Source organism: Halorubrum sp. B53, from assembly GCF_059752395.1.
Window position 1 is genome coordinate 317,084 of the sequence record NZ_MWTH01000012.1, and the last position, 56,494, is coordinate 373,577.

50 protein-coding genes (1 of these 50 only partly in view) are annotated in these 56,494 nt (G+C 70.3%); 18 read left to right on the plus strand and 32 right to left on the minus strand.

Going from position 1 to position 56,494, the window contains the following annotated elements:
- Positions 1-5: 5 nt before the first annotated feature.
- Positions 6-455: an acyl-CoA thioesterase gene (locus tag B4V06_RS10785; protein WP_123113899.1), complete on the minus strand. Its 450-nt coding sequence runs from the start codon at positions 453-455 to the stop codon at positions 6-8.
- Between the two features lie 252 nt (positions 456-707).
- Here B4V06_RS10785 and B4V06_RS10790 point away from each other — a divergent pair, with 252 nt between their 5' ends.
- From B4V06_RS10790 to hisH, 4 genes are all read left to right on the plus strand, one after another.
- Positions 708-2,279, plus strand: coding sequence for a methyl-accepting chemotaxis protein (locus B4V06_RS10790; protein ID WP_498169785.1), 1,572 nt, complete (start codon positions 708-710; stop codon positions 2,277-2,279).
- Positions 2,272-3,030 carry a G protein-coupled receptor family protein gene (locus B4V06_RS10795; RefSeq protein WP_123113901.1) on the plus strand — a complete coding sequence of 253 codons (759 nt, stop codon included), beginning with the start codon at positions 2,272-2,274 and terminating at the stop codon, positions 3,028-3,030. Before B4V06_RS10790 ends, B4V06_RS10795 begins: the two co-directional genes overlap by 8 nt.
- A 91-nt stretch (positions 3,031-3,121) precedes the next feature.
- Complete coding sequence (locus B4V06_RS10800; RefSeq protein WP_123113902.1) at positions 3,122-3,745, plus strand: uracil-DNA glycosylase; 624 nt, start codon at positions 3,122-3,124, stop codon at positions 3,743-3,745.
- Positions 3,746-3,841: 96 nt separating this feature from the next.
- Entirely contained in the window at positions 3,842-4,501 is a 660-nt protein-coding gene (hisH, locus tag B4V06_RS10805; RefSeq protein WP_498169790.1) for an imidazole glycerol phosphate synthase subunit HisH, read from the plus strand.
- 25 nt (positions 4,502-4,526) lie between these two features.
- Here hisH and B4V06_RS10810 read toward each other — a convergent pair whose 3' ends face one another.
- The 4 genes from B4V06_RS10810 to B4V06_RS10825 form a co-directional block, all read right to left on the minus strand.
- Positions 4,527-5,540 carry an aldo/keto reductase gene (locus B4V06_RS10810; protein WP_123113904.1) on the minus strand — a complete coding sequence of 338 codons (1,014 nt, stop codon included), beginning with the start codon at positions 5,538-5,540 and terminating at the stop codon, positions 4,527-4,529.
- Between the two features lie 117 nt (positions 5,541-5,657).
- Positions 5,658-7,160: a glycerate kinase type-2 family protein gene (locus B4V06_RS10815; protein ID WP_498169793.1), complete on the minus strand. Its 1,503-nt coding sequence runs from the start codon at positions 7,158-7,160 to the stop codon at positions 5,658-5,660.
- Between the two features lie 86 nt (positions 7,161-7,246).
- Positions 7,247-7,831: an endonuclease dU gene (locus B4V06_RS10820; RefSeq protein ID WP_123113906.1), complete on the minus strand. Its 585-nt coding sequence runs from the start codon at positions 7,829-7,831 to the stop codon at positions 7,247-7,249.
- Between the two features lie 4 nt (positions 7,832-7,835).
- Complete coding sequence (locus B4V06_RS10825; protein WP_094522147.1) at positions 7,836-8,018, minus strand: DUF5786 family protein; 183 nt, start codon at positions 8,016-8,018, stop codon at positions 7,836-7,838.
- 179 nt (positions 8,019-8,197) lie between these two features.
- On the opposite strand from B4V06_RS10825, the gene B4V06_RS10830 reads away from it, so the two are divergent.
- Positions 8,198-8,839 carry an MBL fold metallo-hydrolase gene (locus B4V06_RS10830; protein ID WP_498169797.1) on the plus strand — a complete coding sequence of 214 codons (642 nt, stop codon included), beginning with the start codon at positions 8,198-8,200 and terminating at the stop codon, positions 8,837-8,839.
- A 403-nt stretch (positions 8,840-9,242) separates the two neighbouring features.
- On the opposite strand, the gene B4V06_RS10835 is transcribed toward B4V06_RS10830, so the two are convergent.
- The 6 genes from B4V06_RS10835 to B4V06_RS10860 form a co-directional block, all read right to left on the minus strand.
- Positions 9,243-12,161 carry a DEAD/DEAH box helicase gene (locus B4V06_RS10835; RefSeq protein WP_498169800.1) on the minus strand — a complete coding sequence of 973 codons (2,919 nt, stop codon included), beginning with the start codon at positions 12,159-12,161 and terminating at the stop codon, positions 9,243-9,245.
- A 166-nt stretch (positions 12,162-12,327) separates the two neighbouring features.
- Positions 12,328-14,595 carry a PAS domain-containing protein gene (locus B4V06_RS10840; protein WP_498169803.1) on the minus strand — a complete coding sequence of 756 codons (2,268 nt, stop codon included), beginning with the start codon at positions 14,593-14,595 and terminating at the stop codon, positions 12,328-12,330.
- A 57-nt stretch (positions 14,596-14,652) separates the two neighbouring features.
- Entirely contained in the window at positions 14,653-16,074 is a 1,422-nt protein-coding gene (gene kynU / locus B4V06_RS10845; protein WP_498169805.1) for a kynureninase, read from the minus strand.
- Between the two features lie 72 nt (positions 16,075-16,146).
- The gene (leuS, locus tag B4V06_RS10850) at positions 16,147-18,891 is read right to left on the minus strand and encodes a leucine--tRNA ligase (RefSeq protein ID WP_498169808.1); all 2,745 of its coding nucleotides are present in this window, start codon (positions 18,889-18,891) and stop codon (positions 16,147-16,149) included.
- A 111-nt stretch (positions 18,892-19,002) separates the two neighbouring features.
- Positions 19,003-21,246 (minus strand): hypothetical protein, encoded by a 2,244-nt coding sequence (locus B4V06_RS10855; RefSeq protein WP_123113911.1) that lies wholly within the window; start codon positions 21,244-21,246, stop codon positions 19,003-19,005.
- Positions 21,247-21,376: 130 nt separating this feature from the next.
- Positions 21,377-22,231 (minus strand): HpcH/HpaI aldolase/citrate lyase family protein, encoded by an 855-nt coding sequence (locus B4V06_RS10860; RefSeq protein WP_123113912.1) that lies wholly within the window; start codon positions 22,229-22,231, stop codon positions 21,377-21,379.
- Between the two features lie 126 nt (positions 22,232-22,357).
- On the opposite strand from B4V06_RS10860, the gene B4V06_RS10865 reads away from it, so the two are divergent.
- Positions 22,358-23,119 carry a class I SAM-dependent methyltransferase gene (locus B4V06_RS10865; protein WP_123113913.1) on the plus strand — a complete coding sequence of 254 codons (762 nt, stop codon included), beginning with the start codon at positions 22,358-22,360 and terminating at the stop codon, positions 23,117-23,119.
- A gap of 70 nt (positions 23,120-23,189) precedes the next feature.
- Here the strand turns inward: B4V06_RS10865 and B4V06_RS10870 are convergent, their stop codons facing one another.
- Positions 23,190-25,346: a dipeptide ABC transporter ATP-binding protein gene (locus tag B4V06_RS10870; protein WP_123113914.1), complete on the minus strand. Its 2,157-nt coding sequence runs from the start codon at positions 25,344-25,346 to the stop codon at positions 23,190-23,192.
- Between the two features lie 283 nt (positions 25,347-25,629).
- Between B4V06_RS10870 and B4V06_RS10875 the strand changes: the two genes are divergently transcribed.
- Complete coding sequence (locus B4V06_RS10875) at positions 25,630-26,844, plus strand: MFS transporter (RefSeq protein ID WP_498169812.1); 1,215 nt, start codon at positions 25,630-25,632, stop codon at positions 26,842-26,844.
- Positions 26,845-26,873: 29 nt separating this feature from the next.
- Here the strand turns inward: B4V06_RS10875 and B4V06_RS10880 are convergent, their stop codons facing one another.
- The gene (locus tag B4V06_RS10880; protein ID WP_498169814.1) at positions 26,874-28,010 is read right to left on the minus strand and encodes a mandelate racemase/muconate lactonizing enzyme family protein; all 1,137 of its coding nucleotides are present in this window, start codon (positions 28,008-28,010) and stop codon (positions 26,874-26,876) included.
- 99 nt (positions 28,011-28,109) lie between these two features.
- Here B4V06_RS10880 and B4V06_RS10885 point away from each other — a divergent pair, with 99 nt between their 5' ends.
- Complete coding sequence (locus B4V06_RS10885) at positions 28,110-30,287, plus strand: acetate--CoA ligase family protein (protein WP_498169816.1); 2,178 nt, start codon at positions 28,110-28,112, stop codon at positions 30,285-30,287.
- Positions 30,288-30,359: 72 nt separating this feature from the next.
- Here B4V06_RS10885 and B4V06_RS10890 read toward each other — a convergent pair whose 3' ends face one another.
- From B4V06_RS10890 to B4V06_RS10925, 8 genes are all read right to left on the minus strand, one after another.
- Positions 30,360-32,465, minus strand: coding sequence for a dipeptide ABC transporter ATP-binding protein (locus B4V06_RS10890; RefSeq protein WP_123113918.1), 2,106 nt, complete (start codon positions 32,463-32,465; stop codon positions 30,360-30,362).
- Positions 32,462-33,382, minus strand: coding sequence for an ABC transporter permease (locus tag B4V06_RS10895; protein ID WP_123113919.1), 921 nt, complete (start codon positions 33,380-33,382; stop codon positions 32,462-32,464). Before B4V06_RS10895 ends, B4V06_RS10890 begins: the two co-directional genes overlap by 4 nt.
- Positions 33,382-34,365 carry an ABC transporter permease gene (locus tag B4V06_RS10900; protein WP_123113920.1) on the minus strand — a complete coding sequence of 328 codons (984 nt, stop codon included), beginning with the start codon at positions 34,363-34,365 and terminating at the stop codon, positions 33,382-33,384. The genes B4V06_RS10895 and B4V06_RS10900 overlap by 1 nt, the downstream gene beginning before the upstream one ends.
- 17 nt (positions 34,366-34,382) lie before the next feature.
- The gene (locus B4V06_RS10905) at positions 34,383-36,344 is read right to left on the minus strand and encodes an ABC transporter substrate-binding protein (RefSeq protein WP_123113921.1); all 1,962 of its coding nucleotides are present in this window, start codon (positions 36,342-36,344) and stop codon (positions 34,383-34,385) included.
- A 167-nt stretch (positions 36,345-36,511) separates the two neighbouring features.
- Positions 36,512-37,156, minus strand: a complete 645-nt coding sequence (locus tag B4V06_RS10910) for a helix-turn-helix domain-containing protein (RefSeq protein WP_255212562.1) — start codon at positions 37,154-37,156, stop codon at positions 36,512-36,514.
- A gap of 127 nt (positions 37,157-37,283) precedes the next feature.
- Complete coding sequence (gene hisE / locus B4V06_RS10915) at positions 37,284-37,595, minus strand: phosphoribosyl-ATP diphosphatase (RefSeq protein WP_498169821.1); 312 nt, start codon at positions 37,593-37,595, stop codon at positions 37,284-37,286.
- The gene (pdxT, locus tag B4V06_RS10920; RefSeq protein ID WP_123113923.1) at positions 37,592-38,185 is read right to left on the minus strand and encodes a pyridoxal 5'-phosphate synthase glutaminase subunit PdxT; all 594 of its coding nucleotides are present in this window, start codon (positions 38,183-38,185) and stop codon (positions 37,592-37,594) included. The genes hisE and pdxT overlap by 4 nt, the downstream gene beginning before the upstream one ends.
- Before the next feature lie 81 nt (positions 38,186-38,266).
- Positions 38,267-38,431 (minus strand): preprotein translocase subunit Sec61beta, encoded by a 165-nt coding sequence (locus B4V06_RS10925; RefSeq protein WP_123113924.1) that lies wholly within the window; start codon positions 38,429-38,431, stop codon positions 38,267-38,269.
- Positions 38,432-38,578: 147 nt separating this feature from the next.
- Between B4V06_RS10925 and B4V06_RS10930 the strand changes: the two genes are divergently transcribed.
- Positions 38,579-38,848: a thioredoxin family protein gene (locus B4V06_RS10930; protein ID WP_008002506.1), complete on the plus strand. Its 270-nt coding sequence runs from the start codon at positions 38,579-38,581 to the stop codon at positions 38,846-38,848.
- A 93-nt stretch (positions 38,849-38,941) separates the two neighbouring features.
- On the plus strand, positions 38,942-39,091 hold the full coding sequence (locus tag B4V06_RS10935; protein ID WP_123113925.1) for a 50S ribosomal protein L40e: 150 nt from the start codon (positions 38,942-38,944) through the stop codon (positions 39,089-39,091).
- A 526-nt stretch (positions 39,092-39,617) separates the two neighbouring features.
- Here B4V06_RS10935 and B4V06_RS10940 read toward each other — a convergent pair.
- Genes B4V06_RS10940 through B4V06_RS10950 form a run of 3 tightly spaced genes read right to left on the minus strand, consistent with a single transcriptional unit; the run spans position 39,618 to position 42,873 of the window.
- Entirely contained in the window at positions 39,618-40,235 is a 618-nt protein-coding gene (locus B4V06_RS10940) for a dolichol kinase (RefSeq protein ID WP_498169826.1), read from the minus strand.
- A gap of 4 nt (positions 40,236-40,239) precedes the next feature.
- Positions 40,240-42,024 (minus strand): glycine--tRNA ligase, encoded by a 1,785-nt coding sequence (gene glyS / locus B4V06_RS10945; protein ID WP_498169829.1) that lies wholly within the window; start codon positions 42,022-42,024, stop codon positions 40,240-40,242.
- Positions 42,025-42,873, minus strand: coding sequence for a CBS domain-containing protein (locus B4V06_RS10950; RefSeq protein ID WP_123113928.1), 849 nt, complete (start codon positions 42,871-42,873; stop codon positions 42,025-42,027).
- 282 nt (positions 42,874-43,155) lie between these two features.
- Here B4V06_RS10950 and B4V06_RS10955 point away from each other — a divergent pair, with 282 nt between their 5' ends.
- Positions 43,156-43,377: a DUF7556 family protein gene (locus B4V06_RS10955; RefSeq protein ID WP_123113929.1), complete on the plus strand. Its 222-nt coding sequence runs from the start codon at positions 43,156-43,158 to the stop codon at positions 43,375-43,377.
- A 55-nt stretch (positions 43,378-43,432) separates the two neighbouring features.
- Here the strand turns inward: B4V06_RS10955 and B4V06_RS10960 are convergent, their stop codons facing one another.
- The 3 genes from B4V06_RS10960 to B4V06_RS10970 all read right to left on the minus strand — a co-directional run bounded on the left by B4V06_RS10960 (position 43,433) and on the right by B4V06_RS10970 (position 46,557).
- Positions 43,433-44,338 carry a ketopantoate reductase family protein gene (locus B4V06_RS10960; protein WP_123113930.1) on the minus strand — a complete coding sequence of 302 codons (906 nt, stop codon included), beginning with the start codon at positions 44,336-44,338 and terminating at the stop codon, positions 43,433-43,435.
- 105 nt (positions 44,339-44,443) lie between these two features.
- A complete protein-coding gene (locus B4V06_RS10965; RefSeq protein ID WP_498169833.1) occupies positions 44,444-45,601 on the minus strand; it encodes a threonine synthase in 1,158 nt (385 codons plus the stop codon).
- Complete coding sequence (locus B4V06_RS10970) at positions 45,601-46,557, minus strand: succinylglutamate desuccinylase/aspartoacylase family protein (RefSeq protein ID WP_498169836.1); 957 nt, start codon at positions 46,555-46,557, stop codon at positions 45,601-45,603. Before B4V06_RS10970 ends, B4V06_RS10965 begins: the two co-directional genes overlap by 1 nt.
- Positions 46,558-46,759: 202 nt before the next feature.
- Here B4V06_RS10970 and B4V06_RS10975 point away from each other — a divergent pair, with 202 nt between their 5' ends.
- A complete protein-coding gene (locus B4V06_RS10975; RefSeq protein WP_123113933.1) occupies positions 46,760-48,895 on the plus strand; it encodes a caspase family protein in 2,136 nt (711 codons plus the stop codon).
- Here B4V06_RS10975 and B4V06_RS10980 read toward each other — a convergent pair whose 3' ends face one another.
- A complete protein-coding gene (locus B4V06_RS10980) occupies positions 48,896-49,027 on the minus strand; it encodes a DUF7503 family protein (RefSeq protein ID WP_255212561.1) in 132 nt (43 codons plus the stop codon).
- Between the two features lie 168 nt (positions 49,028-49,195).
- On the opposite strand from B4V06_RS10980, the gene B4V06_RS10985 reads away from it, so the two are divergent.
- The 3 genes from B4V06_RS10985 (at position 49,196) to B4V06_RS10995 (ending at position 51,723) form a co-directional block, all read left to right on the plus strand.
- A complete protein-coding gene (locus B4V06_RS10985; protein WP_498169840.1) occupies positions 49,196-50,542 on the plus strand; it encodes an MFS transporter in 1,347 nt (448 codons plus the stop codon).
- Between the two features lie 89 nt (positions 50,543-50,631).
- Entirely contained in the window at positions 50,632-50,880 is a 249-nt protein-coding gene (locus B4V06_RS10990; protein ID WP_123113935.1) for a hypothetical protein, read from the plus strand.
- A 45-nt stretch (positions 50,881-50,925) separates the two neighbouring features.
- Entirely contained in the window at positions 50,926-51,723 is a 798-nt protein-coding gene (locus B4V06_RS10995; RefSeq protein ID WP_498169843.1) for a helix-turn-helix transcriptional regulator, read from the plus strand.
- Positions 51,724-51,818: 95 nt separating this feature from the next.
- On the opposite strand, the gene B4V06_RS11000 is transcribed toward B4V06_RS10995, so the two are convergent.
- Together B4V06_RS11000 and B4V06_RS11005 are read right to left on the minus strand one after the other, a co-directional pair.
- The gene (locus tag B4V06_RS11000) at positions 51,819-51,968 is read right to left on the minus strand and encodes a hypothetical protein (RefSeq protein ID WP_176329363.1); all 150 of its coding nucleotides are present in this window, start codon (positions 51,966-51,968) and stop codon (positions 51,819-51,821) included.
- Positions 51,969-52,054: 86 nt separating this feature from the next.
- The gene (locus B4V06_RS11005) at positions 52,055-52,591 is read right to left on the minus strand and encodes an inorganic diphosphatase (RefSeq protein ID WP_123113937.1); all 537 of its coding nucleotides are present in this window, start codon (positions 52,589-52,591) and stop codon (positions 52,055-52,057) included.
- Between the two features lie 345 nt (positions 52,592-52,936).
- On the opposite strand from B4V06_RS11005, the gene B4V06_RS11010 reads away from it, so the two are divergent.
- Positions 52,937-53,296: a PadR family transcriptional regulator gene (locus B4V06_RS11010; protein ID WP_123113938.1), complete on the plus strand. Its 360-nt coding sequence runs from the start codon at positions 52,937-52,939 to the stop codon at positions 53,294-53,296.
- A 130-nt stretch (positions 53,297-53,426) separates the two neighbouring features.
- Here the strand turns inward: B4V06_RS11010 and B4V06_RS11015 are convergent, their stop codons facing one another.
- Positions 53,427-54,140, minus strand: a complete 714-nt coding sequence (locus B4V06_RS11015; protein ID WP_123113939.1) for a DUF7108 domain-containing protein — start codon at positions 54,138-54,140, stop codon at positions 53,427-53,429.
- Entirely contained in the window at positions 54,127-54,723 is a 597-nt protein-coding gene (rnhA, locus tag B4V06_RS11020; protein ID WP_498169847.1) for a ribonuclease HI, read from the minus strand. Before rnhA ends, B4V06_RS11015 begins: the two co-directional genes overlap by 14 nt.
- A gap of 153 nt (positions 54,724-54,876) precedes the next feature.
- On the opposite strand from rnhA, the gene B4V06_RS11025 reads away from it, so the two are divergent.
- A complete protein-coding gene (locus tag B4V06_RS11025; protein ID WP_123113941.1) occupies positions 54,877-55,869 on the plus strand; it encodes a transcription initiation factor IIB in 993 nt (330 codons plus the stop codon).
- A 97-nt stretch (positions 55,870-55,966) separates the two neighbouring features.
- A protein-coding gene (gene nreA, locus B4V06_RS11030) for a DNA repair protein NreA (RefSeq protein WP_123113942.1) crosses the window boundary here: on the plus strand, positions 55,967-56,494 show its 5' end (the start). It continues 801 nt past the right edge of the window; 528 of the gene's 1,329 nt are visible here — the first part of the coding sequence; its start codon is at positions 55,967-55,969; its stop codon lies beyond the right edge, outside the window.

Sequence of the window (56,494 nt, forward strand, 5' to 3'; positions counted from 1 at the left end):
TTCGCCTACCGCTCCTCCTCCGGCTCGGCCGCGAGCGCCTCGTCGCGAAGCTCGCGGCAGCGCTCGCCCGCGACCTCCAGTTCGGGGACCGGCGTCGGGCTCCCGTCGGCGTCGACGGCGACGAACACGAAGTACGACTCCGTCGTCAGCTCCCGCTCGCCCGTGCGCGGCGACTCGCGGAACGCGCGGATCCGCGTGCGGAGGCTCGTCCGGCCGACCGCGTACACGTACGACTCGACGATGCAGGTGTCGCCCTGCGGCACCGGTCGCTTGAAGTCGAGCCCGTTGATCTTGGCCGTGACGCACGTCTCGCCGGCGGCGCGCATCGCCGACATCGCGCCGATCTCGTCCATCCACTTGACGACGTTGCCCCCGTGGGCCGACTCGTAGTTGTTCGTGTGAGTCGGCTGGACCCGCTGGCGGTTCTCGATGTAGGTGTCGCTGACGCTGGGCATGGTCGTGGGTGGCGCGGTCGCGGGAAAAACACCGGCCCTCGGTCCGACCGGCTCCCCCGACGGGGGGCCCGGAATTCCATCCCGTCCGCCTCGCTCGCTTCGCCTCGTTCGTCTCGCCCGCCTCTCTCGCCTGCCCCACCTGCCTCGCCCCGCCTCGCCTACCTCGCCCGCCTACCCGACCGGCCGAATTATCAGAACGTGTAATTTGGCCTTTACTCCTAAATAGGGCAGTTTTCTCCGGCCGAACAACAGATGCTGAACTCGATCACCACGCGGTACGGCCGACGCGTCGGGGCGGCCGTGCTCTTGACCCTGGCGGCGACGCTGGGCTTCGTCGCGCTCTTCGTGGCCCACGTCGCGACGACCGGCACGGCGGCGGCCGCGACCGCGGCGCTGATCTCGGTCGGGGTCGTCGTCACGCTGAATCTCGGACTGCTCGGAATCGTCCTGATCGGTAACGTCGCCGTCGAGCTCCGGCGGCTGACGGAGACGGCCGAGGCGGTCGGCCGCGGCGACTTCGACGCCCGCGCCACCTCCGACCGGGGCGACGAGATCGGTCGGCTGTTCGCCGCCTTCGACGACACCCGGCGGTCGCTCCGGGACGCCGTCGCCGAGTCCGAACGCGCCGAGGCGGAGGCGGAGGCGGCCCGCCGGGAGGCGGAGGCGATGTCGGACGCGCTCTTGGACCGCGCCGAGACGATCGGCGGCGCCATGGAACGGGCGGCCGACGGCGACCTCTCGCGGCGACTCCCCGAGGAGAGCGAGGTCGACGCGATCGAGCGCATCACCGCCGCCTACAACGAGATGACGGGCGGGCTCTCGGAGACGGTCGACGACATCCAGTCGTTCGCGAGCGACGTGGAGTCCACCAGCGAGGAGATGGCGACGCGCGCCGACGAGGTCGCCGGCATGAACGAGGAGGTGGCCGCCGAGATGCGGGCGCTGGCCGACGAGCTGGACGAGCAGACCGACCGGCTGCGCGAGACGGCCAGGGACACCGACGACTTCTCGGCGACCGTCGAGGAGATCGCGTCGACGACCGACGAGGTGGCGGGCGACGCGACCGCCGCCGCCGAGCTCGGGACGCGGGGCGAGGAGCGCGCGACCGAGGCGGTCGAGGCGATCGTCGCGATCGGCGACCTGCTGGCGGAGCTGGACGACCTCGTGGCCGGGCTCGACGACCGGATGGACGGGGTCGCGGAGACGACCGACGTGATCTCTGACATCGCCGAGCAGACGAACATCCTCGCGCTGAACGCGTCGATCGAGGCGTCGCGGGCGGGCGAGGACGGCGACGGGTTCGCGGTCGTCGCCGACGAGGTGAAGGGCCTCGCCGAGGAGACCCGCGAGTCGACGACCGAGATCGAAGCGACCATCGCCGAGGTGACCGAGGACGTCTCCGCGGTCGCCGGCGAGATGGACCGGACGATGGGGGAGCTCGACGAGACGACCGCGGCGGTCCGCGCGGCCGGCGACGCGATCGAGGAGCTCACCGGGACCGTCGAGGACGTGGACGTGGCGATGGGCGACATCGCGCGGGCGACCGACGAGGGCGCGGAGGGGATCGAGTCCGTCGCGGCGCGCGTCGAGTCGGTCCACGCCTCGGCCACCGACGCCGCGGACCGCGCGCGGTCGCTCGCGGAGACCGCGGACGACACCGCCGAGACCGTCGGCGACCTCGCCGAGACGGCGACGGCGCTCTCGGAGCGGACCGCGTCGCTCTCCCAGCGGCTCGACCAGTTCGAGACGCGGCGGGACGAGGGCGCCGGACCGGCGGCCGAGCCGGGCGCCGCCGCCGACGCGGAGGTGACGGCCGATGATTGAGCCGTCCGCGGTTCGGTTCGCGTCCGCGGGGATCTACGCCGTCTCCGCCGTCGTCCTGCTCGCGCTCGCGCGCCGCAAGCCGCCGGCCCTGCGCCGGTACTGTTACCCGTTCGTCGCCGTCGTCGCGGCCGCGGCCGTCGGCATCGGGCTGTGGGGCGCCGGTATCGGAACGTTCTCGGTCGCGAACGGCACGCTGGAGGGCGGACAGGTGCTCACCGACTACGTGGCGTACCCGTTCCTGTTCGGGTTCGCGGCGTTCGTGGCGGGGACGAGCCGGCGGTACGTCGGCGCCGTGGTCGCCCTCATCGTCGCGATGCGGGTCGGCTACGACGTCGCCGAGGTGTTCGCGGGGCCCCTCGCGCTGGCGGGCACCGGGACCATCCTCGTCGGCTACGTCGCGCTGGTCTGGCTCTACTTCGGGCCGATCGCGGGCGCGGCGTCGCGCCAGCCGCCGGCCCGCGAGCTGTTCTACAAGAAGACCCGGAACCTCGTACTGTTCGCCTTCGGGGTCCTCATCGCGTGGGCGATGTTCCAGATCGCCGGGCTGCTCGACGCGTTCACCGGCACGGTGACGCTGGAGTACCTCGACCTGCTCCTGCGCGTCGGCTTCGCGGGCTTCGCGTTCGCGAACGTGGAGACGCTGGCGGCGGGCGAGAGCTCGGAGACGAGCGGCGGCTCGGTGCCGGACGGCGACGTCGGGGCGGCACCGACCGAATCTGGGCCGAACGCGGCGACGTCGGGCGCGGACTGACGTCCCGTCCGGCGCGGATCGGGCGGTCGGACGCCCGTCCCGTGCGGGCCGGGCGGACGGACTTATGTCGCCGCCGCCCGGATCGGATCGCATGACCGAGAACGCGGACGCGCTCGACGCCGAGCTCCGGGTGCCGTCCTGCGAGCGCTGCCCGGCGCTCGTCGAGTCGCGGAGTCAGATCGTCGACGGCGTCGGGCCGACCGACGCCGACCTCCTGTTCGTCGGTGAGGGGCCGGGCGCGAACGAGGACGAGCAGGGCGAGCCGTTCGTCGGGCGGTCGGGGGACGTGCTCGACGAGGCGCTACGGGACGCCGGCCTCGCGCGGGCGGACGTGCGCATCACCAACTGCGTGCGGTGCCGCCCCCCGGACAACCGCGACCCGACGACCGAGGAGCTGGCGAACTGCCGCGGCCACCTCGAAAGCGAGATCGACCGCCTGGACCCCGAACTGATCGTGACGCTGGGGAAAGTGCCGAGCGAGCACCTGCTCGACCGGTCGGTGGCGATCACGTCGGAGTCGGGCGCAGTCGTCGACGCCCGGATCGCGGGCGCGTCGCGGCGCGTCCTCCTCTCGGTCCACCCGGCGGCGACGCTGTACGACCGGAGCCAGCGCGACGGCTTCTTCGAGACGATCGCCCGAGCGAGCGAGCTGAGCGGGGTCGGGAGCCGAGGGGAAGACGGCGGCGACGGTCAGTCCCGGCTCGGCGAGTACTGACCCGGTCGCGGGCACGCCCTCCGTGGCCCGCTCGCGCCGTCGCCCGCCGACTGTCGCAAGGGAAACCGACTTTTCCGTCCCCCTCGGAGGGGACGTATGAGCACCTTCGAGCCGCCCGCGGAGACGCTGGCGGACGTCGTTCTGGTCGACTACGGGCTCGGGAACCTCCGGTCGGCGACCCGCGGGCTGGAGCGCGCGGGCGCGTCGGTCGAGATCACCGACGACCCCGAGGCGTTCGCGGCCGCCGACGGCGTCGTCCTCCCCGGCGTGGGCGCGTTCCGCGAGGGGATGGAGAACGCCGGCCCGCTGCGCGAGGCGCTGACGGACCACGCCGAGGCGGGCCGCCCCCTCTTCGGGATCTGCCTCGGGATGCAGATGCTGCTCACGTCCAGCGAGGAGGCCGACCACGAGGGGGAAGGCGAGGTGACCGGGCTCGATCTGGTCCCCGGCACCAACGTCCGGTTCGACGTCGACCGGAAAGTCCCGCACATGGGGTGGAACGAGCTCGAGGTCGAGCGCGACCACCCGATCGTCGAGGGAGTAGCGGGGGAGTACGCCTACTTCGTCCACTCGTACTACGCCGCGCCCGACGATCCGGGCGCGGTCGTCGCCACCGCCGACTACGGGGTCGACTTTCCCGCGGTCGTCGCCAACGACGCCGGCAACGTGTTCGGCACGCAGTTCCACCCCGAGAAGAGCGGGGAGACGGGGCTCAAAATTCTGCGGAACTTCGTCGAGTACTGCGCGGACCGGTAGAGTCGGAGTGGACCGACGCCGCGCCTTATAACTCGTCGTACGGCCCGGGCTTCGCGGCGGTGAGACGCTCGACCTGCTCGTCGGAGAGGTCGATCGACGCGGCCGCGAGGTTCTCCGCGAGCTGGTCGACGGTGCGCGCGCCGACGATGGGCGCCGTGACGCCGTCGCGGTGCGCGAGCCACGCGAGCGCGGTCTGGGCGGGCGAGGCGTCGACCTCGTCGGCGACGGCGTCGAGCTCGTCGTGGACGGCGAAGTTCTCCTCGGTGAGGTACGCCGCTTGGAAGCGACTCGACTCCGCGGCCCTCGACTCCTCCGGGAGGTCCTCGTCGCGGTCGTACTTCCCGGTCAGGAACCCCTGCCCGAGCGGGCTCCACGGGGAGACGGCGAGGTTCCGCTGGCGGGCGAACTCCAGGTAGTCCCCCTCGACCTCGCGGTCGACGAGGTTGTAGCGCGGCTGCAGCACCGTGAACGGCTCCCAGCCCTCGCTCCGGGCGATGGCGTTGGCGCGGGCGACCTTCCACGCGTTCGGGCGGAGCGTCGAGGCGCCGATGTAGTGGACCTTCCCGGACTCGACGAGCCCGTTGAGGGTCTTCATCAGCTCGCGGGCCGGCGTCTCGTCGTCCCAGCGGTGGATGTAGAGGACGTCGAGGTAGTCGGTGTCGAGCCGGTCTAAGAGGGCGTCGACGCGGTGGCGGACGTTCTTGCGGTTCGTCCCGCGGCTGTTCGGGTCGCCGTCGCGGATCTGCCAGTACACCTTCGAGGCGATCGTGTAGCGCTCGCGGTCGCGGTCGGCGAGCCAGTCGCCGATCCACCGCTCGCAGTCGCCGCCCCCGTACACGTCGGCGGTGTCGACGTACCGGCCGCCGGCGGCCTCGTAGGCGTCGAGCAGCTCGCGGGCGCGCGCCTCGTCGATCTCCACGTTCCCCGCCTCGGTCACGCGGCCGAACCGCCACGTGCCGAGCTGGAGCTCGCTCGTCCGGAGCCCGGTCCGGCCGAGCGGGACGGTGCCGAGGTCGATATCGTCGAGTTCGGGCGTCATCTCTCGGATCGTTGTCCCGGGCGCCGCAAAAACGTACAGCAACCGAATGCGACGCGTGAACGCCCCGCACGTCGATGTCGCGATATTCACGTCGAACGCGTCGCTCCGCGGTCCCGGTCACTCCCCGTCGGCCGCCTCGATCACGATCGCGCGCAGGTCGTTGACGTTCGTCCCGGTCGGGCCGGTGCGGAGCAGCGCGTCCGCCTCGTCGAGTAGGGGGTAGACGTCGTGTCGGTCGAGCGCGTCGCGGGCGGCGTCCGGGTCCAGCGTGGTCGCGTCCGCGATCCCGCCCGCGGCGTCGGTGGGGCCGTCGATCCCGTCGGTGTCGGCGCTCGCGACGACGATCCGGGGCGCGGTCTCCCCTTCGTCGTCCTCTCTCCCGTCGCCCCCGCCGAGCGGCCCCCCCGCCAGCGCGAGGCCGGCGCTCGCCGCGAACTCGGCGTTCGGCCCGCCAGTCCCCTCCGCGTCGCCGAGCGTCACCGTCGTCTCCCCGCCCGAGAGCAGCACGGCGGGCGGCTCGGCCGGCGACCCGCGGGCCGCGCACTCCTCGGCGATCGCGGCGTGGGTGGTCCCGGCGCCCCGGGCCTCGCCTCGGACCCCAGCGGCGAGCGCTAGGGGTTCGTATCCGCGCTCGGCGGCGGCCTCCGCGGCGGCGTCCAGCGCCGTCCGCCCGTTGCCGACGACGAACGACCGCGCGCGGTCGAACGCCGGGTCGCCCGCGGTCGGCGTCTCCGCGAGCTCGCCCGCTGCCCCCGCCTGCAGACGATCGCGCACGGAGTCCGGGACGGCGAGGTCGTAGCGGTCCAGCACCGCCAGCGCGTCCGCGTAGGTCGAGGGGTCGGGGACGGTCGGGCCGCTCGCGATAATATCGAGGGGATCGCCGATCACGTCGCTGATCGCGAGCGTAACGACGGTCGCGGGGGCCGCCGTCCGCGCGAGCCGGCCGCCCTTCACCGCCGAGCAGTGTTTGCGGACCGCGTTGATCTCGTCGATCGACGCGCCGCAGGCGAGCAGCGCGTCGGTCAGCTCGCGGAGGTCGTCCGGGGAGATCGGGTCGGCGGGCGCCGCCAGCAGCGCGCTCCCTCCCCCCGTGATCGCGGCGAGCACGAGGTCGTCCGGGCCGGCGCGCTCGGCCAGATCGAGCACGCGCCGCGCGCTCTCGACGCCGGCGTCGCTCGGGACCGGGTGGTCGCCGGGGAGGACCTCGACTCCCGCCGTCGACGGTCGGGTCTCGGGGTCCTCGGTCACGACGACGCCCTCGGCGATCTCGCGGTCGCTGTCGGCGAGCACCCCGGCGAGCGCGGCGGCGACCTCGGCTGACGCCTTGCCCGCTCCGAGCAGGACCACGCGGTCGTAGTCGGCGAGGTCGTACTCGCCGACGCCACCGCCGTTCCCGCCGTCCGAACCGGTCTCGGCCCCCTCGATCCGGAGGGTGCCGTCGCGCACGGAGACGGCGCTCTCGATTAGTCGGTCCGGGCGCGCGGCCGCGATCCCGGCCGCGAGACAGTCGAGGGCGACGCCATGGGCCGGCGTCCGGACGAGTCGATCGCGGTCGCGGAACGTCACGCCGGGCGCGGGGTCGTCCGAGTCGCCGCCGTCCGACGAGGAGTCGTCGCTCATGCGGAGGCGGTCGGCCGCGGGCGATATATATCCACGGGGGGCGTCTCGCGGTCCCCCCGCGCCGCCGCGGCCGCGCCCCCGGCCCGCTACTCCCTCGCGGTCGCCTCGCGGTGCGCGCTCGCCGCGATCGCGGCGAGCCGGAGCGGCTCGGGCCGGCGGAACCCCTCCCGGACCAGCTCGCGGACGGCGGCCGCCGCGCGGTCGTCGCCGATGCCGACCGCGCGGACGAAGAGGGGGTCGCCCGCGCGCTCCTCGTCAGACTCCCCGTCGCGCTCGACCCGAACGCGCGGCGGGAGCGAGCGGTAGACGTCGAGACGGCGGTCGAGGGCGTCGCCGTCGAACGCCTCGCGGAGCGCGGGTCCGAGCCCGGGGCTCGGCTCGTAGCTCACGGCGTAGACGGGCCGATCGAGGGCCTCGTGAAGCCGGTGGAGGTCGAGGAGGTTGAACCACGCCGGGGCGATCCCGGCGCAGGCGACGTGGCGGACGTCCTCGCGGTCGAGCGCGTCGAAGAGGGCGATCGCGGCGTCGGTCGCGTCGGTGCCGCCGACGGCGCAGCGCTCGAAGGCGAGCCCGTCGAGGGTCCCGTCGGATCTGACCACGGCGCCGGCTAGCCGGCTGATTCGGTCGCCGTCAGAGAAAGCGATCCCGAGCGTCCGGCTCGGCGCCGTCACCCCGTCAGTTCTCCTCGGACTTGATCTCCTGGAGCCGGTCGAGGAGCTCGTCGTTGGAGGCGCCGGGCTCGTAGTCGACGGAGCCCTCGTGTACCTCCTCGGCCGCTCGGACTCCGTCCTCGTCGTCGAAATCCGCGTCCAGGTCTTGGTTCTCCTGTTCGGATTCGTCGTAGCTTCCGAAGCCCATATGTATCTGATACTAACAGAGCGTAACGGATAAATCCCCTGCCGGGATCAGGCCCGGGGGCGACGGCGGCGTCTCCGTCCCGTCTCGCCGCGAGCGGGGCGTCCCGTCTCGCCGCGAGCGGGGCGTCCCGTCTCGCCGCGGCGTACACGTTTTTACGCCGCGACCGCCCTCGTGTGGGTATGGAGCCGATCACCGTCACTGCCGACGCGGAGGAGTTCACCTGCAACGCGTACCTCGTGCCCGGCGAGGCGCCGACGCTGGTCGACGCCGGCACGATGCCGGGCGTCGACGACGTCATCGCCGACGCGCTCGACGACGCCGGCGTCGACGGGCTGGACCGGGTCGTGTTGACCCACCAGCACCACGACCACGTCGGCGAGCTCGACGCGGTGCTCGACCGGTTCGACGCGACGCTCTACGCGAACGCCGCGCACCCGCGACGCGACGTGGGGATCGTCGACGGCGACGAGATCCTCGTCGGCGACGAGCCCTGCGAGGTCGTCGAGAGCCCCGGTCACGCCGACGACCACGTCGCCCTGGTGGGCGAGGAGCGGATCTACTCCGGCGACGTGGTCGTGTACAACGACGGCGCCTTCAACGACGGGTCCTTCGGCCGCACCGACATGGCGGGCCAGTCGCGCGAGGACCTGATCGAGAGCCTCCACACCATCCTCAACGTCCTCCCGGACACCGTGGAGGCGATGTACCCCGGCCACGGCGACGTCTACCGCGCGAGCGACGGCCCCGACACGGTCCGCGAGGTCATCGAGCGCGCGACCGAGCGCGCCGAGCGCCGCGAGCCGAAGTACCCGGACGAATAGGGGGCGAATCGGCTATCGACGGCGGCGACTACTTATAAATAGATGTGCGGTGGCGCGCGCCTCCGAGTGGCCGCCCACGGCGGCCACGAGGAGCGCGTGCGAGGGACGCCGCGAGCGATGCGGGCGACCGAAGGGAGCCCCGAGCGAGCGGCGAGGCTGGGGAGGCGTGAGGTGCGGTGCTGTGCGGGGCGGGACTCAAAGGGGCAGCCGCGAGGACGACGCACGGCGCAGTAAGCACCGAAGGGAGCGAGCACCGTGAGCGACTGAGGAGCGCAGCAAGCCGCGCGAGTCGTCGCGGCTGGGGCTTTGGAGGTGTTCGCCGTCGATCTGCGAACGACTACTTATAAATGGCTGACCACCTCACGGTTCCACTTATAAATATCTCCCACACCCGAATCTCGATCTAGTCCCAGAACGACTGCGTCCGCGCGTACTCACGCTCCTGTCGGAGCACGTCGCGGTAGAACTCGTCTTCGTCCTCGCGCAGCTTGTTGATGATCCGCGCGGCGTTGTGCGGCCCCACCCCGCGCGCCGCCAGTGCGATCACGGCGCGCTTCCCGTGCGTCTGGACGAGGCTCGCCGCCCGATGCGCCCGCTCCGTCCGCCGCTCCTGCTCCTCGTCCTTCTCGCTCGCGCGGACCGCCGCGACGGTCTCGTCGTCCCACGGGTTCAGCGCGGCGACGCGGGTCGAACCGCAGTCGGGGCACTCCGGCTGGTCGCGGACGCGCCGCACCTTCGTCGTGCGCCGCCAGTCGGCGCAGTGGAGACAGAACAGGATCACCCGGTCGTTCCGAATGCGCTCGCGGATCGTCTCGATCACGTCGGCGTCGGCGTTCTCCGGGACGAGGAACTCGGTCCCCGCGGAGCGGCCGGCGGTCCCCAGCGGCGTGCGCTCGCGGGCGATCTCCACGCCCAACGACCCGTCCTGGATCTGCTCCAAGAGCTCTGCCGTCTCCGCGACCGCGAGGTCGGCGTGGAACACCTCGCGGAGCGCCTCGTCGTAGACGGGCGTCCCCTCCAGCGCCGCGAGCAGGCGGTCGCCGCCGAACCGCCCCTTCCCCTCGCGGTAGCGCTTGACGGCGCCGAACTTCGCGGCGACCTGCGCGAGCGTGAACTTGAGCGCGTCCGACTTCTTCAGGGCGAGCTCGAGGTACGCCTCCAGCCGGTCGGGGTCGGTCGTCTCCAACACCTCGCGGAAGGTCCCGGGGTCGACCCCGTGGGGGACCTCGAACTCGATCCGGTACGGGTCGACGTCCATCCCGACCGACGAGCCCGCCTGCTGGCCGACGAGCGCCGCGAGGAGGCGCGCGAGCGTCTCGTTGACCTCGTGGCCGAAGGCCGCGTTGACCGCGACGGTGCGGGCGCTCCCCTCGATCACGACCCGGCGGTCCGTCGGGACCGGATGGCCGGCGTCGACGTGGTCGACGACCGGTTGCAGGGCGCTCGCGATCGTCCGCTCGTCGGCGGGGTACCGCTCGGCGAGGTCGGCCGCGACGGCCTCGGGGGTCGATCCCGCCGCGAGCGCCTCGGCGGCCTCGCCCCGAATTCGCCCGACCTCCTCGGCGACGGGCTTCGGGACCGGGATCTCCTGGCCGATCCACGAGGGCACCTCGCCCGCGGGGTCGGCGATCGGCGTGACGTTCACGCGCTCCTCCTCCTCGTCGACCTCGGTGATGCGCCACATCTCGCCGCGCTGGATGAACGTCTCGCCCGGGCCGGCGAAGTTGACGACGAACCGCTCGTCGAGGGTGCCGATACCGCGCCGAGAGGACATGTCGTACACCTCGTAGGTGGACTCGTCGGGGATCATCGAGAGATTCGCGTAGAAGTACTGCCACGTCCCCCCGGACTTCTCGAGGGTGTCCGACTCCTCGTCGAGCCACAGCAGGCGGTTGCCGTCGAGCTCCCGGACGATCTCCTGGAACTCCGGCTCCGAGAGGTCCCGGAACGGGTAGGCGTTCGTGACGACCTCGTACGCCTCGCGGGCGTGGACCTCCCCCTCGTCCATCACGACGCCGACGATCTGGTTCGCGACGGTGTCGAGGCTGCCGTGGTGGATCGCCGCCGGCTCGACGAGTTCGGCGTCGGCGCGCCGGGCGATCGCGAGCGCCTCCAGCGTGTCGTCGCCGCCCTGCGTCACGACGGTCCCCTCGGAGACGAGGTCGCGGCGGTGCCCCGCGCGCCCGACGCGCTGGAGCAGCCGGGCGACCTCCCGCGGGCTCCCGTACTGGACCACATGGTCGACCCGCCCCACGTCGATGCCGAGCTCCATCGAGGAGGTGCAGACGAGCCCGTCGAGCTCCCCCGCCTTGAACCGGTCCTCGACGTCGATCCGCACGTCCTTCGAGAGCGACCCGTGGTGGACCTCGATCTCGGTGGGGTCGGTGAGTCCCTCGTCTTTCTCCTCCCGCTCCGCGAGCGCCTTGAACCGCGAGCCGAGCGCCTCCGCGGTCTGTCGCGTGTTGACGAAGATCAGGGTCGAGTCGTGATTCGCGACGATCTCCCGGATCGTCCGGACGTGGCTCGCGGTCGTCTCGTCGACCGCCAGCTCGCCGGCGAGGGTCGTATCTCGGTCCGTAATTTCGGGGTCGAGCACGCGAACGTCGGTGCGCGTCCCCGCGGCGACCTCGACGATCTCGAACTCGCGGTCGCCCTCGCGGTTCGGGTCGCGCGTCCCGCTCCCGACGAGGAACCGCCCGACCTCCTCCGGCGTCCCCACGGTCGCGGAGAGCCCGACCCGCTGGAACGGCCCCGCCACGCGCCGGAGGCGTTCGAGCCCGACCGTCAGCTGGGCGCCGCGCTTCGCGGAGGCCAGCTCGTGGACCTCGTCGATCACGACGTGCGCCACGTCCTCCAAGGCGAGCCGCATCTTCGAGCCCGTCAGGATCGCCTGCAGGCTCTCCGGCGTCGTGATGAGCACGTCGGGCGGGTCGTCGGCCTGCTTCGACCGCTCGTACTGCGTGGTGTCGCCGTGGCGTACCGCGACCTCGACGCCGAGTCGGTCGCCCCACCACTCCAGCCGGTCCATCATGTCGCGGTTGAGCGCGCGGAGGGGCGTGATGTAGAGCGCGGAGATCCCCTCGCGGGGCTGGTCCCCGGGTGCATCGCGGGCGCCGACGATCGCGTCGAAGACGGGGAGCATCGCGGTCTCCGTCTTTCCGGTCCCCGTCGGCGCGAGGACGAGGGCGTTCTTCCCGGCCGCGAGCGGCGGGATCGCCTCGCGCTGCGGCTCCGTCGGCGTGGAAAAGCCCTGTTCGGAGAGCGCCGACCGGACCTCGCTCCCGAGGTGCGCGAACGCGTCCATGCCCGACGGTTCCGCCATTAGCTGATCGTCGGACGTTGGGCGCTCGGGCGATTAAGCCCGTCGCTGTGCGAGGTCTGCGTGACAGGCTAGCGTCGCCACCGACAGGTCAGCACTGCCCGTGACAGGCCAGCACTGCCCCCGACACGTCGGCGCCGCCCGCGTCCGCGGTGAGACCCCCGTCCCCTCAGTCGGCGAGGGGCAGTTCGACGACGAACACGCTGCCCGTCGGCTCGTTGTCCTCGACCCAGACGTCGCCCCCGTACTTGTCGACGAGCGTCTTGACGAGGTAGAGCCCGACCCCCGTCCCGCCGCTCTCGAGGCCCTTCTCGCCTTCTTGGAAGATCTGTTCTTTGTGTTTATCCTCGATCCCGGGACCGTTGTCGGCGATCGACACGCGCACCGCGTCGTCCGTGAGGCGGGTCGAAACCGCGATCTCGGCCACGTCCTTGTCGTTGTGGACGACCGCGTTCGTCAGCAGGTTCCGGAACACCGACTCCAACAGGTCGTCAGCCCACACCGTCACGTCGGGGACGTCCCCGTCGACGGAGACCGTCGCCCGGTCCCGATCCGTGCGAACCTTCTCGATCTGCCCGGAGAGTTCGTCGCGGAGGCTCACCGGGTTCCGGCCGCTGCCGACCTGTAGCAGCACGTCGGTGACGTCCTTGGCCGTTTCCGTGATCTCCGTCGCCTGCTTCGCCGCCTCGATGACCGTCCGCGCGTACGTCCGGCTCTGGTCGTCGGGCAGCGAGTCCTCGAGCAGTTCGGTGTACGACTCGACGACCATCAGCTGGTTCCGAATGTCGTGGCGAACGACCTGGTTGAGTAGGGTGAGGCTGTCCCGCTGCTGCTCGAGCGTCCGCTCGTACTCCTTGAGTTCGGTCACGTCGCGGGCGTATCCCAAGACGGCGTCTTCCCCCGTCTCCGGAACCTTGTAGGGGATCTTCGTCGTCTGCAGGATGCGTGTTTCGCCGTCCGCCGTCGTCAGCGTCTCCTCCCCGATCGACCTCGGTTCGCCCGACTCGATCACCTCTAAGTCGTCCTGCCGGAACTCGGACGAGTCCTCGATGTCGGGGATGATATCGGCCTCCGAGCGCCCCTCGACCTCCTCTGGCGTCTTTCCGTACGCCTCCGCGGTCGCCTCGTTGGCCAGGAGGTACTCGCCGTCACGGTTCTTCACGAACACCAGGTCCGGCACGAGGTCGATGATCTTCCGAAGCTCTTCGCGGGTCGACTCGAGGGCGATCTCGTACTCCTTCCGCTCCGTGATGTCTTGGAACAGCCCTAACGCACCGACGACGTCTCCCGCGTCGTCGAACTGCGGATCGCCGATCGCCCTGACCCACCGGGTCTGCCCGGACGCCGTGACGATCCGCAGTTCGAGGTCGTACGACTCTCCCTCCTCGATCAGTCGGTCGACCGCGGTCTCGATGGCCGCCCGGTCGTCCGGGTGGTAGAACTCGATGGCCTCCTCCAGCTCGATCGGCTCCTCCACGGGCACCCCGTGGATGCGATACACCTCGTCGCTCCATGTGAGCGACTCGTCGACCAGGTCGACCTCCCACCAGCCGATCGACGCGCTCTCTTGGGTCCGCTCGATCAGCGCCCGCGTGCGTTCCAGGTCCTCCTCTCGCCGCTTCTGATCGTCGATGTCGAGGTGGATGCCGACCGCCCGCACCGGCTCCCCGTCCTCGTCGCGCTTGACGACCTTTCCCACGTCGCGGATCCACTTCCACTCGCCGGCCGCGGTACGCATCCGATGCTCCGTGTCGTAGTACGCGGTTTCCCCGGTGATGTGCTCCGACAGGGCGTCTTCGACCGGGCCGAGGTCGTCCGGGTGAACGCGCCGCTCCCACGCGTCGAGGTGCGGTTCGACCTCGTCGAGCGAGTGCCCCAGCATCTCCGCCCACTGCTCGTTGAACTCGACCTCGTCGGTGGTCATGTCCCAGTCCCAGATGCCGAGTTGGGCGCCTTCGACCGCGAGTTCGAGCCGGTCTTTGATCTGCTGGAGCGTCCGTTCCCGCTCTTTCTGTTCCGTGACGTCCCGAGCGACGCCGACGACCCGCGTCACCGACCCGTCCTCGATGACCGGGCTCAGTCTCGTCTGCCACTCCCTCCGTCCTCCGGGCAGCGCGAGCGACTCCCCGTACTCGATCGTCTCGCGGGTCTCGACGCAGCGACGGTAGTTCTCGGCGACCGACGCCCCCTGCTCGTCGCCCAGCAACTCCCGCGGCGTTTTGCCGCGTATCTCCTCGAGCGAGATCCCGGTGAGCCGTTGGTGTGAGGCGTTGGTCCGACTGAACCGGAAGTTGTAGGAGCCGCCCGCCTCCTCGACGTCGATCAGGAACACCGCGTCTTCCATCTCACAGAAGATCGTCTCGTAGATACCCCTGTCCGCGCCGTCGGCCACGGGGTCGGAACCGGACTCCACGGTCGGTTCCTGCCGCTCTCTCATACTCATCGATTAGACAGGTAGGGTTTAATCGGTGCCGATTCGGGGATCCCCCGTCGCCTACGTCACACCGCCCTCGCCCGTCGCGTACGCCTCGTGTGCCCCGGACTCGAGGATCGCCTCGATCTCGTCCACGACCGCTAACACGTCGGCGAAGGAGGTGTACGGCGCGGCCGGACACACCCGCACCACGTTCGGGGGCCGGAAGTCGACGACCACGCCCCGGTCGTTGAGCGCCGCGCTCAGCCGCTCCGCGTCGGGGTGTTCCAGGGCGACGTGGCCACCGCGGGAGGCGTGCTCTCGGGGCGTGCCGACAGCGACCTCGGGGAGGCGGTCGTCGACCAGGGCGATCAGGAAGTCGGTCAAGGCGAGCGACTTGGCGCGCAGGCGGTCGATCCCCGCCTCCCGCAGAAGCTCTACCGAGCCCTCGAGGGGCGCGGCCGACAGCAAGGGCGGCGTCCCGATCTGCCACGCGCCGGCCGAGTCGGCGGGGGTGTACGTCATGTTCATCTCGAACTGCGTCGCCTTCTCGTGGCCCCACCACCCGGCCAGGGCGGGCGTGAGCCCGTGGTGGCGCGCGGCGACGAACAGCGCGCCGACGGCGCCGGGGCCGGCGTTGAGGTATTTATACGTGCACCACACCGCGAAGTCGACGCCGGCCGCGTCGAACTGGTGGGGGACCGCCCCCGCGGAGTGGGCCGCGTCGAAACCGGCGTACGCGCCCGCCTCGTGGGCGGCCTCGGTAATCCGCTCGACGTCGAACAGCTGGCCGGAGCGGTACAGCGCGGTCGGCATGAAGACGATCCCGATATCGTCGTGCGCCGCCAGCGCGGCCTCGACGTCTCGGGGGTCGATCGTCCGCCCGTCGCGGCTCTCCACGACCCGGAGCTTCTCGTCCGGGTCGATCCCGCGCCCCCGGAGCTGCGCCCGGATCGCGTAGTGGTCGGAGGGGAAGTCGAGCTCGTTGACGAGGACGGCGGGCTCAACGCTCCGGTCCCACTCGCCGTCGGCCCGTGCCATCTCCTCCCGCTCCGGGCCGTTGCCCGCCAGCAGCTCGTCGAGGAAGGTGCCGACCAAGGTGTGGACGTTGACGGTGATCGAGTTGCCGACGACGACCTCCGCAGGATCGGCGCCGACGAGGGGCGCGAGCGCGTCGCCGAGGCGCTCGCCGACCGAGAACCAGGGCGGGTCGGCGTCGGTCCACCCCGCGATGAGCCGGTCGCGCCACTCGTCGACGACGCGGTCAAGGCTCGCGAGGGCGGCGTCGCTCGCGGGCCCGAGCGAGTTGCCGTCCATATATAAGACGCCGTCGGGCACGCGGTACCGGTCGGCGAACGCGGAGAGCGGGTCGGCGTCGTCGAGGCGGGCGGCGAGGACGGCGGGGTCGGAACCGGCGGAGTCGCCATCGTCGCCGTCGCTCGCGCCGCCGGCCAGCCCGTCGCCGTCGAGCGCGTCGCGGGCGGGGGCGTAGGGGTCGTCCATACGCGATCGGGTGTCGCCGCCGACTAATCGCTTCCGGGCGGCCGACCTCGGTTTAAAAACGGCGCCGGGCCGCTACTCGACGATGTCGATCGCGGGTCGCCCCGGCTCCGCCTTCCGGACCACCGCGTCGTCGGCGTCCGCGGCGCGCTCGACGCGGACCGGCGCGTCGAACTCGCGCTCGATCAGCCACGCGGCCGCGCGCAGCGCCTCGTACTCGTCGTCGCCCGACAGGGTCGCCTGCAGCGCCTCGCGGTTCGCCTGCAGGTCCTGGCCGTAGGAGGCGGCGTCGTCGCCCCGCTCCCGGATGTGGCTCTCCCCCATCAGCTCGGAGATGAGGTTGTCGGCGTCGCTGTCGATCGCGATCTCCAGCGCGTCGTACTTCCAGTCGGGGGCGACGACGACGTCGATCCGCTCTGGGTCCTCGATCCCGGCGACCTCGACGATGTCGCGCACGTCCTCGCGGGTGTTCGCCACCAGCCGGCGGCGCTTCTCGACCGTCTCCCGGTCGACCGTCGCGGTCGGCCAGTCGGCCTCGACGACGAACCCGTCGCGGCCGAGCGCCTCCCACAGCTCCTCGGCGAGGTGCGGGACGACCGGCGCGAGCAGGCGGACGGCGACGTCCAGCCCGCGCTCGTAGGTGTCCGGGTCCGGGTCGGCGTGCTCGCGGTAGCTCCGGAGCGTCCCCACGAGGTCCTGCGCCTCGCGGAGCGCGACGTTGAAGGTCAGGTCGTCGTACTCGTCGCCCGCGATGGCGACGGCGGCGTCGACCTCGTCGGCGACGTAGTCGTCGATCGTATCGCGGCCGGCGGTCGCCGCGCCGGGGCCGTCCGCGGCGGCCTCGTCACCCGCCACGTCCCCCGCGGCGTACGCCTCGACCAGATCGCTCAGGCGCGAGAGGAACCGGTGCGTCGACTTGACGCCCTCCTCGGACCAGTCGAAGTCGCGCTCGGGCTGGGCAGCCTGCATCATGAACAGGCGCGCCGTGTCGGCCCCGTACTCGTCGACGATGCGCTGGGGCGAGACGACGTTGCCCTTCGACTTCGACATCTTCTCGCCCTCCAGCTGGACCATCCCCTGCGCCAGCAGGTTCGTGAACGGCTCGCGGTGCGCTAACCCCTCCTCGTCGGCCAGCACCTTGGTGAAGAAGCGGGAGTACAGCAGGTGCATCACGGCGTGCTCGATGCCCCCGACGTACTGGTCGACCGGCATCCAGTCGTTCGCGCGCTCTAAGTCGAACGGGGCGTCGTCGAGGTCCGGCGAGACGTAGCGCAGGAAGTACCACGAGGAGTCGACGAACGTGTCCATCGTGTCGGTCTCGCGGGTGGCCGGCTCGCCGCACTCCGGGCAGGTCGTCGCCTTCCACTCCTCGGCGGCGTCCAGCGGGTTCCCGGTAGTGTTGATGAACTCCGGCAGCTCCACGGGCAGGTCCTCGTCGGGGACCGTCACCGGCCCGCAGTCGTCGCAGTGGACGACCGGGATCGGGGTGCCCCAGTAGCGCTGGCGGGAGATCCCCCAGTCGCGCAGCTGGTACTGGGTGCTCTCTTCGGCGCTCTCGATGTCAGCGGTGAGCCGCTCGCGGGCCGTCTCGCTGTCGAGGCCGCTGTACTCGCCCGAGTTGACGAGGACGCCGTCGTCGGTGAACGCTTCCTCGCTCACGTCGGGCGCCTCCGGGACCGTCTCGCCGTCCCAGTCGTCCGGCTCCGGCGCGACGACGGGTTCGATGTCGACGCCCATCTTCTCGGCGAACGCGTGGTCGCGCTCGTCGTGGCCGGGCACCGCCATCAGCGCGCCCGTCCCCACGTCCGAGAGGACGAAGTCGGCGACGAAGACGGGGATCTCCTCGCCCGTGGCGGGGTTGGTCGCGGTGAGGTCGGTCTCGACGCCGTTCGGCTCGTCGCCCTCGGGATCGGCCTCGTGGTGGACGAACTCGTGGACCGCGTCGTCCTCGGCCGCCAGCGCCTCGCTGATCGGGTGGTCCGGCGCGAGCGCGAAGAACGTCGCGCCGTGGACGGTGTCGACGCGGGTGGTGAACGCCTCGACGGGGCCGTACTCCCGCGGCTCGGTCCTCTCGCCGCGTCCGTTCGAGGCGCTTCGCGCCTCGCTGACCTCGAAGTCCAGCGTCGTCCCGTACTGGCGGCCGATCCAGTTCCGCTGCATCTGGCGCACCGAGTTGGGCCACCCCTCCAGGTCGTCGATGGCCTCCAGCAGCTCGTCGGCGTACTCGGTGATCTCCAGGAACCACTGGTCCAGCTCGCGGGCCTCGACGGGCGTGTCACAGCGCCAGCACAGCTCGGCGTCGCCCTCGACCTGCTCGTCGGCGAGGACGGTCTCACAGGAGGGACACCAGTTCACCTCGGCGTCGCGCCGCTCCACGAGGTCGGCGTCGGCGAAGCGGCTGAACAGCCACTGGTTCCACTTGTAGTACTCCGGCGTGCAGGTGGTGATCTCGCGGTCCCAGTCGTAGCCGAACCCCATCGACCGCATCTGCCCTTTCATCGTGTCGATGCAGTCGAACGTCCAGTCGCGGGGGTTGGTGTCGCGCTCCTTCGCGGCGTTCTCGGCGGGGAGCCCGAACGCGTCCCACCCCATCGGGTGGAGCACGTCGTCGCCGCGCATCCGGCGATACCGGGCGTACGCGTCCGTGATGGTGTAGTTGCGGACGTGGCCCATGTGGAGCTTGCCCGACGGGTACGGGTACATCCCCAGCACGTACGTCGGGTCGTCGGCCTCGTCCGGCGTGTGATACACGGAGGCGTCGTCCCACGCCTCCTGCCACCGATTCTCGACCGCGCTGTGGTCGTAACCCTCCTGAGACATCTGCTTATATACTCGTGGTCGGGTCGGCGTCGTATAGCTTTCCATCCACTGGTGCGGCGTGGCACACGGGCTTGCGGGCGGGAGCAGGGCAGGAGAAAACGGGTCGCCCGCCTACAGCTTCCCGGCGTTCTGGGCCTGCTCGACGCGTTTCGTCGCCTGCTCGATCCGCTTCCCGGTCGCGTTCGCGAGCCCGGGCGGGAGCCCCTCGCGCGCCGCCGCGAGCCGCTCCTCGATCCGGGCGATCCGGTCGGCGACGTTCTCGAGCTGACGGTCCGTCCCCTCGCCGTCGCCCTCGCGGGCGCGCTCCTCGGCTCTCCTCGCGGCCTCGACCGCGGCGGCGAGCGCGCGTTCGAGGCCGTTTATCGCGTTCGTCGGGCCGCCGTCGGTGTCGTTCCCGCCGCCCGAGCCGCCGTTCGTCCCGCCGCCGGTTCCGCCGTCATCGTCGTCGCTGTCGCCGTCGTCGCTTTCCGCCGCCGCGGCCGCGACCGCGGCGCGGGTTTCCTCGGCCACGTCGGCGACGTAGCCGGCGAGCGGGGCCGCCCCGGTCTCCGGGCGCTCGATCCGGATCGGCGGGCGCCCCCCGCCGTCGTCTCCGTCGTCCGAGTCGTCCCCCGACCCCGGCGGGTCCGGGTTCACGCGGTACGCGCCGACCTCGTCGTCGGCGTCGCGGACCTCGGTCGTGTAGGCGCCGCCGGCGTGGACGTAGACCGCGTCGCTCCCGTCGATCGCGGAGTCGTAGATCCGGCCGGCGAAGTCGTCCTCGACCGCGGTCCGGGTCAGGTCGGCGTCGCTCTCCGCGTCCGACAGCTCCACCTTCTGCGCGTTCTCGCGGGCGACGAGCGGGATCTCGCCCTCGGCGCCGGCGGTCGTCACGGGCTCGTCGGCGGCGACGGTCAGCTGCTCGCTGTGCGGGGCTTGGCCGGCGCCGTTGACCGTGAGGCGGTGGTCGCCCTCGGGCACCCCGTTTGCGACGGCGACCCCGCCGGCGAACGTCGGGACCGCCTCGGGGTCGCTCTCGATCAGGACGAACGACTCGACGCTCGCCTCGGTCGTCGTCAGCCCCTCGCCGTCGGGGGCCTCGTCGGTCTCGGTCGCCGTCGTGACGCGGGCGACGACGGCGTCGAGCGCGCCGGCGGCCTCGGCCCCGTACGACTCGTCCTCGGCGATCGCCTCGTACCGGTCGGCGAGCTCCGCGCGGTGGTTCCCGGCGGTGACGTCGAGCGCGGGGTTCTCGTAGCGGGGCTGCTCCCACGGGACGCCCGTCGTCGTGATGTGGCTCGCGACGGCGTCCTCGACGACCTCCGGGACGGCGAACTCGAAGCTGAGCTGCGGTCCGGTGAACGCGGCGATATCCTCTAACTCGGCGCTCTCGACGAGCTCGTAGCCGACGACCTCGTCGACGGTCTCGTCCGCGATCGGGTCCTCGCGGTCGGCGTGTCGGAAGGCGACCCCCGTCTCCCGGAGCGGGAGGTCGGTCGGCGGCGACCGCAGCGCGTCGAGCGACCGGACGGTCAGCGCCCCGTCGACCAGGGAGCCCTCGGTGACCGACGGGAGGTCGGGGTGCTCGTAGATCGGCGCGCCCTCGTACTCGGGGACGACGAACGGGAGCCGCATCCCCTCGTCACGGGGGAGCCCGTACGCGATCGGGACCCCGAGGAGGTCCTCGACGGTGTCTATCGTCGTGTTCGTGATGTCCGCGAGCAGCCCCTCCTCGCCGACGCGCTGGAACTGATCGGGGTCTTCGTTGACCGAGAGTGTGCTGGAGTGCGAGCCGAGCTCGGGGAGGATCCGCGGGACCACGTCGGGGTCGGGGTCGAGGAACTCGTTGTTCGGGACGCTCCGGGAGTGCGAGCTGGCGACGTACAGCTGGGGGTCGCCCGTGTCGAGGTCGACGAACACGTGGAGGACCTCCCAGTCGTGCCAGTGGAAGTTCGCGGTGAACTGGTCGAACGCGGAGTAGAACCAGAACTGGACGACCGCGAGCGGCGAGTCCTCGTACCGGACCCCGTTGTAGAACACCGTCGGGTTCGGCGGCTCGCCCGCCTCCTCGTACCGCTCGTGGTAGCCGTCGAACGCCGCGAAGCCGTCGACGACGGTCTCGCCGTCCTCCTCGGCCGCGTACGGTCGCGGATCGGTCGGGAACCACGGTTCCGCGGAATCGAAGTACAGCGTCGGCGCGAACCGGGCCGCGAGCTCGTCGAGCCGCTCCTGTTCGAAGTCGATCGTCGCGGCGTCGTCCGGCTCCGAGCCGGAGCAGCCGGCGACCGCGGCGCTCCCGGCGCCCGCGAGCGCGCCGAGGACGGTCCGCCGGCCGACGGTCCGACGGTCGCCGTCCGGGGCGGGTCGGTCGGTCACGGGCGACCCTCCCGGCCGTCCGGACCCGGACCGTTCGTCGGGGACCGCGACTCCATGTTCATTTCACTAGTTTACGACCGTAGCGGCGAATAAGTCTTCTGACGACGCGACCGTCGACGTCGTCGGGTGATCAGCGGATCCCGGCGGCCTCGGCGCGCTCGATGACGGTCTCCGCGCGCTCGATCAGCGGTGGATCGATCATCTGTCCATCGACGGTGAACGCGCCGGCGCCCGCTTCCTCGGCGCGCTCCCGTTCGGCGAGCACCGTCTCGGCCCACTCGAGCTGGTCCGCCCCGGGCGTGAACGCGCCGTTGATCTCCGGGATCTGGTCGGGGTGGACGGCGAGTTTCCCGTCGAACCCGATCTCGGCGGCGAACTCGGCCTGCTCTCGCAGCCCGTCGAGGTCCCGGATGTCGGTGTAGACGGTGTCGAACGCGTCGACGCCGGCCGCGGCCGCCGCGACGACGACCCGCTGTCGCGCGTAGAGCGACTCGGTTTTGTCGTCGGTCACCGTCGCTCCGATGTCGGCGGTGAAGTCCTGATCCCCGAAGGCGACGGCGTCGACGCCGGACGCCGCCGCGATTTCGTCGACGGCCACGACGCCCGCGGCCGTCTCGATGAGCGGAACGATGCCGACGGGCTCGTTCGTGAGCCGACCGAGACGCTCGAACAGCGCTTCGACGGGTTCGGCCCCGTTCACCTTCGGCAGCACGACGCCGTCGGGCGGCGAATCGGCCTCGCCGACGACGGCGTCCACGTCCTCCGGCCCGGACCGGCCGTACGGGTTGATACGAACGGTGACGTCGGGCGCCGGGTCGTCGAGCGAGTCGAGCATCGATCGGACGGTTCGCCGTGCCTCGGCCTTCGCGTCGGGGACGACGGCGTCTTCGAGGTCGAAGATGACCGCGTCGGCAGCCGTCTCGACAGCCTTCTCCATCATCTCTCGGTCGTCGCCCGGGCAGTACAGCAGCGATCGACGGACCATGCCGGCCCCACGCCCGCCCGCCACGAAAATCCCAGGGGCGAACCGACACATCTCGAGGGTGAACCGACACATCCCGGGAGTGAACCGACCGGAACGCCTTTCGCCGGGCGACCGGACGGACGGAACATGCGAGAGTCGAGAGACCGAAAGCGGTCCGCGGCGGCGCGCTTCGGGGACCGCGCCGCCGAGTACCTCGACAGCGACGTCCACCGCGCCGGCGACGACCTGGACCGGCTCGCCGGGTGGTGCGCGTCGGCCGAGCGCGGGCTCGACGTCGCCACCGGCGCCGGCCACACCGCGGGCGCGCTCCTCGACGCCGGCGTCGACCGGGTCGTCGCGGCCGACGCGGCGCCCGCCATGGTGACCACGGCGACGGCCGCGTTCCCCGGTCTCGAGGGCGTCGTCTGCGACGCCGAACGGCTGCCGTTCGCCGCCGCGAGCTTCGACGCGGTGACCTGCCGCATCGCCGCCCACCACTTCCCGTCGCCGACCGCGTTCGTCGACGAGGTCGCGCGCGTCCTCGAACCGGGCGGGACCTTCGCCTTCGAGGACAACGTCGCCCCCGCGGACGACGCTCTCGACGACTTCCTCAACGCCGTCGAGCGGCTCCGGGACCCGACGCACGTCCGGTCACACGCGGTCGCAGACTGGATCGAGTGGCTCGAGGACGCCGGGTTCGCCGTCGAGACGTCGAGCGTCGTGACCAAGCGCCTCGAGTTCGACGAGTGGATCGCGAACGTCGACGCGCCGGCCGAACGCCGCGAGCGGGTCGCCGCCGCCTTCGAGGAAGCGCCCCCCGGTGCCGCGGAGACCTTCGAGATAACCCGCGAGGACGGGACGATCGAGTCGTTCGCCAACCTCAAACTGCTCGTCCGGGCGACCCGGTGACCCCCACGGCGAGGCGCCGAACGCCACCAGTCGACGCCGACCGAGTGGTTAGTCGACGCCGCTCGGGTGGTCAGTCGACGTCGATCGGTTCGTCGACCCGGGCGGGCTCGTCGATCCTCGACTCCTCGCTCGGGTGAAAACACGCGGCGAAGTGGTCGTCGCCGACCCAGGCGCCGAGTGCGGGCTCCCGTTCCCGGCAGCGCTCGGTGGCCTTCGGACAGCGGGGAGCGAACCGACATCCCTCCGGTGACCCCTCCGGGTCGGCCGGTTCGCCCTCGAGGGTGACCCGGTCGCGGCTCCCTCGCGGATCCGTCTCCGGGACGGCCGCGAGCAGCGCCTCCGTGTACGGGTGTTTGGGGTCGGTCACGATCTGCTCCGTCGGCCCCGTCTCCGCGAACCGCCCGAGGTACATGATCGAGAGCCGGTCGGCGATCTGTGTGAGGCTCGCGAGGTCGTGAGAGATGTACAGCACGCCGATGTCCTCGGTGTTGGCCAGCGAGCGGAGGAGGTTGAGCACCTCCGCTTGGAGCGAGACGTCGAGCATCGACGCCGGCTCGTCGCAGATGAGGAACTCGGGGTCGATGACGAGCGCCCGGGCGATGGCGACCCGCTGGCGCTGGCCGCCGGAGAGCTCGTTCGGGTACTTGTCTAGGTAGCGCTCGGCGGGGGCCATCCCGACCCGTTCGAGCGTCTCTCGGACCGCCGCGTCGCGCTCGTCGGTCCGATACCCGTGGATCGCGAGCGGCTCCTTCACCAGAGTCTCGACCGTCATCCGGGGGTTCAGCGACTCGTAGGGGTTCTGGAAGACGATCTGGAGCTTCTGTCTGAACGACTGGAGGTTCCCGTCCCGGTAGTGTTCGTGCGACCGCCCGTCGAACGTGAACCCGCCGTCCGTCGGCTCCTCGAGCAGCGCGAGGGTCTGTCCGAGCGTGGACTTCCCGCAGCCGGACTCGCCGACGACGCCCAGTATCTCGCCGCGCGAGACCGACAGGGAGACCCCGTCGACGGCGCGGATGTGCGAGCCCCCGCCGAGCACGTCTCGGAGGATCTCGCCGCGCTGGTCGTACCACCGGCTGAGGCTGTTCGTGAACCCGGTCACCGTCGGCGAGACGCCGTCGACGGGGAGCCGGCCGAGGAGCGACTCCGAGCTCTCGTACCACTTGCGTAACCCCTCGACCTCGAGGATGGCGTCGTCGGTGTCGGGGCGGGACCCCTCCGCGGCGCCGCCCCACGTGGCGGCGTCCTCGGCCTCCCGTCGCATCGGGACCGCTCGCTCCGCGTTGTGGCACGCGACGCGCTGTTTCCGGTAGGGGAGCTCGCGGAGGTCGGGCGTCGTCGTCTCACACTCCTCGCTCGCGAACGGACAGCGCGGCTCGAAGACGCAGCCCGTCGGCTTCGCGTCCAGCTGCGGCGGTCTCCCCGGGACCGAAACCAGCCCGTCGGCGTCGTCGTCCAGCGCGGGGAACGCGTTCTTCAGCCCCATCGTGTAGGGGTTCGACGGGTTGAGGAGGAGGTTCTCGACGCGACCCTGCTCCATCACCGTCCCGCCGTACAGCACCGACATCTCGTCGCAGGTCTCCGCGATGACGCTCAGGTCGTGGGTGATCAACAGCAGCGAGCTGTCGGTCTCCGCTTGGATCTGGAGGATGTTGTCGATGATCTTGTCCTGGACGATGACGTCCAGTCCGGTCGTGGGCTCGTCCGCGACGACGAGCTTCGGCTCCAGCGCGAGCGCCATCGCGATTACGACTCGCTGGCGCATCCCGTCCGAGAACTGGTGCGGGTAGTCGCCGACTCGGTCGGGGTCGAGGCCGACCGTCTCGAACAGTTCCTGCGCGCGGCGGCGGGCGTTCCGCTCCGAGATCTCCCGGTGGGTCTGGATCGCCTGTCGGATCTGCGCGCCGACGGACATCACCGGATCGAGCGCGTCGATCGCCGTCTGGGGGATGAACGCGATCTCCTCCCAGAGGAGGTCCTGTCGCTCCGAGGGCGTCAGCGACCGCAGGTCCCGCCCCTCGAACTCGATCTCGCCCGACTCGATCACCGCGTGGTCGGGGAGCAGACCGAGGATGGCCTTCGCGGTGGTCGACTTCCCGGACGCCGACTCGCCGGACAGCGCGTAGTTGACTCCGTCGTCGATGGTGAACGACACGCCGGTCACGCTGTGGAGCGTCCCGTCCTGCGCCTCGTATCGCACCGTCAGATCGTCGACGTCGAGGAGCGTCACGGGGACGCTCCCCCGATCGGTCTGGCGGTGTCACGGCTCGGGCGACCGACCTCGCCCCTCGCGAGAGTCGATCCCCTGCGCTCGCGCGAAACCATCACGGACGATCATAGCATTCAGTACCATTATGAACGCTGGGGTCGAACCGCTCGCCACGATGCCCGTCGAGCGACCGCCCCCCGTCCGTCCGATCGAGAGGCGGAAGGGCCGTCGCCGATCCCTCGGTCCGCTGGACGCCGGGGAAGAGACCGACGCCGGTCCGCGGGAGCGGAGGTGGTGACGAGACGTGGACCGATCGGCGCTCGGTCGACTCGGGCGGTTCGACGCGGTCGTCCTCACGTCGACGCTGTGGTTCTTGGGGAAGTTCGTCCGCTTCGCGTTCCCGCCGCTCTTCGAGCGGATCGCCGGCGTCTACGAGATCTCGGCGGCGGGGCTCGGGACCCTGTTCAGCGGGCTCCTCCTCGTCTACGCCGTCCTCCAGTTCCCGTCCGGGCTGCTCGCGGACCGGTTCGGCTCCGTGATCGTCCTCGCCTCGGGGTCGGCGCTCGCGGCCGTCGGAGCGCTCGCGCTCGCCGTGGACGCGCCGTTCGCCGTGCTCGTCGCCGGGATGCTGATTATCGGGGCCGGCACGGGCACGCTCAAGACGGTCGGCGTGCGGCTGCTCTCGCGGGCGTATCCCGACCGGACCGGACGGACGCTGGGCGTGTTCGACACGTTCGGCAGCCTCGGCGGCGTCGCGGCCCCCGCCGCGGTGGTCGCGTTCGCGGGGCTTCCCGGCGTGTTCGGTGCCGGCTGGCGGACGACGTTCCTCGCGTCCGGCGTCGCGTGGATACTCGTGACCGCCGCGTTCGTCGTCCGGGTCCCCACACGGATCTCGGAGACCGACGGCGGCGGGGCGACGAGCGGCGGCGGGGACGTCCCCGTCCGCGAGTACGCGGCACTCTTTCGGAACCCGCGGTTCTCGGCGTTCGTCGCGGTGACGGTCCTGTTCTCGTTCGCGTTCAACGCCGCGTTCGCCTTCCTCCCCCTGTACCTCACGCGCGAGGCCGGACTCGAGCCGACCACGGCGAACCTGCTGTTCAGCGCGCTGTTCGCGGTGAGTCTGGTCCAGCTGCTCACCGGCGAGCTGAGCGACCGGACGGGAGAGCTGCCCATGATCGCGTTCACGCTCGGCCTCGCGGCGACCGGCCTCGGCTCGGTCATCCTCCTGACCGACCTCGGAGACCCGGTCCTGTTGGGCGCGGCGATCGTCTGTCTCGGACTCGGGTCGCACGGCTACCGACCGGTCCGCAGCGCGTACCTGATGTCGGTCTTTCCCGCGTCGGTCGCCGGCGGCGGCCTCGGGGCGGTGCGCACGCTCCTGATGATCGCGGGCGCCTCCTCTCCGGCCCTCGTCGGATACCTCTCGGAGACGGCCGGGTTCAAGCCGGCGTTCTGGCTCCTCACCGCGACGCTGGCCGTCGCGGCGGGCATCTCGGTCGCCCTCTGGCTGTTTGAGTAGCTCCGCCGCCTCAGTCGACCTCCGCCGCCTCAGTCGACCCGGAACTCGGCCAGCGTCTCGGGGTCGATCTCGACCCCGAGCCCCGGCCCGTCCGGTACGGGGACCTCGGTGCCCTCGTTCCGGATCGGGCCGACGGCGAGCGCCTCGCGGATCGGGTTCGGCGTGCGGTCGAACTCCAGTCGGGGCGACCCCGGCAGCGTCGCGAGCAGCTGGAGGCTCGCGGCGAGCGCGACCGCGCTCCCGAACACGTGCGGGTAGGTCGCGAGGCCGGCGGCGTCGGCGATCTCCGCCGCCCGGCGTGCCGACGTCAGCCCGCCCGCGCTGGTCACGTCCGGCTGGAGGACGTCGGCCGCGCCGGCGTTCACCGCGCGTCTGAAATCGGGCGCGAACGCCCAGCACTCCCCGCCGGCGATCGGAACCTCGGCGTCTCGGTTCAGCCGCGCGTACGCCTCGATCCGCTCCGGCGGGAGCGGCTCCTCGAAGAACCGCACGTCGAGTCCGGCGAGCCCGTCGGCCACCCGGCGGGCGGCGGGGAGGTCGTACGCGTGGTTCGCGTCGGCCATCAGCGCGACGTCGTCTCCGACGGCCTCCCGCACGGCTCGGACCAGCTCCACGTCGGCGTCCGGCCCCCAGCCGAAGTGGCGCTCCGTGCCGATCTTCAGCTTGAGCGCGTCGAACCCGGCGTCGACGTGCGACTCGGCCTCCGCGACGACCGCCGCCTCGAGCTCGTCGAACTCGTCGACCGGGGGCCAGAAGTGCCCGGTGGCGTAGGCGGGGACCGCGTCGCGGCGCGCGCCGCCGAGCAGCGTCGCGACGGACGCGCCCGCCGCCTTCCCGCGGAGGTCCCACAGCGCGAGGTCGACGCCGCTGACGGCGCCGGCCGGGACCGTCGAGTGGTACGCCGACCGGAGGTCGAAGACCAGGTCCTCGTGGATCGACTCGACGGCCGCGGCGTCGCGCCCGCGAAGCAGCGCGGCGATCCGCTCGTCGATCACCTCGCGGGTGCCGGCGATCGGTCCCCAACACTCCCCCCAGCCGACGGCCCCGTCCGCGGTCTCGACCCGCACCAGACAGTACTCGCGCGAGGAGATCCACTTCTGGGCGTTCGCGAACCGCTCGTCGAGCTCCCGGCGGAGCGGTATCGCCTCGACGGTGCGTATCTCCATGTCGTTCCCTCCGACGTGACTCCCGACTATAATAAAGGATGATGAATATTGGGGGCGTTCGGGAACAGGTTCAGGCGGATTCCCGTGGGATCGACGTGCATGTCAGGAGACGACGCCTCGGTCGTCAAGTCGAGCGCCGACGCGACGCCCGCCGTGCCGGACCTGGATCCGCTCTTCGATCCGGAGTCGGTGGCGGTCGTGGGAGCCAGCCCCGACTCGTTTTACTCGGGCAACCTCGTGAACAACCTCCTCGACTACGGGTTCGACGGCGACCTGTACCCTGTCAACCCGAACCGAGAGGAGGTGTGGGGCCGCCGGTGTTACGACCGCGTCGCCGACGTGCCCGAAACCGTCGATCTGGCCGTCGTGAGCGTCCCGCGGGAGTACGTCGTCGAAGTCGTCGCCGCGGCCGGCGAGCGGGGGGTCCCGGTCGCGCTCGTGCTCTCCGCCGGGTTCTCGGAGGCCGACGACGAGGGAGCGGAACTCGAGGCGCGGCTGGCCGCGACCGCCGCCGACGCCGGGATCCGCGTCGTCGGGCCGAACTGCATCGGCGTGATGAACTCGCGCGGCGCGACGCTCACCTCGACGTGTTCGCGCGAGCCCGAACCGGGCCGGATCGGGCTCGTTAGCCAGTCCGGCGCGCTGGCGTTCACGACCTTCTTCGAGCGGGCGGCCGACCGCGACCTCCACTTCAGCCACATCGTCTCGACGGGCAACGAGGCCGACCTGACGCTGACGGACTACGTGGCGTACCTCGCGGAGCGGGAGACCGTCGACGTGGTGTGCACCTACGTCGAGGGGATCGACGAGCCGGAGCGGTTCATGCGCGTCGCCGAGCGCGCGGTCCGGAACGGGACGCCGGTGCTGACGGTGAAGGTCGGCCGGTCGGACCTCGCGGAGGCGGCCACGCTGTCGCACACGGGATCGCTCACCGGGCGCGACGACGCGTGGGACGCGGCCTTCGACCAAACGGGGGTCCAGCGGGTCCCGGACGTTCCGGATCTGCTCTCGCGAGCGAGCGCGCACGCCGCGTACGGGACGCCCGACGGCGACCGGGTGTGCGTCGCCTCGACCAGCGGGGGCCTCGCGAGCCTGCTCGCGGACATGGCCGCCGAGCGCGGCCTGTCGCTGCCGGCCATCGACGGCGAGACCGAGCGGACGCTGCTCGGGATCGAGGAGCTCCTGACGTACGGCGGGTTCAACAACCCCGCCGACATCCGGGGGTACGGCGCGGAGGTGCTCCCCGAGATCGCCGACGCGGTGCTGGCCGACGACGCCTTCGACGTCTACGTGTTCGCGATCGGGCTGCCCGGCGTCGACGAGCGCGCGGAGACGATCGCCGCGGACCTCGAGGCGATCGCCGCCGAGGCCGACGACCCGGTGTACGTCCTCTGGACCGGGCGGAAGGAGCCGGACGACCCGACGGCGACGCCGCCGTACGCCCGCCTGCGGGAGTCCGTGCCGGTGTACGAGGACCCGGGACGCTGTCTGGACGCGGTCGCCTCGACCGCCGAGTACGCCGCCGACCGCGACCGGCTGGCCGACCGGCCGTCCAGGGCCGCCCTCGCGAGCGCCCTCGAAGCGCAGGGCGGCGTCGACGCGCCCGACTCGGAGCTCCCCCGGGGACGCGTGTTGACGTGGCGGGAGACCGAGCCGCTCCTCGACGCCTACGACGTCCCCGTCGTCGAGACCCGGGTGGCGACGGACGCCGACGAGGCCGTCGCGGCCGCCCGCGATATCGGTTTTCCGGTCGTCTGTAAGGTCGACTCGCCGGCGCTCCCGCACCGGACCGACGCCGGCGCGGTCGAGCTCGGCCTCGATTCGGCCGCGGCGGTCCGGGAGGCGTACGACGACGTGACGGACGCCGCGCTGGCGCGCGTCGACGCGGCCGACGTGGCCGGCGTGCTCGTCCAGCCGATGGCCGGCGACGGCGTCGAGGCGATCCTCGGCGTCGCCTCCGGCGACGTGTTCGACTCGCTGGTCACGGTCGGGCCCGGCGGCGTCCTCGTGGAGGCGCTCGACGAGACCGCGACGCTCGTCCCACCGTTCTCTCGCGCCGACGCGCGCCGCGCCGTCGAGGCCACGGCGCTCGCGGACCTGCTGACCGACCGGCGCGGGGACGCGCCGCTCTCTGTCGACGCGGTCGTCGACCTGCTCGTGAACGTCGGGAACTTGGCGGCCTCGGTCGACGCGGTCGCCGAGCTCGACCTCAACCCGGTCGTCGTCACGCCCGACGGCCCCCTGGCCGTCGACGCGCTGGTCCGGACGAGCGAGTGAGCGGGGTTCGGGGCTCGAACGGAGAAGCGGTGAAAACCGAAACGGAAGCGAGACGATCGCCGCCGCGGCGGACTACAGCGTCAGCTCCTCCTCGACGATCTCGCCGACCTCCTCCTCTCTGGCCTCGGCGTAGCGGTCCAACAGCTCGGACTCGACGTCCTCTACCGGGTGGTAGCAGGCCGCCTCGTGCCCCTCGTCCGCGAACGTCGACCGCGTCGGCTCCTCGCCGCGACACGTCTCGTCGGCCTTCGGACACCGGGGCGCGAAGTTGCACCCGTCGGGGAGGTTCACCGGATTCGGCGGCTCCCCCGGTAACAGCACCCGCTGCCTGTCGACGTCGGGGTCGGTCTTCGGCGAGGCCGCCAGCAGCGACGCCGTGTAGGGGTGTTTCGGGTCCGTGACGACGTCTTTCGTCGCCCCGATCTCGGCGATCCGACCGAGGTACATCACGGCCAGGCGGTCGGCGATCTGCGTGAGGCTCGCGAGGTCGTGCGAGATGTAGACGATCCCGATGTCGCGCTCGTCGGCCTTCTCTCTGAGGATGTTGAGAATGTTGGCCTTCAGCGAGACGTCGAGCATCGACGCCGGCTCGTCGCAGATCAAGAGCGTCGGTTCGAGCACGAGCGCCTGCGCGATCGCGACGCGCTGGCGCTCCCCGCCCGACAGCTGGGCCGGGAGCTGGTCGAGGTACTTCTCGGCCGGCTCGAGGCCGACGTCCTCGACGGTCTGCCTGACGCGCCGGTCGATCGTCTCGCGGTCGTGGCCCTGGATCTTCAGGGGTTCCGACACCGCGGCGCGAACCCGCTGGCGGGGGTTCAGCGAGTCGAACGGGTCCTGGAAAATGAACTGCACCCGCGAGCGGAACTCCTTCGTGTTCCTCCCGAGGAGCTCGTCGACCGGCGTCCCCTCGATCAGGATCTCGCCGCCAGTCCGGTCCTGGAGCGCGGCGATCACCTCCGCCAGCGTCGACTTCCCGCAGCCGGACTCGCCGGCGACCCCGACGATCTCGCCCTCGCGGACGGTGAGGTCCACGCCGTTGACGGCCTTGACGTAGTCGGGATCGGCGCCGCGCAGGTCGTCGAAGATGCCCTGCGGCTGTTGGAACCACTTCTCGAGCCCCCGCGTCTCGAGGATGGTATCCCCGACGCCGCTCGACCTGTCGCTCTCGTCGCGGACGTCGATCCCCCACGTTGCGGGGTCGGCGGCCTCCTCCCGCATCTCGTCGGCCCGGTCGGCGTAGTGACAGGCGGACAGCTGTCCGCCGACCTCGGCCAGCGGCGGGTGGCTCCGCTCGCACTCCTCGGTGGCGAAGGGACACCGGTTGCGGAACACGCAGCCCGTCGGCTCCTGGGTGAGATCCGGGAGTGATCCGGGGATCGAGATGGCCTGCTCGTCGAACTCGTCGACCTCCGGGAAGGCGTTCTTCAGCCCGATCGTGTAGGGGTTGGTCGGCGCCCTGAAGATCCGGTCCGTGTCGCCCTGTTCCATCACTTTCCCGCCGTACAGCACCGACATCTCGTCGCAGGTCTCGGCGACGACGCCCACGTCGTGAGTGATCAGGAGCAGGGAGCTGCCGATCTCCGCTTGGATCTCCATGAGCTTGTCGATGATCTTGTCCTGGACGATGACGTCCAGCCCGGTCGTCGGCTCGTCGGCGATGAGGAGGTCGGGGTCCAGTGCGAGCGCCATCGCGATGGTGACGCGCTGGCGCATCCCGCCGGAGAACTGGTGCGGGTAGTCCCCGGTTCGGTCGGGGTCAAGACCGACCATCTCGAACACCTCGGCGACGCGTTCGTTCGCCGTTCGCTTCGAGACGTCCCGGTGTTCGCGGATGGCCTGTCGGATCTGCGCGCCGACCGTCATCACCGGGTCCAGCGAGTCCATCGCGCTCTGCGGGATGTAGGCGATGTCCTCCCAGCGGACCGACTGCCAGTCCCGCTCGGAGAGGTCGAGCAGCTCCCGCCCATCGAACCGGATGCTCCCTCGGCGGACCTCGCCGTTGTCGTCTAACAGTCCGAGGACGGACTTCGCCAGCGTGGACTTCCCGCAGCCGGACTCGCCGACGAGCCCGTAGTTGTCCCCCTCGTCGATCGAGAACGAGACGTCGTTGACGGCGTGGACGTCGTTGCCCGGCATCCGATACGTGATCTTCACGTCGTTGATTTCGAGTAGACTCATTCTTGCTCCGTCTGTAGGTCGGGGTTAACTATCTCCTCGAACGCCCGTCCGACCAGGAAGACGCCCGTCGTGACGGCGCCGATACCGATGGCCGGCGGCAGCACCCACCACCATGCGACGCGGATCGCGCCCGACCGGAACACCTGCTGGAGCATCCGCCCCCAGGAGGTCGTCGTCGGGTCGCCGAAGCCGAGGAACGCGAGCGAGGCCCCGGCGACGATCGACCAGCCGACGGCGTACGCGGTGTAGAGGAACCCGATCCCGAGGACGTTCGGCGCCACGTGGAGGAACATCGTCCGCATGTGGCCGGCGCCCCTGGCGCGGGCCGACTTGACGAACGTCCGCTCCTTGACCGTCATCACCTCCGAGCGGATGACCCGCGCCGGCATCTTCCACAGGAAGACGACGAGCACGGCGGTGATGAGCCAGACGCTCGGCGTCACGAACGAGAGGATCACCAGCGCCATCGGCAGGAACGGGAGCGCGAAGGTGAGGTCGGTCAGCCGCATCAGGAACTCGTCGACGCGGCCGCCGAAGTAGCCGCTCGTGAGCCCGACCAGGAAGCCGAGGACGCCCGTCCCGACGCCGCCGAACAGGCCGACGATCAGCGTCGGCCGCGCGCCGGCGAGGAACTGGCTCAACACGTCTTTTCCGAACGACGTCGTTCCGAACAGGGCCTTCCCGCCGGGGGGTTGGAGCCGCATCATCGACCCGCCCTGCTGGAGCGTGTCCTCGATCGGGTGGTACGGGGCGAGGTACGGGCCGAAGACGCCGAGGAACCCGAAGACCACGATGACGGCGAAGCCGGCCTTCGCCGCGTTGTCGCGCAGCACGAAGCGCAGCGTGCGTCCCGCTCGCTCGAGCTCGGAGCGGATCCGTTCCCTCGCCGTGTCGGTGTCGATGGTGTATCCTGACATTAGACGTCACCTGCCTCGACCGTCGGGTCCAGTTTCGCGTACGCCAGGTCGGCGGTGAGGTTCATCACGATGACCGCGAGCGCCATGATGAACACCGCCGCCTGGACGGTCGGGTAGTCTTGGTTGAGGATCGCCTGAACGAGCGCGCGACCGATCCCAGGCCACGCGAAGACCACCTCCAAGGTGATCACTCCCTGGAACAGCATCCCCGTCCGGAGCGCGAAGTAGGTGACGAGCGGGAGCAGCGAGTTCCGCCCCGCCCGGCCCAGCTGCGCCATCTCAGAGAGCCCCTTCGCGCGGTGGAGCATGAGGAACTCCGACCCCTTCCGCTCGACGACCGAGTTGCGCGCGAGCATCAGGAAGTCGCCGCTGTAGAACAGCACCGTCGCGGTGAACGGGAGGATGTAGTGTCGCAGGAAGTCAACCGAGACGAACGTCTCGACGTACCCGTCGGGGTTGGCCAGCGAGCTCCGCATCCCGAAGGCGGGCAGCCACCCCAACCCGTACGAGAAGATGATGAGCAGGAAGATCCCCGTCACGAAGATCGGCGTCGCCCGGAAGACCGTGGTCACGACGATGCTCGACTGCTCGAACCACGACCCGCGGTTCCAGCCGGCGTACATCCCGGCGAGGGAGCTGACTATCGCGGTCGCGACGAGCGCCGGCAGCAGGAGCACGAGCGTGTTGACCAGCGCGGGGATGATGATCTCGCCGACCGGCCGCTGCTGGGTGAGCGAGATCCCGAACTCGAACGTGAACAGGTTCTGGACGTACCTGAGGTACTGGACGTATATCGGGTCGTCGAGCCCGTACATCGCCCGTATCTGTTCGACCTCCTCCGGCGTCAACGACCCCGACGCCACGAGCGCGCTGAACGGGTCGGCGGGCAGCAGGCGCAGCGTGGCGAAGATGATACTGACGGCGATCAGGGTCAGCAACGCCGCGATGATGGTGCGCTTTATTAAAAATCGTCGAAAACTCATGGATAGTTGGAGGTCCTCTACGAGAAGTCCGGCTGGTCGAGGTCAGCGCGGGACGCGTGCCCGTTCTCGACGCGCTCGGCGAAGGCGTCCCACGCGTCGCCCTCCGGCCAGACGAGGTTGTCGTCGCCGTCGAACGTGTACCCGGCCTCTTGGAGCATCGTTCGAGCGGCGTCGACGTCGTACTCGTACGGCTCGGTCTCGCCGTGGTAGGGGGTCAAAAGCGGCGTGATCAGGTTCTGCCCCTCGATCGCCTCGCCGCGACCGCCGAGCGTGTTCTCGACGAACCCCTCCTTGTCGAAGGCGTGCGACAGCGCCACGCGGAACGTCTTGTCCCGGAACAGCGGGACGAGGTGACTGAGGTGGACGTCCGTGGGGACGTAGTTCCGCGACGTCTGCTTCTCGACGCCGCTCGGGTTCGCCGCGCGGTCGGCCTGCGCGTTCGAGACCGTCGTCCCGATGGCGTCGATGTCGCCGGACTGCATCGCGCCGATGAGCGTGGAGACGTTCCCGACGTTGGCGTGGACCATCTCGTCGATCCCGTCGCCGGGGACGAAGTACTCCCCGAGCAGCTCCTCGCGGACGTCGTCGTCCCACATCCAGTTGTTCTCGTGCTTTTCTAAGCGGAGCTCCGCCCCCTGCTCCCAGTTGACGAACGAGAACGGCCCGGTCCCGACCGGGTTCTCGGGGTTGTACTCGCTCGGGCTGTCGACGTCCGACCAGCGGTGCTCGGGGATGATGGCGCTGCGGACGACCCGCTGGGTAAGGAACGCGGCGTCCGGCTCCGTGAGGTTGAACCGGACGCGGCCGCCGCCGGTCTCCGAGAGCACCTCCACGGAGTCGATCGTCCGGATGAATGCGGCCTGCTGGGGCGCGTTGTGCTCCTTGTAGAACTCGACGCTGAACTTCACGTCGCTCGGGCCGAACGACTCGCCGTCGTGCCACTCGACGCCCTCTCTGAGGTCCATCTCGACGGTGGTGTCGTCGACGACGTCGGCGTTCGTCGCCAGGGCGGGGACGATCTCGAGCTGCGGCGAGGCGTCGAAGAGCCCGTCGTAGACGTTCAGGAGCCGTTTCTCCTCCTGACCGCCGCTGGAGAACGGGAGGTTCGTCCCCTGCATCCCCGAGGTGACCCCCTTCACCCAGGTCGTCGAGTCGCCCTGCGGCTGGAGGTTGACCTGCGTCCAGATGAACGAGTCGCGCGTGGTCCCGTTGCCGGGGGTCGGCACGTACCCCTCCCAGTCGGCGGTGTTGGCCACCGTGATGACCTCCGGGAAGTTCGCCGCGATGAGGTAGGCGTCCTCGTTGAGTTTGCGCTGGATCTCGTGGCAGATCTCGGCGCGCGCCTCCGTGTCGCCGATCGTCGACGCCTGCTCGTCTAACAGCTCCGTGACCTCGTCGTTCTTGTAGTTGTAGTAGTTCCCGCCCGTCTCCGGGTGCGCCCGCATCAGGAACGGGTTCGGGTCGAGCCCGCGCTGTGGGTCCGGCCCGTGGAGGTTCATCGTTATCGGCACCGGATGCCCGATGTCGGCCCGCCAGAACTCCCCGTACCGGGTGCTCGGCTGGACGTTGATCAGGTTGACGCCGACGCCGATGTCGTTCATCGACTGCTGGACGAGGAGCGCGAACTCCCGCATCCACGGGGTCTCGGCCTGCGCGAAGTGGGTGTCCACCTGGGGGACGGTCTCCCCCTCGACCGCGGTGTACTCGAACTGGATCGCCTCGTCGTTGACGTCGGACCCCTTCGACTCGACCGGCCACTCCTCCCAGAACTGCGTCTCGATCGACGCCGCGCCGCCGCCTCCGCCGTCGCTGCCGTCGCTGCCGTCGCTCCCGTCACTGCCGTCGCCGCCGTCGCCGCCGTCGCCGCCGTCACCGCCACAGCCGGCTATCCCCGCCATCCCGGCCGCGCCGGCGATCTGGATGAACCGCCGCCGTGATTTCGTGCCTGTCTCGATCTCGAAGCTCTTGTCTTGCGACATTCCACCCGTACGTATCCCCGTAACTCCGTTGTACCTACCCCCGATACCGCACAATATTCATCATTCTTTATTAGGGATACGAGATCCGAGGCCGATCGCGGCGGGTTCACCGTCTCCGCCGATCGAGAGCGGTCGCGCAGTTTCGATTCCGAGTCCCCGGTCGCTAGCTATCTGTCGGCGGCGTCGGTCGACGACTCGTCGGGGACGGAGAAGACGAGATCGAACAGCCGCTTCTCTGCGAGTCGCAGCCGCTCGCTGAGCGTCGACTGCGCGATGTCGAGCTCGGCGGCGATCTCGTCCGCCGACACTCGCCGCGGCGCGTCGAAGTACCCCATCCGATGGGCGGTCCGCAGCACGGTCAGCTGTTCGGGCGAGAGCTCGTTCCGCAGGGCTCGTCCGAGCTGTCCGCTTCCGAGCGGTTCGCCGGTCGTCTCGACCTGGTTCACGCTCAGGAGCTCGAACTCGCCGAACTGCTCCTGGATCCTGTCCGCGAGCGTCCGGAACGACTCCCACTCGGTGACCGTGACGACTCCGCGGAGGTGACCGTTCAGGAACTCCAACCGGTTCGGGATCGCGTTCTCACGCAGCACGACGCCGAGGAGGAACGGGTAGGGTTCGTGTGCGACGACGGTCAGCCGATAGGTCGGCTCCGTCGATCCGTCCACCACCTGCTCGCAGTGGAACAGTTCGACGCGAGAGAGGTCCGCCAACGCCGCTTCGGGGTCGAACGGCGACGCTGACGCGACGAGCAGCGACTCGATCCAGTCGCCGTCGTCCGCGTAGAAGGCGTTCTCGAAGTTGATCGACCGCACGTCGGGGACGCGTTCGGCGATCTCGCCGATGACGCCCGAGAGCGACGTCCGGAATTCAATACGAAGGATACTGAGTCACCTCTCGGTCGGGTAAGTCCGTTTCCGCGTGAGCTATATAGTGTTTTAGTCAGAACCGATCGCGGAGCTCGCCGCGGAGGTCCTCGAGGTCGAGGTCCTTCATCGCGAGCAGCACCAGGAGGTGGTAGACGAGGTCGGCGCTCTCGGCGGTGAGCTCCTCGAGGTCGTCGTCCTTCGCCGCGAGGATGGCCTCGGTCGACTCCTCGCCGATCTTCTCTAAGACGGCGTTCTCGCCCTTCTCGTGGGTGAACAGCGAGGCGGTGTACGACCCCTCGGGGAGATCCGCCTTCCGGGACTCGATGGTGGCGAACAGCTCGTCGAGGACGGCCTCCTCGCGTCCCTCGGTCTCCGAGTCGCTCACGCGATCACCTCGCGCTGGGGGAAGAAGGCGAGGTCGTGGATCCGCGGGTCGTCGGTGAGCTCCGGGTGGAACGCGGTGGCGACGACGGGCCCGTCGCGCACCGCGACCGGGCGGCCGTCGACGGTCGCGAGCACCTCGACGTCCGCGCCGACCTCGTCGATGAGCGGCGCGCGGATGAACACGGCGTGGAACGGGTCGTCGAGCCCGGTCACCGGGATCTTCGCCTCGAAGGAGTCCTTCTGTCGGCCGAAGGCGTTGCGGTCGACGGAGGCGTCGACGAGCCCGAGCGCGTCGACCCGGTCGTCCTTCGCGTCCCGCGAGCAGACGATGAGCCCGGCGCAGGTGGCGAGCACGGGCTTCCCGCTCGCGACGTGGTCGCGGATCTCCGCGGCGATCCCCTCTCGGTGGATCAGCCGCGAGATGGTGGTCGACTCCCCGCCCGGCATGAGGAGGACGTCGCAGTCGGGCACGATCCCGGCGTCGCGGACCTCGACGACCTCCGCGGGTTCGTCGTGGGCGGCCGCGGCGTTCCGGACGGCGGCGGCGTGCTCGGCCACGTCGCCCTGCACGGCGATGACGCCTGCTTTCATGTGATCGGCTCGGTCGGGGACGGGCAAAAAGGGCGCGCTACCGGTCGGTGGGCGGAGAGCGTTCGAACGGGGGTCGGACCGTTACGCGACGGTCAGCGAGAGGACCTGCACGAAGACGCCGAAGAGGACGCAGAACGCGAGGACGGTCTTGGGGCTCATCGAGATCGCGTTCCGGTCCTCGTTGTCGAAGTAGCGGACCAGTCCCGCACTGGACATCAGCCCGCCGGAGTTGGAACCACTGCTCATACCCGAGCGTGGTCCGCGCGTCGTTCTAAACGTTTCGCTCGCGGTCGACGAGCCGCGGCCGCGGTCGGCGACCCGAGACCGACAGCCCCCGCGTATCGCCGAGTGGGAAACCCTTATGCGCGGTCCGACGGTAGAATCGGCCGGATAATGACTGTTCGACTGCTGGATTTTCACGCTGACTGGTGCGGCCCGTGTAAGACGCAGGACCCGATCCTGGAGGAGATCCAGGAGGACCTCGGCGACGCCTTCGAGCTCCAGAAGGTGAACGTCGACGAGGAGCAGGACGTCGCCAACCAGTATCAGGTGCGCTCGCTCCCGACGCTGATCATCGAGAACGACGACGGCGTCGTGGACCGATTCGTCGGCGTCACCCAGCGCGAGGACATCGAGGCCGCGCTGTCCGAGGCCGGCGCCTGAGCGTCGAACCGCACCCGATCTGACGGCGTGGCGGGTCGCCAACCCGCCGCCGCGTCTCGCAACCTTTTACAGCGTCGCCGCGACAGTAGCCGTATGGCCAGCTTCGACGCCGCGGAACGCCGCAACCTCGACCGGCAGATCTGCATGCGCTGTAACGCTCGCAACTCCTCCGACGCGAAGCGCTGCCGCAAGTGCGGCTACAAGAACCTCCGCCCCAAGGCGAAGGAACGCCGCGCGACGTAAGCGATCGTTCCGTAATCGGTTCTCTGCAGCTCGGTTGGGTCTGTTAGCTACGTGTGCGTCGTCTCCGGCGATCGCTGGGTCGATTCTTTATAAATGGCCACTGATTCTTTATAAATGGCTGACTAGTAATCTCTGACAGACGCTTCCAAAGCCCTAGCCGCTCGGCTGTACGTGCGGGATAACAGATCGACGGTGAACGCCTTCAAAGCCCCAGCCGTGAGGCGGACGCACGCTCGCTGCGCGCTTCAGTCGCTCACTTCGTTCGCTCCTTCCAGTGCTTGCGTCGCCTGCGCCCGCCTCACGGCTGCCCCTTTGAGTCCCACCCTGACCGCACAGCACCGCACCTCACGCCTCCCCAACCTCGTCGGTCGCCCTCCACGTTGCTCCGGGCGACCGACTCCCTCGCGCGGCGCTCCTCGCGCTCGCTTATAAGCGAGCGCTCGGAGGCGCGCGCCACCACAACTGTTGATTTATAAATAACCACCGCGCCCTTCGCTCGTTATCGAGCGGCTACCCGCCCCACGACCTATCCCAACACCGCGAGCGCGAGGAGCATCCCGCCGGCGGCGGCGGGCGGGATAGTGAGGTTGTCGTCGACGGCGACGCCGCGGATCATCGGCGGGAGCCCGTCGGCGACGGCGGCGGGGGCGGCGCCCGCCATCGCGACGACGACGCCCACGTCGGGGCCGAACGTCGGGATGGTGAAGGGGACGGCGAGTCCGAAGCAGACGAGGAACATCGCGACCCACGCGGCGGGCCGCTTCGGTTCCGTGGCGTCGTTGTCCCCGAGCGCGCCGCTGACGGGGTCGCCCACGGAGAGCATCCACATCGCGGGGATCGCGAGCGTCGGCTCCAAGAGGAGGACCGCGCCGGTCATGCTCACTTGGTACAGCGCGTAGCCGGCGAGCGCGTCGGTCTCGTACTCTCGGGTGAGCTTCCGGTAGAGCCAGTGGTTGAGGCCGATCACGAGCCGGAGGAACTCCAACGCGAGGACGACGGCGAGCGCGGCCACGAGGAAGTAGCGCGTCTCCGTCCACGTGAACCAGCCGAGCAGGTACGGCACCGGGTAGAGGGTCCCCCCGGAGTGGACCAGCCGCCGCTCGAACTCCACCTCGGCCCGCCACTCCGCCGCCGGAAGGGGCACGGGTTCAGCTGGTCTCGACGTCGGTCTCGACCGTCTCGTACCGGTCCAGCAGCGCGTCGAACGACTCGCCCGCGCGGAGCGCGGCCAGCTCGCCGGCCAACTCGTCGGCGGGGACCCGGACCTGCGCCGCCGAGTCGCGCTCGCGGACGGTGACGGTGTCGGGGCCGTCACCCTCGATCCCGTCGCGGTCGACCGTGACGCAGAACGGCGTGCCGACCTCGTCCTGCCGGCGGTAGCGCCGCCCGATCGAGCCGGAGTCGTCGTACGCCACCGCGAGGCCGGCCGCGCGCAGGTCGGCGGCGACCCGGTCCGCGAGTTCCACGAGCCGGTCGTCGTTGGTCACCAGCGGGAACACCGCGGCGTCCTGCGGCGCGATCTCGGGCTCTAAGGAGAGGTACGTCCGGGCCTCGTCGTCGACCTCGTCCTCGCGGTACGAGTGCGCGAGGAGCGTCTGGACGGTGCGGCCCACGCCGAAGGAGGGCTCGACGACGTGCGGCGTGATGTGCTCGCCGCTCTCGGTGGTCTCCTCGACCGCGAAGTTCGCGACGTCGACGTCGACCTCACGCGTGTCCCCGTTCACGTCGACCGAGACCGTCTCGCCGTCGAAGGCGTCGGGGTCGCGCTCGGCGAGCGTCTCAAGCGCGTCGGCGACCGCGCCGGCGTCGCCGCCGAACTCGGGGCCGAGGACCGACATGTCGGGGTCGACCGTCGCGCGCTCGACCGTCTTCGGCTCGTCGTAGCGCTTGAACACGGTGAACGAGTCGTCGCCGTACTCGCCGTGCTTCGAGAGGTCGTAGTCGGAGCGGTAGGAGAACCCGGCGATCTCGATCCAGTCGCCGTCGACCTCGCTCTCCGCGTCCCAGCAGTCGGCCGCGTAGTGGGCGCGCTCGCCCGCGAGGTGCTGGCGGAACCGGAACCGGTCGGTGTCGACGCCGACGCGCTCGTACCACTCCTTGGCGACGCCGAGGTAGTAGCCGACCCACGGGGAGCCGATGACGCCCTCGTCGACCGCCTCGCCGACCGTCGTCTCGACGTACTCGCCGTCCTCGGCCTCCTGTTCGGTCGCCGGGTACAGCCGCACGTCGACGTCGCGGACGCGGTCCAGCGGTGGTTCGTCCTCCTCCGGGTCGATGAACTGCTCCAGCTCGGCCTGCGTGAACTCGCGCAGCCGGAGGAGCCCGCCGCGCGGCGAGATCTCGTTGCGGTAGGCGGGCCCGATCTGGGTGATCCCGAACGGGAGGTTCCCGCGGGCGTACTCCTTGAGCCGCGGGAACTCGACGAAGATCCCCTGAGCCGTCTCCGGCCGGAGGTAGCCGGGCTGGCCGTCGCCCGGCCCGATGTCGGTCGCGAACATGAGGTTGAAGTCCTCGACCGGCTCGCCCGCGAGCGGGGTGCCGCAGGAGGGGCAGGCGATGTCGTTGTCAGCGATGAGGGCCTCGACCTCGTCGCCGGGGAGCGCCTCGGCGTCCTCGATGTCGGTGACCGCCTCGACGAGGTGGTCGGCGCGGTGGGACTCGCCGCACTCGCCGCACTCGACGAGCATGTCGTCGAACCCCTCCAGGTGACCTGAGGCCTCGAAGACGGGCTCGGGCATCACCGTCGGCGCCTCGATCTCGCGGTTCCCCTCGCGGATGGTGAACCGGTCGCGCCACGCGTCCTCTAAGTTCCGCTTCAGCGCCGCGCCCTGCGGACCGAACGTGTAGAAGCCGGCCGTCCCCCCGTACGCGCCGTTCGAGCCGAAGAAGAAGCCGCGCCGCTTCGCCAGCTCGACGAGGTCGCCCGCGGCCATTTACAGGCCCTCCAGCAGGTCCACGTCGCGCACGATGCCGTCGAGGTCGGTGCCGTTGACCAGGGGGACCTGCTCGATGTCGTTGCTGATGAGCTCCTGGGCGACCTCCTTCGCCGTCCGGGTGGGGCTGACCGTGATCAGGTCCGCGGTCATGAAGTGGCGGGTCGCCCCGGCCGGGAGCTCCACGTTGCGGGTCGGGAGGTAGCGCGCGCCGGTCGCCTTGATGCCCTCCCACGACCACTCGGAGTCCTGCTCGGCGATGGAGTCGCCCGTGCTCGCCTCGCCCTCGACGACGCGGGCGACTTCGAGGATGTCGACCTCGGTGAGCATGCCCGCGATCGCGGCGTCGTCGTCCAGTACGACCGCGTAGGGGACGTTCGCGAGCCCGATCTCCCGCTCGGCGACCGGCAGCGGGGTCTCGGTGTGGGTCGCGTTGACCGCCGTGGTCGCGAGCCCGCCGACCTCGGTGTCACCGTCGATCTTGCCGCGGGCGATCGCCCGCACCACGTCGGTGACCGTGAGGATACCGACGATCCGATCGCCGTCGACGACCGGGAGCCGGCGGGAGCTCTCGGCGACCATCGTGGCCGCGGCGCCGACGATGTCGTCGTCAGCGCCGACCGTCGGGACCTCCCGCATCAGCAGCGCGAGCTGGTCTTCGTCCGGCTGCTCGATGAGGTCGTCCCGGCTGACGAGCCCGCGGTACACCTCGTCGCCGTCGACGTCCTTCACGACGGGGACCGAGGAGAAACCGTACTCTTGGATGTACTCCAGCACGTCGTTCCGGCTCCCCGGGATCTCGACGACGACGAGATCCGACCGCGGCGTCATGGCGTCTGATACGTTCATGCACCGTCTTTCAGCGTGGCACCTCTTGTATACTGCGAAGGTGGTCGGCGACGGCGCGGGGGAAGCTCGGCGCTCGCCGGCGGGGTTCGACCCTCCGAGGCGGGACGCACACGACACCGATTCAACCCGTCCGTCGGATCGACGCGCAACGCAGCTGATACCCGTCCGATCGACGGCGTAAGACCGGTTCAACCGTTGATTCCGTTGCTCGATGCGGGGATCCACCGACGGCGGACGGCTCCGGTCCGGAACCCTTATACCTACTGTGAACAATTCACAATCATGTCACGGAGTTCCACTCCTTGGGACGACCCGGACCCCGATCACCGTCGGACGGCGCTGCCCACGGATCCGACGCTCGACGCCGACGACTCCCCGGACGTGATGGCGTCGATCGACTCGTCGGCGTCGCGACCGGAGCTGGTGATCGCGGACGTCTCGCGGGAGAACGCGTGGGTCTCGGTCGACGAGACCGACGCGACCGTCCTCGAAGAGTGGTGCTGATTCGGTAGTCGCTCGACGACCGGCGGCGGCCGTCCCGCCCTCCGGCCGGCCGCGGTCACGCGGGTCCGCGGACCCCTTCTCCGACTTCCCACGCCCGGATCAGCGACGCGATCGTCCGACACGTCGGCGCCGCGGCCCCGAAGCGGTCGGCGCGGTCGGCGACGGCGCCGTAGATCGCGTCGACCTCGGTCCGCCGCCCGGCGGCGACGTCCTCGTGCATCGACGAGCGGTTGTCGGCTGTGTCGGCGGCGACGCGCTCGACAGCCGCGACCGCCTCGTCGTCGCCGAGATCGACGCCGTCGGCGCGCGCGACGCGAGCCACCTCCCGGGCCGCCTCGCGCGCCACCTCGCCGCCCGGCCCGTCGAGCGTCGCGCCGTTCGAGAGGCGGGCGAGCGCCGACGGGCCGTTGATCCCCGCGTTGACCGCGAGCTTCTCGTACCGGCGCCGGGGCATGTCGGCGGCGACCGTCGTCTCGATCCCGGCCTCGTCGAACGCGGCGCCCACGCGCTCGGCGAGGGGATCCGGGCCGCCGGCGAGCGAGCCGACGACGACCTCGCCGACCCCGGTACACGTCACCCGGCCCGGTTCGGCGAGGAGAGCGCCGTAGCTCGCGGTGCCCGCGAGTACCGTCGGGTCGAGCGCGGCGACGAGCCGCTCCTCGGTGAGCCCGTTCTGGAGCGAGCAGACCGCGTCGTACTCGCCCGTCGCGAGCGCCCGCGCCGCCGCGTCCGTGTCGTAGGCCTTCGTCGTGACCACGGCGAGGTCGGCGGCGCGGTGCGTCCCGTCCGTGAGCGCTCGCGGGTGAACGCGCGCGTCGATTTCCCCGTCGATCCGGAGCCCGTCCTCGCGGATCCGCCGCATGTGCGGGTCTCGCCCCACGAGGGTGACGTCGTGAACTCGGGACAACAGCCCGCCGATCAGGCTGCCGAGCGCGCCGGCGCCGTAGACGAGGACCTCCATGCGCGGTACCACGGGACGCGACTGAAAAGGCGTGGCGGTGCGGCGGGCGACGCGCGCCGCGGCGGTACCGGGCCGCGACGGCGACGACGACGACGCGCCCCCTCGTCACCCCTTCAGCCCGCTCCCGGTCAGGGGGACGACGACGTCGTCGTCGGGCGCGAGCGCCCCGCGCTCGCGGAGCGTCCGGAGCGCGGCCGGCGCGACGGCGCAGGTCGGCTCGGTGTAAAAGCCCGCCCGGTGGAGCCGGTCGAGCTCGCGCTCCGCCGCCGCCTCCGTCACCGCGAGCGCGTCGCCGTCGGTCTCGGCGATAGCGTCGAGGATCTCCGCCCGGCGAACCGGCTCCGCGATCTGGATCCCGTCGGCGGCCGCGTTGACGCGCCCGTCGGGGTCGGCCGCGTCCGGCCCGTGGAGCTCCCGGACGATCGGGGCGACGCCGGCCGCCTGCGCGCCGAACAGCCGCGGGACCGCGTCGATCCAGCCGGCGCGTTCGAGCCGTCGGAACCCCCGGTACGCGCCGAGGAAGAGGGTCCCGTGGCCGAGGGGGATGACGACCGCGTCCGGGGCCTCCCAGCCGCGCTGGCGGGCGATCTCGTACGTGACCGTGGCGGTGCCCTCGAAGAACGCCGGGTTCCAGGCGTGGCTGGCGTACCACGCGGCGGCGGTCCCATCGGCCGCTCCTCCCTCGTCGTCCCCGTCGAGCGCGGCCACGCAGGCGTCGGTCACGTCGCTCCGGCTCCCCTCGATCCGGACCGGTTCGGCCCCGGCGCGGCGGATCGCGCGGAGCTTCGACTCCTTGACGTCGGCCGGGACGTACACCGCGGCGTCGATCCCGGCCCGGGCCGCGTACGTCGCGATCGCCGCGCCGGCGTTGCCGGATGAGTCCTCGACGACGCGGTCGACGCCGAGCTCCTGGGCGCGCGTGAGCGTCGTCGTCGCGCCCCGGTCTTTAAACGAGCCGGTGGGGAAGACGTACTCCAGCTTGAACTCGGCGTCCCAGCCGTCGGCGTCGACGAGCGGGGTCATCCCCTCGCCGAGCGTCACCCGGTCGGCGGGGTCGTCGCCGACGGCGAGGAACGCCGCGAACGCCCAGAGTCCGTCGCCGGTGTCGAGGGACTCGCCCGCCGCGGCGTCCGGGGCCGGGTGATCCGGGATCGGCGGGTCGGCGAAGTTCAGGGGGGCGCCGCACTCGCAGCGCCACCGGTCGGCGACGGTCCGACCGCACTCGGAGCAGGCGAGTCGGCCGGGGGCGGCGTCGGCCGGCATCAGTAGCGGTCGACGTTGGTGCCGACCGAGCAGACGTACTCGCCGGCGGCGACCTGCGGGAGCCGCCGGGTGCGCCAGAAGACGCCGTCGGCGTCGGCGGTCACGCGCCCCTTCAGCTCGCCGAAGATGTCGGTCACTTCGAAGAGGAGGTCACCGGCCGAGACGCGCTCGCCGAGGTCGCGCTCGAACCGGACGAGCCCGCCCGCAGGCGACCCGTACTGGTCGAATCCGCGCGCGCGAACCTGCCGTTCGAGGTCGACGTCGCCGTCGAGGAAGCCGTAGTGGCGGAGCACGTTGAACACGCCGTCGACGCCGTACCGGATCGACTCCTCGTCCCAGCCGACGGCGCCCCCGAGCTCCGGGTCGATGGTCGGGATCCCGTGCTCCGGTCCGGCCCGGGCGAGCTGGCCGTCCGGGCCCTTGATGTCGAGGACGTGCCCGCAGCCGAACACCTTCGCGAGCTCCAGGCAGTCGCCGTGGAGGTGGTGGCGGACCCCGCACCGCACCCGCGTCTCGTTTATCATGCGGCTGGTCGACCCCTGGTGGAGGTCGAGGATGAGGTCCGCGCGCTTCGCCGCCTGGAATGTCGCGTGGGCGATCCGCTCGCTGGTCGTCCCGTCCTCGTCGCCGGGGTACCCCCGGTTCATCTTCCGGTCGTCGATCGGGTTCCGGTGTTCCGCGACTTGGAATCCGAAGTAATTGACGATGCCGACGACCAGGACCGCGCCGGACAGCTCCGTCGGGTCGATCCGCGGGACGACGCGGTTGACGACCCCCAGTCCGTTGAGCTCGTCCCCGTCGCTGACCGCCTGCACGTACAGCGTCTGCCCGTCGGTCGCGCCGTTGATGACGGCGACCGGCAGCCGAACGGGGCTCCCGTCCCGCGTCTCGCCCACTTCGAGACGGCCCGTGTCCGTCTCGCCCGGCGGGGCGCGGGCCGTTCCAAGGGTGATCATTACGCGAACGTGGGCCGGCCGGCCCTTTATCCGTTCGGTCCGCGGCGATCACCCGACACAAGCTTTATCGCCGTCTCGGTCGACAAACCGGTACCGAACGCCGCGTTCGCCGAGCGCTCGGGACCGGCACGCGCTCCGTCGCGCCGGACCCGACCCCGGCGATCCGGCATCCCGGCCGGCGGTCGGGTGCGGTCCCACACACATGAGCATCGACATCGACCCGCTGTCGGACGACGCCGGCCTCACGGTCACGGACCACATCGAGAACACCCAGTTCGAGGTGTACACCGACCGTGCCGTCGAGCCGGTCGCGAGTCCCGACGGCGCCCACTACTTCCCCGTCGACACGAGTGTCACCATCGAGACCGCGTCGGTCGAGATCCCCCGAGTCACCATCGTCGAGACGCGCGCCGGCGACGGGACCCTCCTCACCCGCGGGGACTCCTACGAGATGCCCGACGGGACGTACCACGTCGGTATCGACCCCGCGCCGACCAAGCTGTACCTCGCGTTCGACTCCGGGTTCTCGGTGTCGACGACGGACCGGACCACCCGGATCGACCTCGACGCGCCCGCCGAAATCGCGCTCGGGTTCCGGTCGCTCCACCAGTTGCCCGCCGGGACGATCGAGACGCCCACCGACCCCGAGTCGCTGATGGAGGCGGTGTCGCTGCTCGGCTCCGCGCTCCAGACGACGAGCCCCGAGCGGTCGTTCCCCACCCTCCGGGGACACCCGCCGCTGATCGAGCCGGGCGACGAGCTCCGCGTGCCGGACCGGATCGAGTCGCCCGACTCCGGCGTCCGCATCGTCGTGCCGCCGACGTACGAGCACCTCTACCCGGTCGTCTCGCTGGCGTACTACTTCGCGGCCGAGGTCGTGCCCGGGGACGCCCCCCGGATCGAGGGCGACGGCTGGACGTACCCGCTGGAGCCCGACTTCGAGCGCCGGACCGCCGAGGTCCTCCGGCAGTCGTTCCACTTCGACTGCCTCGCCCGCACCGAGGGGTTCTACCCGGTCGACCTCCACGAGCGCGAGACGACCGATATCGACCTCGACTGGGGCCGCCTGTACGACCTGCCGCTCGCGGAGCGCCTCGGCGAGTACCTCGACGTGCCCTTCGACCGCGTCGAGCCCGAACTCCCGCAGTGGACGCTGACGACCGACGTGCGACCCGACCCCGGCAACGTCGAGATGCTCCCGTTCGTCGCCGGGGAGCTGTCGGTCGTCCGGTCTCCCGAGACGGTCACCCCGGTGACCGCGGATGAGGGCGGCGGAGTCGGTCTCTTCCGCACGCCGGGCGCCGACTCGGCTCCCCGCTCGGCGCCGCTCGGTCCCGACGAGTTCGTTCGCGGCGGCGCCGGGACCGAGTCCGTTCGGGACGCCGGCGTCTCCCGCGGCGCCGACGCCTCGACCGACCGCAGCGCGGTCCCCGCGGACGCCGACTTCGTGCAGCCGGAATCGGTCGACACCGTCGAGCACGCGTGGGTGGGCGAGGGCGTCCCGCTCGACGCGAACAAGGCCACGCTCGACGCGTACTACCGCCGGCTGGAGGCCGGTCAGGTCGAGCAGTCGCGGATCTCCGTGCTCGTCGTCTGCAACGACGAGCAGATGCGCGAGGAGGGCGAGGTGGCGGACCTGTACGGCCTCCGCGACATGGTCCAGTTCGACATCGAGGTGCGCCACGACCTCACCCGCGCGGAGATGCGCGACGTCCTCGAGTCCGACGTCGACTTCCTCCACTACGTCGGCCACGTCGACGAGCGGGGGATGCAGTGTACCGACGACTACCTCGACCTGACCGACGAGGAGCTCGACGTCGGAATCAGCGCTTTCCTGCTCAACGCCTGCCAGTCGTACCGGCAGGGCGAGGCGCTGGTCCACCGCGGCTCCCGCGGCGGCATCGTCACCCTCTCCGACGTGGCGAATTCGCCGGCGACCCAGCTCGGTCGGATCATCGCGCGGCTGATGAACGGCGGCTTCAATCTCCGCACCGCGCTAAACGTCGCGAAGCGTGAACTGATCACCGGGCACCAGTACATCGTCGTCGGCGACGGCGGGGCGACGATCTGTCAGAGCCAGAGCGGGGCGGCTGCGGTGATCGAGGTACGTCACGAGGGTCCGCCGTGGGACCTCTCGGTCAAGGCGTATCCGAACGGCCCCTACGGCTCAGGAACGCTGACGATGCCGACTATTGCATCGGTTTCATCCAACCATTACGTTCCGGGTGACATCGATCTGTGCGATGTCACCGAATCCCAGCTAAAGAATTTCCTCGACCTTGAGGTAGTACCGGTCTTCACCGAAACGGGACTCGTCTGGAGCGATGAATTCGACTGATTACGGCCCGGCGGTCGACGAGAGTACGCCTGCCGACGCCGGCGCCGCCTGCGTCAGCAGGAGGAGCGCGGTGAACAGGACGCCGGCCATCTTCGGGTGCTCTGCCACGTAGTCTGCAACACTTTCGTGCATATTACATCAAATATCGCGTGTAATTAAATCACACGTTGTTCTGCGGCAACTAGTTACGGATATTTGAACATTTGAAACTGAGAATTAATAGCTCACCGCGGACGGATAAATCGCCTATTAACCCGTACGCACCGGTGCGTTGAAGGGGATTTCGTCGGACGTACGGATATGGGCGAGTCGGAGGACGTCGACATCCTGGACCCGTTCCGCCAGTTCTTCTCGCTGCGGCGGGACGTGCTCGTGCTGTCGCTCGCCATGTTCGCGTTCAGCCTCGGGTTCCAGATGACGAACCGGTACGTTCCGGAGTACATGTCGGCGCTGGGGGCGAGCGCGTTCGTCATCGGGCTGTTCGGGAGCGTCGGCAACGTCATCGGCGCGGTGTACCCGTACCCGGGCGGGCGGCTCTCGGACCGGATCGGGTCGCGGATCGCGCTCACGCTGTTCGGGCTCCTCTCGAGTTTGGGGTTCGGCGTGTGGCTCGTCGCGCCGACCTTTGGGACCGTGACGGTCGGCGGCGTCGCGTTGGAGCCGTGGATCTGGATCTTCGTCGGGCTCTTCTTAGCGCAGGCGTGGAAGTCGTTCGGCCTCGGCGCGACGTTCGCGATCGTCAAGCAGTCGGTCCCGCCGGAGCGGCTGGCGCGCGGGTTCGCCAGCACGGAGGTGTTCCGCCGGACCGCGTTCCTGATCGGCCCGCTGATCGCGGCGGGGATCATCCAGTACGCGGCCGACTTCACAGTGAGCTTCCAGTACGTGCTCGCGGTGGCGCTCCTGTTCGGCGTCGTCGCCACCGCGCTCCAACACGTCCTCTACGACGCCGAGGCGGACACGCTCGGCAAGGAGTTCGCGGGAGTGAGCGAGGTGATCGAGGACCTCCGCAGCCTCCCGCCGGAGCTCCGCCCGCTGCTCGTCGGCGACACCCTCGTGCGGTTCGCGAACGGGATGGTGTACGTCTTCTTCGTCATCGTGATCACGCAGTTCCTCGAGGTCGGCCTCGACGTCGGCCCCCTGTCGCTGTCGCCGGCGGCCTTCTTCGGCGTGCTGCTGGCGATCGAGATGCTGGTCGCGCTCGTCTCCATGCCGCCCGCGGCGCGGGCCGCCGAGCGAGTGGGGCTCAAGCCGGTCGTCGCGCTCGGCTTCCTCGTGTACGCCGTCTTCCCCGTGCTGCTCATCAACGTCCCGGCCGATACGCCGCTGACCGCGCCGCTCGTCGTCGTCCTGTTCGCGTTCTCGGGGCTGCGGTTCGCCGGGCTCCCGGCGCACAAGGCGCTGATCGTCGGGCCCGCCGAGCGCGACACGGGCGGCCGCGTCTCCGGGTCGTACTACCTCCTCCGCAACGCGGTCGTCATCCCGAGCGCGGCGCTCGGCGGACTGATCTACGGCGGGTTCTCCGTGCCGGGGACCGACGTCTCCGTCGCGGGGGACCCCGTCGTCGCGTTCGGGCTCGCGAGCGCGATCGGGCTCGTCGGCGTCGCGTACTTCGCGCTGTTCGGGACGGAGTACGACGCGTACGCCTGACCGCCGGCGACGCGCCGCGATCGCCCCGGTCGTCTCGACCGCCTCGTCTGCCCCGCCGTTTTTTCACCTCCCGCGACTGAGTTGATTCCATGACCGACATCCCCGCCACGATACGGGACGCGTTCGAGCACACCGACTACGACCTCGGCGACGTCGCGGTCAACCGGCAGCAGGTGCGCGTTCCGGTCCTCCAGGAGGGGGCCGATCCCGACGCGCTCCGCGCGGTGATCGAGGAGGCGCTCGGCGCGGACGCCGTCGTCGGCGTCACCGTGAGCACGGAGACGATCGACGGCGAGGACACCATCGGCACCGTCGTCTCCTTCCAGCACCGACCGTGACGCGGTACGATTAAGCGTGCAGTACCCCTACTTGACGGTCGAACGATGACGTCCGACGACGGGCACGACGGCGCACAGTACCTCGCCGGATCGCCGGTCCGGGTCGCGGTCCTCCGGGCGCTCCGGCAAGAGCCGCGCCGTCCGGCGGACCTGACGGACGCGGTCGACGCGACCCGGACGACGGTCCAGCGGATCCTCGGGGGGTTCCGCGAGCGCGACTGGGTCGTCAAGCGCGACGCGGCCTACCACGTGACGCCGACGGGGGAACGCGTTCACGACGCGTACGAGGCCCTGCTCGACGAGGTGGAACTGGCCGACCGGTACGGGGGGTTCGCCGCCGACCTCGAGCGCGTGGACGCCGGGTTCCCCGCGGAGGCGGTCGACGCCGGCAAGTTGACCGTCGCAAGCGACCAGAATCCGCTCGCCGCGGTCGACCGGATCACCGAGCTCCTCCGAGAGGGCTGTGGCACCGAGATCCGCGCGGTCTCGCCGATCGTCATCCAGCAGTTCAACCGCGCGGCCGCGGCCGCGCTCGACGCCGGCGCGGAGGTCGAACTCGTCATCGACCGCGACGTGGTCGAGGCGTCGATCTCCGATTTCGGTCCGGCGACCGACCGCGCGCTCGACGACGACGACGCGACGGTGTACGTCTCGCCCGACCCCGTCGAGTACGGGCTGTTCAGGCGCGACGACGTCGCCTGCGTGACGGCGTACGACCGGCGGAACAACCCCCGGTGCGTGCTGGAGTCCACCGACTCGACGGTGGTCGAGTGGGTCGACGACCGGTTCGAGTCGCTCGTGGCCGAGGCTCGGAAACTGTCCGCAGTCCTCGAGAACGCCTGATTCGGCGGCCGCTACGCTCCGCCTGTTACATTCCGCCTGTTACATTCCGCCTGTTACATTCCGCCTGTTACACTCCGCTTGTCACGCTCGACCGACTACGCGTCCGATTGGCCCTCGTTGCCGTCGGGAGTGTCACCTCGTCCGGCGTCGCGGTCGGTAGCGTCGTCCGGTTCGGCGTCGCGGTCGAAGTTGGCGGGGACGACCGTCGGGTGGTCGATGCCGACGGAGGGGGTGCTCGCGCTCATGGCTCTGTATACGCGTAGGCGACGACCCGACTAAAAATTACCCATGGGCATAACGCATCCCGTCCGCCGACGGGTATGTCTCGGAGTTATTCGCCGAACTCGTCCGCATACAGGTCCTGCGCGTGTTCGATCGCCTCTTTGGCGGTCGCCTTGTCCTCCCACCCGAGGGTCTCGACCTCCTTGCCGGGCTCGAGGTTCTTGTAGGTCGAGAAGAACTCGTCTATCTCGTCGCGGATCTGCTGGGGGATGTCCTCGAGGTCCTCGATGTGGTCGAAGCGGGGGTCCTCGGTAGGCACCGCGATCACCTTGTCGTCCTGCTCGCCGTCGTCGTCCATCTTCATGAGCGCGACGGGGCGGGCCTCGACGACGCAGCCGGGGAACGTCTGGTCCTCGACGAGCACCATCACGTCGAACGGATCGCCGTCGTCGTAGTACGACTGCGGGATGAATCCGTAGTCGTACGGGTAGTGGACGTTCGAGTGGAGCACGCGGTCGAGGACGACGCCGGGAATGTCCTTGTCGTACTCGTACTTGTTCCGCTCGCCCTTGAGGCACTCAACGACCGCGTAGATCTCGTCGGGCGCGTCCGGCCCCGTTTCGAGCTCCTCCCAGAGGTTGACCATGTGACCGACATTCGGTCCATGGGTAGCAAAGTCCTTTCGGGTTCTCGGCGCCGACGAAGCGGCGGCGCGCCGAGCGTCTCCCCCACGTTGTCGACCGCTTTCGGCGAGATCAACCGGTTGACCGGGTGTCACATCCTGTTCGAAAACCACCGCATTTCCGACGAATCGTCACGTATTTGCCGTCTCAATCGGTAATCAGTCGAATACGGCCCTTTGCCCGAATCTCCGGTCTCGTCGCCGTAGTCTCCGATATCGGCAACTGCTCGGGGGTTCCGGGAGAGTTTGATATTTAAATACTGATGAACCTTGAGAAAGGTTATAAGTTCGGCTACCCTTCAGATATCTATGTCAGAGGCACAAACAGTCACTGATGCGGAGGCACCGCGGTCGGCGGCGGAACTGACGGCGTTCCAACAGAACATCCTCACAATCCTCTCGGAGGAACCCATGTACGGGCTCGCTGTCAAGCGCGAGCTCGAATCGTACTACGGCTCCGAGGTCAACCACGGCCGGCTCTACCCGAACCTCGACGACCTGGTCGCGGACGGGTTAGTCGAGAAGAGCGAGCTCGACAAGCGGACGAACCAGTACGAGCTGACCGAGGCCGGGCACGACGCGGTCCTCGGCCAGCTGGAGTGGGTCCTCGACCGGTTCGTCACCGACGAGGCGCGCGCCGACGAGATCCGGGCGCTCCTCGACGAGTAACTTCCGAGGACACCGCGGGACGCATCGACGCGAAACCGACGCGATTTTTGGCACACACGCGCGGTGAAAACCGCGCACTTCGACCCGCTGAGCCGCCGCTCCGTCGACTACGACGGCTCGGGTCCGTCGACTACGACTGTTCCGGTCCGTCGACGTCGGCGGCGACCGACTCGATCACCGTCAGCGACTCCTCGACGACGGCGAGCTGCTCGTCGGTCGGCCAGCCGTTGCGCGGCAGGTACTCCTCGCGGAACTCCTCGCGCACTTCGAGGGTCGCGTCGTCGACCGCGCGGACGTAGTGGTTGCTCATGAACGCCGCGAAGCTGCGGGCGGTGTCGGCGTGGACCGCGTCGTGGCGCTCGGCGACCGCGTCGGCGACCGCCTCGTTGTAGGCGGCGATCTCGTCATACCGGTCGGCGTCGCCCGGCCCCGACAGCGACACCTCGACGGCCCGGTCGGTGGTCTCGATCCGGTCGAGCTGGACCGTTCCGTCGGCCATCCACTCGTCGGGATACAAGACGAGGGTGTCGTCGTCCTCGCGGAGCCGCGGGACGTAGTCGTGGCCCGAGACGAGCTCGTCGCGTCGCTCGCGGTAGAACGCGGCGGCCGCGTCGTCCTCGGTCCGCCGGGCGAGCCGCGTGAGCCGCTCCGCCTCGTCGACGACGTCGACGGGCACGTCCGGGACGCGGTCGTCGTCGTCGCCGCTCTCGGCGCCGTCGCCGTCACCCGTCTCGTCGCCCCCGGCATCGTCGGCCGCGGCGTCGCCCTCGGCCGTTTCGGCGGCCATCATCTCCCGCGCCCGTTCCTTCGCCCACTCCGGGGGTTCGTCGTTAGTTCGCGTCATCGAGTGCCTCGTTCGCCAGATCGTCGGCGCGCGCGTTTATTTCTCGCGGAACGTGGCCGATCGACCAGCGGTCGAACCGCTCCAACAGCTCCCGGGCGCGGACCCGCTTCTCTCGCAGCTCGGGGTCGTTGGCGTCCCACTCCCCGCGTACCTGCTTGACGATCAGCTCGGAGTCACCGCGGACGTCGATCTCGTCGAAGCCGTACTCATCGGCGGCTTCGAGCGCCCGGATCAGCGCGGCGTACTCGGCCTGGTTGTTGGTGACCCGCCCGATCCGCTCGCCGCCCTCGGCGACGACGCCGTCGGACGTGACGAGACACCAGCCGACCGCGCCCGGGCCGGGGTTCCCGCGGGACGCGCCGTCGAAGTAGACGTGCGCGCGGCCGCCCCCATCGCGGATGACGTTCGTCAGCCGCGTCGGGTCGCTCCCCTGTACCACGATCTTGTCGTCGTACGCGACGGCGACGGCCCCCTCCCGCTCGGCGCGCCACCGCTCGTGGGCGGTGTTCCCCGGCTCGATCCGAACGCCGGCGTCCTCGAGACGGGCCTGCGCGGTCGCCGGATCACAGTCGATCGTCGGCATTCGGTCGGGCTCCGCGCTCGCGGGACAAAGGGCTGTCCGTCCGGGCCGTCATCGCGTCTCTCCGACCTCGGAACGGAGGTCGTCGACTCCGTGCCACAAACCCGCATACTCACGAACTTTTAAGTTAAACCATTTGGATAGTATATAAATGCGATGACACGGCCAACCCGGCAACGGGATCACGACCGGCAGCGTGTGCGGGACGAGGACGCCGACGAGACCGAAACCGACGCCGAGGGGGTCGACGCGGACGAGTTGGACCCCGAAGACTTCGATCCGGAGGAGCTCACGAGGACGGCCGACGGGGAACTGATACACGAGGAGACGGGGATGATCATCGAGGAGGAGCAGATCGATCCCGGCCCGGAGTGGCGCGCGTTCAACCACTCGGAGCGCCAGGAGAAGTCGCGCGTCGGCGCCCCGACGACGAAGACGATGCACGACAAGGGGCTGACGACGACGATCGACTGGAAGGACAAAGACGCGTACGGCCGCTCTATCTCCTCGAAGAAGCGGTCACAGATGCACCGGCTGCGGAAGTGGCAGGAGCGGATTCGGACGAAGGACGCGGGCGAGCGCAACCTCCAGTTCGCGCTCTCGGAGATCGACCGCATGGCGAGCGCGCTCGGGGTGCCGCGCTCCGTCCGGGAGGTCGCCTCGGTCATCTACCGACGGGCCTTGAACGAGGACCTCATCCGCGGCCGCTCGATCGAGGGCGTCTCCACCGCCGCGCTCTACGCCGCCTGTCGCAAGGAGGGGATCCCCCGGTCGCTCGAGGAGATCTCCGACGTCTCCCGGGTCGACCGCAAGGAGATCGGCCGGACGTACCGCTACATCTCGCAGGAGCTCGGCTTAGAGATGCGTCCGGTCGACCCGAAGAAGTACGTCCCCCGCTTCTCCTCCGAGCTCGATCTGAGCGAGGAGGTCCAGTCGAAGGCCAACGAGATAATCGAGACGACCGCCGAGCAGGGGCTCCTCTCCGGGAAGTCCCCGACCGGGTACGCGGCCGCAGCGATCTACGCGGCCTCCCTGCTCTGTAACGAGAAGAAGACCCAGCGCGAGGTCGCCGACGTCGCGCAGGTCACCGAGGTCACCATCCGCAACCGGTACCAAGAGCAGATCGAAGCGATGGGGATCCACAGCTAGGCGCCGCCGACTCGGCCGTTCTCTCCGCTCCGGACTCTTTTTAATCCGCTCGCTCGCCAGCAACGTTCAAGCCGCCGCGCCGTCAACGTTCGGTCGAATGCGGCTCGACGAGTTCATCGAGTTCGAGGCGAACGAGCGCGCCGAGCGGCGGCGCCTCGCCGCCGAGAAGGACTACGGTATCCTCGACCACCTCGACTCCTTCGAGCGGCGCTTCGAGGAGCACGTCTCCGACGACGCCGTGGTCGGTAGCGTCTCTCCCTCCATCTTCGTCGGTCGCTCGGACTACCCGAACGTCTCGACCGGGCTGCTCTCGCCGGTCGGCCGCGAGGAGCGGGCGGACGCGTTCGAGACCTCCGCGGCGTGGTACGACGAGGGCGTTTCCATCGCGGACGTGTTCGACCGCCGGACGAGTCTGCTCAACTCGGCGCAGGGAGTCGACGTGAGGGACGCCGGCGCGACCGGCGGGGTGAAGTCGATCGGGGGCAGCAGCGGTCCCGCCGCGAGCGTCCACGACGCGTGGGACGGCTGGCTCGGCGTCCAGCGCGAGGTCGCGATCGCCGACCGCCCGGTCGACGTCGAGATCGGGCTCGACGGGCGGCCGGACCTCGACTTCGACGTCGGGACG

Excerpts from the sequence above, each read along its gene's own strand:
- B4V06_RS10790 (WP_498169785.1), top strand. The coding sequence starts at position 708 with ATGCTGAACTCGATCACCACGCGGTACGGCCGACGCGTCGGGGCGGCC.
- B4V06_RS10890 (WP_123113918.1), bottom strand. The coding sequence starts at position 32,465 with ATGAGTCTACTCGAAATCAACGACGTGAAGATCACGTATCGGATGCCG.
- rnhA (WP_498169847.1), bottom strand. The coding sequence starts at position 54,723 with ATGCCGACGATCGACTGTGATCCGGCGACCGCGCAGGCCCGTCTCGAG.
- B4V06_RS10885 (WP_498169816.1), top strand. The coding sequence starts at position 28,110 with ATGTCAGGAGACGACGCCTCGGTCGTCAAGTCGAGCGCCGACGCGACG.
- B4V06_RS11010 (WP_123113938.1), top strand. The coding sequence starts at position 52,937 with ATGTCAGAGGCACAAACAGTCACTGATGCGGAGGCACCGCGGTCGGCG.
- B4V06_RS10990 (WP_123113935.1), top strand. The coding sequence starts at position 50,632 with ATGACCGACATCCCCGCCACGATACGGGACGCGTTCGAGCACACCGAC.
- B4V06_RS11025 (WP_123113941.1), top strand. The coding sequence starts at position 54,877 with ATGACACGGCCAACCCGGCAACGGGATCACGACCGGCAGCGTGTGCGG.
- B4V06_RS10840 (WP_498169803.1), bottom strand. The coding sequence starts at position 14,595 with ATGAGAGAGCGGCAGGAACCGACCGTGGAGTCCGGTTCCGACCCCGTG.
- B4V06_RS10880 (WP_498169814.1), bottom strand. The coding sequence starts at position 28,010 with ATGGAGATACGCACCGTCGAGGCGATACCGCTCCGCCGGGAGCTCGAC.
- leuS (WP_498169808.1), bottom strand. The coding sequence starts at position 18,891 with ATGTCTCAGGAGGGTTACGACCACAGCGCGGTCGAGAATCGGTGGCAG.
- B4V06_RS10925 (WP_123113924.1), bottom strand. The coding sequence starts at position 38,431 with ATGAGCAGTGGTTCCAACTCCGGCGGGCTGATGTCCAGTGCGGGACTG.
- B4V06_RS11005 (WP_123113937.1), bottom strand. The coding sequence starts at position 52,591 with ATGGTCAACCTCTGGGAGGAGCTCGAAACGGGGCCGGACGCGCCCGAC.
- B4V06_RS10930 (WP_008002506.1), top strand. The coding sequence starts at position 38,579 with ATGACTGTTCGACTGCTGGATTTTCACGCTGACTGGTGCGGCCCGTGT.
- B4V06_RS10905 (WP_123113921.1), bottom strand. The coding sequence starts at position 36,344 with ATGTCGCAAGACAAGAGCTTCGAGATCGAGACAGGCACGAAATCACGG.
- B4V06_RS10785 (WP_123113899.1), bottom strand. The coding sequence starts at position 455 with ATGCCCAGCGTCAGCGACACCTACATCGAGAACCGCCAGCGGGTCCAG.
- B4V06_RS10810 (WP_123113904.1), bottom strand. The coding sequence starts at position 5,540 with ATGACGCCCGAACTCGACGATATCGACCTCGGCACCGTCCCGCTCGGC.
- B4V06_RS10795 (WP_123113901.1), top strand. The coding sequence starts at position 2,272 with ATGATTGAGCCGTCCGCGGTTCGGTTCGCGTCCGCGGGGATCTACGCC.
- B4V06_RS10800 (WP_123113902.1), top strand. The coding sequence starts at position 3,122 with ATGACCGAGAACGCGGACGCGCTCGACGCCGAGCTCCGGGTGCCGTCC.
- B4V06_RS10830 (WP_498169797.1), top strand. The coding sequence starts at position 8,198 with ATGGAGCCGATCACCGTCACTGCCGACGCGGAGGAGTTCACCTGCAAC.
- B4V06_RS10985 (WP_498169840.1), top strand. The coding sequence starts at position 49,196 with ATGGGCGAGTCGGAGGACGTCGACATCCTGGACCCGTTCCGCCAGTTC.
- B4V06_RS10965 (WP_498169833.1), bottom strand. The coding sequence starts at position 45,601 with ATGCCGGCCGACGCCGCCCCCGGCCGACTCGCCTGCTCCGAGTGCGGT.
- B4V06_RS10970 (WP_498169836.1), bottom strand. The coding sequence starts at position 46,557 with ATGATCACCCTTGGAACGGCCCGCGCCCCGCCGGGCGAGACGGACACG.
- B4V06_RS10960 (WP_123113930.1), bottom strand. The coding sequence starts at position 44,338 with ATGGAGGTCCTCGTCTACGGCGCCGGCGCGCTCGGCAGCCTGATCGGC.
- B4V06_RS10815 (WP_498169793.1), bottom strand. The coding sequence starts at position 7,160 with ATGAGCGACGACTCCTCGTCGGACGGCGGCGACTCGGACGACCCCGCG.
- B4V06_RS10935 (WP_123113925.1), top strand. The coding sequence starts at position 38,942 with ATGGCCAGCTTCGACGCCGCGGAACGCCGCAACCTCGACCGGCAGATC.
- glyS (WP_498169829.1), bottom strand. The coding sequence starts at position 42,024 with ATGGCCGCGGGCGACCTCGTCGAGCTGGCGAAGCGGCGCGGCTTCTTC.
- B4V06_RS10895 (WP_123113919.1), bottom strand. The coding sequence starts at position 33,382 with ATGTCAGGATACACCATCGACACCGACACGGCGAGGGAACGGATCCGC.
- pdxT (WP_123113923.1), bottom strand. The coding sequence starts at position 38,185 with ATGAAAGCAGGCGTCATCGCCGTGCAGGGCGACGTGGCCGAGCACGCC.
- B4V06_RS10835 (WP_498169800.1), bottom strand. The coding sequence starts at position 12,161 with ATGGCGGAACCGTCGGGCATGGACGCGTTCGCGCACCTCGGGAGCGAG.
- B4V06_RS11015 (WP_123113939.1), bottom strand. The coding sequence starts at position 54,140 with ATGACGCGAACTAACGACGAACCCCCGGAGTGGGCGAAGGAACGGGCG.
- B4V06_RS10975 (WP_123113933.1), top strand. The coding sequence starts at position 46,760 with ATGAGCATCGACATCGACCCGCTGTCGGACGACGCCGGCCTCACGGTC.
- B4V06_RS10865 (WP_123113913.1), top strand. The coding sequence starts at position 22,358 with ATGCGAGAGTCGAGAGACCGAAAGCGGTCCGCGGCGGCGCGCTTCGGG.
- B4V06_RS10955 (WP_123113929.1), top strand. The coding sequence starts at position 43,156 with ATGTCACGGAGTTCCACTCCTTGGGACGACCCGGACCCCGATCACCGT.
- B4V06_RS11000 (WP_176329363.1), bottom strand. The coding sequence starts at position 51,968 with ATGAGCGCGAGCACCCCCTCCGTCGGCATCGACCACCCGACGGTCGTC.
- B4V06_RS10995 (WP_498169843.1), top strand. The coding sequence starts at position 50,926 with ATGACGTCCGACGACGGGCACGACGGCGCACAGTACCTCGCCGGATCG.
- B4V06_RS10825 (WP_094522147.1), bottom strand. The coding sequence starts at position 8,018 with ATGGGCTTCGGAAGCTACGACGAATCCGAACAGGAGAACCAAGACCTG.
- B4V06_RS10950 (WP_123113928.1), bottom strand. The coding sequence starts at position 42,873 with ATGAACGTATCAGACGCCATGACGCCGCGGTCGGATCTCGTCGTCGTC.
- B4V06_RS10900 (WP_123113920.1), bottom strand. The coding sequence starts at position 34,365 with ATGAGTTTTCGACGATTTTTAATAAAGCGCACCATCATCGCGGCGTTG.
- B4V06_RS10860 (WP_123113912.1), bottom strand. The coding sequence starts at position 22,231 with ATGGTCCGTCGATCGCTGCTGTACTGCCCGGGCGACGACCGAGAGATG.
- B4V06_RS10980 (WP_255212561.1), bottom strand. The coding sequence starts at position 49,027 with ATGCACGAAAGTGTTGCAGACTACGTGGCAGAGCACCCGAAGATGGCC.
- hisH (WP_498169790.1), top strand. The coding sequence starts at position 3,842 with ATGAGCACCTTCGAGCCGCCCGCGGAGACGCTGGCGGACGTCGTTCTG.
- kynU (WP_498169805.1), bottom strand. The coding sequence starts at position 16,074 with ATGGACGACCCCTACGCCCCCGCCCGCGACGCGCTCGACGGCGACGGG.